The organism is Endozoicomonas sp. ALD040 (assembly GCF_049275945.1).
Classification (GTDB): domain Bacteria; phylum Pseudomonadota; class Gammaproteobacteria; order Pseudomonadales; family Endozoicomonadaceae; genus Endozoicomonas_A.
Genome location: NZ_CP184829.1, coordinates 2,356,872 through 2,414,542 on the forward strand (window position 1 = coordinate 2,356,872; position 57,671 = coordinate 2,414,542).

General features: G+C 48.2%; 53 protein-coding genes and 1 pseudogene (1 of these 54 only partly in view). 35 read left to right on the top strand and 19 right to left on the bottom strand.

Annotated features, from left to right (window positions below):
• Nucleotides 1–174: 174 nt before the first annotated feature.
• Nucleotides 175–1,872, bottom strand: coding sequence for a C2H2-type zinc finger protein (locus tag ACOJUN_RS08035; RefSeq protein ID WP_422136135.1), 1,698 nt, complete (start codon nucleotides 1,870–1,872; stop codon nucleotides 175–177).
• A 172-nt stretch (nucleotides 1,873–2,044) separates the two neighbouring features.
• Entirely contained in the window at nucleotides 2,045–2,455 is a 411-nt protein-coding gene (locus ACOJUN_RS08040; RefSeq protein ID WP_422136136.1) for a DUF2782 domain-containing protein, read from the bottom strand.
• 158 nt (nucleotides 2,456–2,613) lie between these two features.
• Between ACOJUN_RS08040 and polA the strand changes: the two genes are divergently transcribed.
• Nucleotides 2,614–5,352, top strand: a complete 2,739-nt coding sequence (gene polA, locus ACOJUN_RS08045) for a DNA polymerase I (protein WP_422136137.1) — start codon at nucleotides 2,614–2,616, stop codon at nucleotides 5,350–5,352.
• A gap of 654 nt (nucleotides 5,353–6,006) precedes the next feature.
• Here polA and yihA read toward each other — a convergent pair.
• Nucleotides 6,007–6,630, bottom strand: coding sequence for a ribosome biogenesis GTP-binding protein YihA/YsxC (yihA, locus tag ACOJUN_RS08050; protein ID WP_422136138.1), 624 nt, complete (start codon nucleotides 6,628–6,630; stop codon nucleotides 6,007–6,009).
• Between the two features lie 437 nt (nucleotides 6,631–7,067).
• On the opposite strand from yihA, the gene ACOJUN_RS08055 reads away from it, so the two are divergent.
• The 7 genes from ACOJUN_RS08055 (at nucleotide 7,068) to ACOJUN_RS08085 (ending at nucleotide 11,735) form a co-directional block, all read left to right on the top strand.
• Nucleotides 7,068–7,676 carry a c-type cytochrome gene (locus tag ACOJUN_RS08055; RefSeq protein WP_422136139.1) on the top strand — a complete coding sequence of 203 codons (609 nt, stop codon included), beginning with the start codon at nucleotides 7,068–7,070 and terminating at the stop codon, nucleotides 7,674–7,676.
• 319 nt (nucleotides 7,677–7,995) lie between these two features.
• On the top strand, nucleotides 7,996–8,691 hold the full coding sequence (locus ACOJUN_RS08060; RefSeq protein WP_422136140.1) for a thiol:disulfide interchange protein DsbA/DsbL: 696 nt from the start codon (nucleotides 7,996–7,998) through the stop codon (nucleotides 8,689–8,691).
• Between the two features lie 65 nt (nucleotides 8,692–8,756).
• Complete coding sequence (locus ACOJUN_RS08065; RefSeq protein ID WP_422136141.1) at nucleotides 8,757–9,629, top strand: endonuclease/exonuclease/phosphatase family protein; 873 nt, start codon at nucleotides 8,757–8,759, stop codon at nucleotides 9,627–9,629.
• Nucleotides 9,626–10,189 (top strand): adenylyltransferase/cytidyltransferase family protein, encoded by a 564-nt coding sequence (locus ACOJUN_RS08070; RefSeq protein WP_422136142.1) that lies wholly within the window; start codon nucleotides 9,626–9,628, stop codon nucleotides 10,187–10,189. Before ACOJUN_RS08065 ends, ACOJUN_RS08070 begins: the two co-directional genes overlap by 4 nt.
• A gap of 8 nt (nucleotides 10,190–10,197) precedes the next feature.
• Nucleotides 10,198–10,812, top strand: coding sequence for an NUDIX domain-containing protein (locus tag ACOJUN_RS08075; protein ID WP_422136143.1), 615 nt, complete (start codon nucleotides 10,198–10,200; stop codon nucleotides 10,810–10,812).
• Nucleotides 10,802–11,383: a hypothetical protein gene (locus ACOJUN_RS08080; RefSeq protein ID WP_422136144.1), complete on the top strand. Its 582-nt coding sequence runs from the start codon at nucleotides 10,802–10,804 to the stop codon at nucleotides 11,381–11,383. Before ACOJUN_RS08075 ends, ACOJUN_RS08080 begins: the two co-directional genes overlap by 11 nt.
• Nucleotides 11,384–11,393: 10 nt before the next feature.
• Nucleotides 11,394–11,735: a hypothetical protein gene (locus ACOJUN_RS08085; RefSeq protein WP_422136145.1), complete on the top strand. Its 342-nt coding sequence runs from the start codon at nucleotides 11,394–11,396 to the stop codon at nucleotides 11,733–11,735.
• 5 nt (nucleotides 11,736–11,740) lie between these two features.
• Here ACOJUN_RS08085 and def read toward each other — a convergent pair whose 3' ends face one another.
• Nucleotides 11,741–12,349, bottom strand: coding sequence for a peptide deformylase (gene def, locus ACOJUN_RS08090; protein WP_422136146.1), 609 nt, complete (start codon nucleotides 12,347–12,349; stop codon nucleotides 11,741–11,743).
• A gap of 160 nt (nucleotides 12,350–12,509) precedes the next feature.
• Between def and ACOJUN_RS08095 the strand changes: the two genes are divergently transcribed.
• The 5 genes from ACOJUN_RS08095 to ACOJUN_RS08115 all read left to right on the top strand — a co-directional run bounded on the left by ACOJUN_RS08095 (nucleotide 12,510) and on the right by ACOJUN_RS08115 (nucleotide 15,878).
• A complete protein-coding gene (locus ACOJUN_RS08095; protein WP_422136147.1) occupies nucleotides 12,510–12,791 on the top strand; it encodes an FGGY family carbohydrate kinase in 282 nt (93 codons plus the stop codon).
• Nucleotides 12,788–13,231 carry an FGGY family carbohydrate kinase gene (locus ACOJUN_RS08100; protein ID WP_422136148.1) on the top strand — a complete coding sequence of 148 codons (444 nt, stop codon included), beginning with the start codon at nucleotides 12,788–12,790 and terminating at the stop codon, nucleotides 13,229–13,231. Before ACOJUN_RS08095 ends, ACOJUN_RS08100 begins: the two co-directional genes overlap by 4 nt.
• Nucleotides 13,203–13,790, top strand: a complete 588-nt coding sequence (locus ACOJUN_RS08105) for an FGGY-family carbohydrate kinase (protein ID WP_422136149.1) — start codon at nucleotides 13,203–13,205, stop codon at nucleotides 13,788–13,790. The genes ACOJUN_RS08100 and ACOJUN_RS08105 overlap by 29 nt, the downstream gene beginning before the upstream one ends.
• A gap of 32 nt (nucleotides 13,791–13,822) precedes the next feature.
• The gene (locus ACOJUN_RS08110) at nucleotides 13,823–15,472 is read left to right on the top strand and encodes a hypothetical protein (RefSeq protein ID WP_422136150.1); all 1,650 of its coding nucleotides are present in this window, start codon (nucleotides 13,823–13,825) and stop codon (nucleotides 15,470–15,472) included.
• 136 nt (nucleotides 15,473–15,608) lie between these two features.
• Nucleotides 15,609–15,878: a hypothetical protein gene (locus tag ACOJUN_RS08115; protein ID WP_422136151.1), complete on the top strand. Its 270-nt coding sequence runs from the start codon at nucleotides 15,609–15,611 to the stop codon at nucleotides 15,876–15,878.
• A gap of 68 nt (nucleotides 15,879–15,946) precedes the next feature.
• On the opposite strand, the gene znuA is transcribed toward ACOJUN_RS08115, so the two are convergent.
• Both znuA and ACOJUN_RS08125 read right to left on the bottom strand, forming a co-directional pair.
• Nucleotides 15,947–16,918, bottom strand: coding sequence for a zinc ABC transporter substrate-binding protein ZnuA (znuA, locus tag ACOJUN_RS08120; protein WP_422136152.1), 972 nt, complete (start codon nucleotides 16,916–16,918; stop codon nucleotides 15,947–15,949).
• A gap of 698 nt (nucleotides 16,919–17,616) precedes the next feature.
• A complete protein-coding gene (locus tag ACOJUN_RS08125) occupies nucleotides 17,617–17,796 on the bottom strand; it encodes a hypothetical protein (protein ID WP_317144168.1) in 180 nt (59 codons plus the stop codon).
• A 280-nt stretch (nucleotides 17,797–18,076) separates the two neighbouring features.
• On the opposite strand from ACOJUN_RS08125, the gene uvrD reads away from it, so the two are divergent.
• Entirely contained in the window at nucleotides 18,077–20,230 is a 2,154-nt protein-coding gene (gene uvrD / locus ACOJUN_RS08130; protein WP_422136153.1) for a DNA helicase II, read from the top strand.
• A gap of 165 nt (nucleotides 20,231–20,395) precedes the next feature.
• On the opposite strand, the gene ACOJUN_RS08135 is transcribed toward uvrD, so the two are convergent.
• Entirely contained in the window at nucleotides 20,396–20,827 is a 432-nt protein-coding gene (locus tag ACOJUN_RS08135) for a hypothetical protein (RefSeq protein WP_422136154.1), read from the bottom strand.
• A gap of 33 nt (nucleotides 20,828–20,860) precedes the next feature.
• Between ACOJUN_RS08135 and ACOJUN_RS08140 the strand changes: the two are divergent.
• Nucleotides 20,861–20,971: pseudogene (locus ACOJUN_RS08140) on the top strand (IS701 family transposase); the annotation flags it as partial.
• A 73-nt stretch (nucleotides 20,972–21,044) separates the two neighbouring features.
• On the opposite strand, the gene ACOJUN_RS08145 reads toward ACOJUN_RS08140, so the two are convergent.
• The 3 genes from ACOJUN_RS08145 to ACOJUN_RS08155 all read right to left on the bottom strand — a co-directional run bounded on the left by ACOJUN_RS08145 (nucleotide 21,045) and on the right by ACOJUN_RS08155 (nucleotide 23,641).
• Nucleotides 21,045–22,433, bottom strand: coding sequence for a hypothetical protein (locus ACOJUN_RS08145; protein ID WP_422136155.1), 1,389 nt, complete (start codon nucleotides 22,431–22,433; stop codon nucleotides 21,045–21,047).
• Nucleotides 22,434–22,610: 177 nt separating this feature from the next.
• Nucleotides 22,611–23,432 carry a glutamate racemase gene (murI, locus tag ACOJUN_RS08150; protein ID WP_422136156.1) on the bottom strand — a complete coding sequence of 274 codons (822 nt, stop codon included), beginning with the start codon at nucleotides 23,430–23,432 and terminating at the stop codon, nucleotides 22,611–22,613.
• 20 nt (nucleotides 23,433–23,452) lie between these two features.
• On the bottom strand, nucleotides 23,453–23,641 hold the full coding sequence (locus ACOJUN_RS08155; protein ID WP_422136157.1) for a hypothetical protein: 189 nt from the start codon (nucleotides 23,639–23,641) through the stop codon (nucleotides 23,453–23,455).
• Between the two features lie 52 nt (nucleotides 23,642–23,693).
• Between ACOJUN_RS08155 and ACOJUN_RS08160 the strand changes: the two genes are divergently transcribed.
• Complete coding sequence (locus ACOJUN_RS08160; protein ID WP_422136158.1) at nucleotides 23,694–24,191, top strand: DUF29 domain-containing protein; 498 nt, start codon at nucleotides 23,694–23,696, stop codon at nucleotides 24,189–24,191.
• On the top strand, nucleotides 24,184–24,672 hold the full coding sequence (locus ACOJUN_RS08165; RefSeq protein ID WP_422136159.1) for a DUF29 domain-containing protein: 489 nt from the start codon (nucleotides 24,184–24,186) through the stop codon (nucleotides 24,670–24,672). Before ACOJUN_RS08160 ends, ACOJUN_RS08165 begins: the two co-directional genes overlap by 8 nt.
• A gap of 101 nt (nucleotides 24,673–24,773) precedes the next feature.
• Here the strand turns inward: ACOJUN_RS08165 and ACOJUN_RS08170 are convergent, their stop codons facing one another.
• Nucleotides 24,774–24,935 (bottom strand): hypothetical protein, encoded by a 162-nt coding sequence (locus ACOJUN_RS08170; RefSeq protein ID WP_422136160.1) that lies wholly within the window; start codon nucleotides 24,933–24,935, stop codon nucleotides 24,774–24,776.
• A gap of 93 nt (nucleotides 24,936–25,028) precedes the next feature.
• Nucleotides 25,029–25,160, bottom strand: a complete 132-nt coding sequence (locus tag ACOJUN_RS08175; protein WP_422136161.1) for a hypothetical protein — start codon at nucleotides 25,158–25,160, stop codon at nucleotides 25,029–25,031.
• 52 nt (nucleotides 25,161–25,212) lie between these two features.
• Here ACOJUN_RS08175 and ACOJUN_RS08180 point away from each other — a divergent pair, with 52 nt between their 5' ends.
• Nucleotides 25,213–25,701 (top strand): DUF29 domain-containing protein, encoded by a 489-nt coding sequence (locus tag ACOJUN_RS08180; protein WP_422136162.1) that lies wholly within the window; start codon nucleotides 25,213–25,215, stop codon nucleotides 25,699–25,701.
• 148 nt (nucleotides 25,702–25,849) lie between these two features.
• Here the strand turns inward: ACOJUN_RS08180 and ACOJUN_RS08185 are convergent, their stop codons facing one another.
• Nucleotides 25,850–27,637, bottom strand: a complete 1,788-nt coding sequence (locus ACOJUN_RS08185) for a hypothetical protein (protein ID WP_422136163.1) — start codon at nucleotides 27,635–27,637, stop codon at nucleotides 25,850–25,852.
• Between the two features lie 573 nt (nucleotides 27,638–28,210).
• On the opposite strand from ACOJUN_RS08185, the gene ACOJUN_RS08190 reads away from it, so the two are divergent.
• On the top strand, nucleotides 28,211–28,489 hold the full coding sequence (locus tag ACOJUN_RS08190) for a hypothetical protein (protein ID WP_422136164.1): 279 nt from the start codon (nucleotides 28,211–28,213) through the stop codon (nucleotides 28,487–28,489).
• Here the strand turns inward: ACOJUN_RS08190 and ACOJUN_RS08195 are convergent.
• Nucleotides 28,486–29,745, bottom strand: coding sequence for a hypothetical protein (locus tag ACOJUN_RS08195; protein ID WP_422136165.1), 1,260 nt, complete (start codon nucleotides 29,743–29,745; stop codon nucleotides 28,486–28,488). The genes ACOJUN_RS08190 and ACOJUN_RS08195 overlap by 4 nt on opposite strands.
• Nucleotides 29,746–30,178: 433 nt before the next feature.
• Between ACOJUN_RS08195 and ACOJUN_RS08200 the strand changes: the two genes are divergently transcribed.
• A complete protein-coding gene (locus tag ACOJUN_RS08200; RefSeq protein WP_422136166.1) occupies nucleotides 30,179–31,438 on the top strand; it encodes an FAD-dependent monooxygenase in 1,260 nt (419 codons plus the stop codon).
• A gap of 81 nt (nucleotides 31,439–31,519) precedes the next feature.
• Here ACOJUN_RS08200 and ACOJUN_RS08205 read toward each other — a convergent pair whose 3' ends face one another.
• The gene (locus tag ACOJUN_RS08205; RefSeq protein ID WP_422136167.1) at nucleotides 31,520–31,714 is read right to left on the bottom strand and encodes a hypothetical protein; all 195 of its coding nucleotides are present in this window, start codon (nucleotides 31,712–31,714) and stop codon (nucleotides 31,520–31,522) included.
• A gap of 265 nt (nucleotides 31,715–31,979) precedes the next feature.
• Here ACOJUN_RS08205 and ACOJUN_RS08210 point away from each other — a divergent pair, with 265 nt between their 5' ends.
• On the top strand, nucleotides 31,980–33,824 hold the full coding sequence (locus tag ACOJUN_RS08210) for a Na/Pi cotransporter family protein (protein ID WP_422136168.1): 1,845 nt from the start codon (nucleotides 31,980–31,982) through the stop codon (nucleotides 33,822–33,824).
• Here the strand turns inward: ACOJUN_RS08210 and ppx are convergent.
• Nucleotides 33,810–35,306, bottom strand: coding sequence for an exopolyphosphatase (gene ppx / locus ACOJUN_RS08215; RefSeq protein WP_422136169.1), 1,497 nt, complete (start codon nucleotides 35,304–35,306; stop codon nucleotides 33,810–33,812). The genes ACOJUN_RS08210 and ppx overlap by 15 nt on opposite strands.
• Nucleotides 35,307–35,794: 488 nt before the next feature.
• Here ppx and trxA point away from each other — a divergent pair, with 488 nt between their 5' ends.
• From trxA to ACOJUN_RS08245, 6 genes are all read left to right on the top strand, one after another.
• The gene (trxA, locus tag ACOJUN_RS08220) at nucleotides 35,795–36,118 is read left to right on the top strand and encodes a thioredoxin TrxA (RefSeq protein ID WP_422136170.1); all 324 of its coding nucleotides are present in this window, start codon (nucleotides 35,795–35,797) and stop codon (nucleotides 36,116–36,118) included.
• Between the two features lie 591 nt (nucleotides 36,119–36,709).
• Entirely contained in the window at nucleotides 36,710–37,969 is a 1,260-nt protein-coding gene (gene rho / locus ACOJUN_RS08225) for a transcription termination factor Rho (protein WP_257276489.1), read from the top strand.
• 65 nt (nucleotides 37,970–38,034) lie between these two features.
• Entirely contained in the window at nucleotides 38,035–39,501 is a 1,467-nt protein-coding gene (gene ubiD, locus ACOJUN_RS08230) for a 4-hydroxy-3-polyprenylbenzoate decarboxylase (protein ID WP_422136171.1), read from the top strand.
• A gap of 645 nt (nucleotides 39,502–40,146) precedes the next feature.
• Nucleotides 40,147–41,454 carry a group II intron reverse transcriptase/maturase gene (ltrA, locus tag ACOJUN_RS08235; protein WP_422132384.1) on the top strand — a complete coding sequence of 436 codons (1,308 nt, stop codon included), beginning with the start codon at nucleotides 40,147–40,149 and terminating at the stop codon, nucleotides 41,452–41,454.
• A gap of 455 nt (nucleotides 41,455–41,909) precedes the next feature.
• A complete protein-coding gene (locus tag ACOJUN_RS08240) occupies nucleotides 41,910–42,644 on the top strand; it encodes an NAD(P)H-flavin reductase (RefSeq protein ID WP_422136172.1) in 735 nt (244 codons plus the stop codon).
• Between the two features lie 169 nt (nucleotides 42,645–42,813).
• Complete coding sequence (locus tag ACOJUN_RS08245) at nucleotides 42,814–43,464, top strand: TetR/AcrR family transcriptional regulator (protein WP_422136173.1); 651 nt, start codon at nucleotides 42,814–42,816, stop codon at nucleotides 43,462–43,464.
• A 93-nt stretch (nucleotides 43,465–43,557) separates the two neighbouring features.
• Here ACOJUN_RS08245 and parC read toward each other — a convergent pair whose 3' ends face one another.
• Together parC and ACOJUN_RS08255 are read right to left on the bottom strand one after the other, a co-directional pair.
• Nucleotides 43,558–45,828 (bottom strand): DNA topoisomerase IV subunit A, encoded by a 2,271-nt coding sequence (gene parC / locus ACOJUN_RS08250; protein ID WP_422136174.1) that lies wholly within the window; start codon nucleotides 45,826–45,828, stop codon nucleotides 43,558–43,560.
• Between the two features lie 87 nt (nucleotides 45,829–45,915).
• Nucleotides 45,916–46,611: an endonuclease gene (locus ACOJUN_RS08255; RefSeq protein ID WP_422136175.1), complete on the bottom strand. Its 696-nt coding sequence runs from the start codon at nucleotides 46,609–46,611 to the stop codon at nucleotides 45,916–45,918.
• A 306-nt stretch (nucleotides 46,612–46,917) separates the two neighbouring features.
• On the opposite strand from ACOJUN_RS08255, the gene ACOJUN_RS08260 reads away from it, so the two are divergent.
• Entirely contained in the window at nucleotides 46,918–48,051 is a 1,134-nt protein-coding gene (locus tag ACOJUN_RS08260; protein WP_422136176.1) for a glycerate kinase, read from the top strand.
• A 106-nt stretch (nucleotides 48,052–48,157) separates the two neighbouring features.
• Here the strand turns inward: ACOJUN_RS08260 and ACOJUN_RS08265 are convergent, their stop codons facing one another.
• Nucleotides 48,158–48,529: a hypothetical protein gene (locus ACOJUN_RS08265; RefSeq protein WP_422136177.1), complete on the bottom strand. Its 372-nt coding sequence runs from the start codon at nucleotides 48,527–48,529 to the stop codon at nucleotides 48,158–48,160.
• Here ACOJUN_RS08265 and ACOJUN_RS08270 point away from each other — a divergent pair.
• From ACOJUN_RS08270 to ACOJUN_RS08300, 7 genes are all read left to right on the top strand, one after another.
• A complete protein-coding gene (locus ACOJUN_RS08270; RefSeq protein WP_422136178.1) occupies nucleotides 48,516–48,695 on the top strand; it encodes a hypothetical protein in 180 nt (59 codons plus the stop codon). The two genes, ACOJUN_RS08265 and ACOJUN_RS08270, sit on opposite strands and share 14 nt — an antisense overlap.
• Before the next feature lie 337 nt (nucleotides 48,696–49,032).
• Complete coding sequence (locus tag ACOJUN_RS08275) at nucleotides 49,033–50,601, top strand: FAD-dependent oxidoreductase (protein ID WP_422136179.1); 1,569 nt, start codon at nucleotides 49,033–49,035, stop codon at nucleotides 50,599–50,601.
• Between the two features lie 191 nt (nucleotides 50,602–50,792).
• Nucleotides 50,793–52,643: an F-box/WD repeat-containing protein gene (locus ACOJUN_RS08280; RefSeq protein WP_422136180.1), complete on the top strand. Its 1,851-nt coding sequence runs from the start codon at nucleotides 50,793–50,795 to the stop codon at nucleotides 52,641–52,643.
• A gap of 234 nt (nucleotides 52,644–52,877) precedes the next feature.
• Nucleotides 52,878–54,728 (top strand): WD40 repeat domain-containing protein, encoded by a 1,851-nt coding sequence (locus tag ACOJUN_RS08285; protein WP_422136181.1) that lies wholly within the window; start codon nucleotides 52,878–52,880, stop codon nucleotides 54,726–54,728.
• A gap of 215 nt (nucleotides 54,729–54,943) precedes the next feature.
• Entirely contained in the window at nucleotides 54,944–55,864 is a 921-nt protein-coding gene (locus ACOJUN_RS08290) for an F-box/WD repeat-containing protein (protein ID WP_422136182.1), read from the top strand.
• Nucleotides 55,816–56,790: a WD40 repeat domain-containing protein gene (locus tag ACOJUN_RS08295; RefSeq protein ID WP_422136183.1), complete on the top strand. Its 975-nt coding sequence runs from the start codon at nucleotides 55,816–55,818 to the stop codon at nucleotides 56,788–56,790. The genes ACOJUN_RS08290 and ACOJUN_RS08295 overlap by 49 nt, the downstream gene beginning before the upstream one ends.
• Before the next feature lie 229 nt (nucleotides 56,791–57,019).
• Nucleotides 57,020–57,671, top strand: the start of a protein-coding gene (locus ACOJUN_RS08300; RefSeq protein WP_422136184.1) for a hypothetical protein. Its footprint extends 1,190 nt past the window's final position; the window shows 652 of its 1,842 coding nt (coding positions 1–652); its start codon is at nucleotides 57,020–57,022; the stop codon falls past the right edge of the window.

The following is a 57,671-nucleotide window of genomic DNA, read 5'->3' on the forward strand; positions in this document are numbered from 1 at the left end:
AATCGAAAGAGTATTCATTTCGAACCGGGCGGGAGGTCAATTTCGTCAGAGCTGACGGGCTGATCCTGATTCTCGATGTATTCCTTGATGCAGAGAAAGCCCTTCGAAGTGTAGCTTTATCCGATTATTGTGAGGAATCGTTCCTTAACGGCTGTTACATCATAGTCATTTTATTTACTTCCGATCACCCTGATTTTCAATTCTCTGGCGTTTGCGTTTTGGCTCCTCGCTATGCATCCTGCGACCGTGGGCATTAAGGCTGGCAGAAGAAGCAAACCGGCGATTACAGTCTGGTTTGTCACAGGCATAGGGCTTTTCCATAGTATGTTTACTGCGAGTGTGGGTATCACGCTCGGTTGCAGTAACGAACTGGCGATCACAGTCTTGCTCGTTACAGGCATAAGGCTTTTCACTGGCATGCACCCTGAGAATGTGGGCATCACGGTCGCAAATAAAAGCGAATCGACGATCACAGCCTGGATCGATGCAGGCATGGGGCTTTTCCCTATTATGCATTCTGCGAAAGTGCATGTTGCAGTCGGAATTGGAAATGAACCGGCGACCACAGTTTGGATTGCTGCAGGCATAGGGTTTTTCCATAGTATGCATCCTGCGAATATGTCTATCACGCTCCGTTGCAGAAGCGAACCGGTGATTACAGTCTGGATAGGTGCAGAGATGAGGCTTTTCCCTGGCATGTATCCTACGAATGTGGGCATTGCGGTCGCAAATAACAGCGAACCGGCGATTACAGTAAGGATCGGTGCAGGGATAGAGTTTTACCTCAGTATGCTTCCTGAGAACGTGGGCGTTACGGTTGGAAATAGAAGCGAACTGACGATTACAGTCTGAATCGGTGCAGGCATGAGGCTTTTCCCTGCCATGCATCCTGCGAGCGTGGGCATTTCGGTTGGAAACAGAAGTGAACCGGCGATTGCAGTCTGGAGCGATGCAGGTATGGGGCTTTGCTGTTTCTGAGGCGGCTTCGGGGAAATTGGCTTTTGTAGGGGTATCAAAGTAGAATTCGGGGTGCTCACAAAATGATTCACCACAAGTTCGGCAAGGCTCGATATCTTCATGATGGTTTTCTTCTGTCTCCGCGTTTTCTGATGTGTCTTCGCTCGTGCCTTCATCCTCATTTTCCTGATTCTTGGTATTCTCAGGACTTGATTGGCCTTCATTGCCTGTCGCTCCTTCACTGTTTCCATCACCGGGCGAGGCTCTGCTTATTTGGCTTTGATCATCGGAACAGCGCGGCAGGCAGTAGCGGGTATCAGGCTTTAAGGGTGTCTCCTCGTGAGCTGGCTCTTCATATCGAATATTTGCATCATTGGAGTCATCAGGCTCATTCCCACTCTCTTCAAAGACATACCACTCGATAGTTTCATCCTCTCCGTCCTGTTTACCCTCACGTACCGGCCCATCTGTGCATTCCCAGTAGCTGCGAAATAACTTCGGCCATCTGCCCTGTTTGTAAGCTTCAGTCCCCGAGTCAAACTCAGGGAATACACTCTGCCCGGCAAGGGACACTGAAGTTGATGATGGGAGTGATGCGTTGAATTTCAGTTGTGAAATACTCTGGGGAGATAGTCCGAGCTTGATGCTTTTGGTGGGCTGGAGCCGGACACGGGCTGGATCCTTGTTCCCGAAACACAGCTGTTCTCCCTGGATTTTCGTAGTTATGCAATGTGTGTCAGGGAATGGAAGGACATTCGCTTCTTTGAGGTATATTGCTTGCGTGGATGTGACCTCAACAAAAAGTTGTTGGGTGGTCAAAAGTGTTCTGCCGTGCGCCATAAAAAAGGCAAGATATTCGTCCATGCTGTAGCAATTTGAGCTGACTTTGCTGAAGGCCGCGATCCAAATCAGCAAGAATTTTTTTACAGCTTGCAATGTTCGAGTTTTCCTTTGAATGTAAGTTGAAAACTCAGGTTAGACAATCTTGGTGATAGTGAGGCGTTTTAAGCAGAAATCATTGCAAAATCGTGAACAGGTAGCAGTCTGACGGGAATCCCGCACCCACTGAGAGTAAAGGCTCAGCCATCTACTCCCATTTAAAAATAGTCCAGGATGGAATCAGCATTTCGGGTTTGGTGGGATCTATAAAGTTACCCATATGATCCGCTGCGACCAGATAGTAAGGTTCGCCAAACTCGGGGGTGACATGGATCCCGTAAAGAAAGCCATTAATTCGGTATTCCTTTATGATTCCTTGGCTGCCGGGACGAATGACTACGGTAGTGTCATCCCTTTGCTCAAGATCTTCCGGACGCAGGTTTTTAGGAATTTTTTCAAAATCTTCCTTGCTGATCGTTGTCGATTCAGGTTGAACGACTTTGGGAGGCTTTTCCAGAGCAGCTTCTGTCGGGTTGGATGACGGTGGAGAGTTGGCACAGCCGAGAAGAAATAAAGACATGATTGCAGCAAAAGCCATTGAACCTGTTACTGATTTCATAGCGTGCCCCAAGTAATAACCATGTGTCCGTTTGCAAAAAGAGATTAAAATAGCAGTCTACTCCAATATTTGGGAGGCTGTAGCCGATGGTGTTCAGTTATATAAATGTCTGAATGCTACTTTTGCGACAGTCTCTTTAACCAGAGATCAATTCAGCAATGTCAGACCAAGCCAATCCGCCCCTTGTGCTCGTAGATGGATCTTCTTACCTCTATCGGGCTTTCCATGCTTCAGAACGAGCGAACCTGAGAACATCAGACGGTCGTCCAACAGGTGCTATCCGTGTGATGACGAACATGCTGAAGAGTCTGCTTAAGGAGTATCCGGGCAGTCCTGTAGCGGTCGTCTTTGATGCCAAGGGGAAAAACTTCCGGCATGATCTGTACGAGGAGTACAAGGCAACCCGCAAGCCTATGCCGGACGATCTGCGCTCACAGGTCCAACCGATTCACGAAATGGTTCGAGCCCTGGGTATGCCGTTGTTGATGATTGAGGGTGTGGAAGCAGACGATGTCATTGGCACTCTGGCAAGAGAAGCCACTGAGAAAAAAATTGCTACCGTCATCTCAACCGGTGACAAGGATATTGCGCAATTGGTTTCTGAGCATGTCACTTTGATCGACACCATGAACGATACCCGTACTGATCTGGATGGCGTTGTGGACAAGTTTGGTATTCCAGCGCACCTGATTATTGATTATCTCGCCCTGATGGGTGACTCCAGTGACAATATTCCCGGCATGCCCGGGGTTGGTCAGAAAACCGCTTTGGCTCTGTTACAGGGGATTGGCAGTATTGACGAGATTGCCAAACGTCTGGATGAAGTCCCTGCCCTGGGCTTCAGGGGCAGCAAAAATTTTGCTCCCAAGTTTGAAGAGCACCAGGATATTGTGCGGCTTTCCCGGGATCTGGCCACTATCAAAACCGATGTCCAGCTGCCTGTTGCAATTGAGGACCTGAAAGCGGAACCGGTAGATAAAAATGCTTTGCTGACTCTCTATAAAGAGTATGAATTCCGTTCCATGATCGCTGAACTGGAAAAAGACATGGACGGAGGCGCAGAAACTGGGTCGGCCAAGCCAGCTGTACACGCTGAATATGAGACGGTTCTCGATCAAGAGACTTTTGGCCGCTGGCAGAAAATATTGAATGACTCGGAGCTGTTTTCTTTTGATACCGAAACCACCAGTCTGAATTATATGGAAGCAGAACTGGTTGGACTCTCTTTCGCTGTAGAAGCGGGTAAGGCCGCCTACGTTCCGGTGGCCCACGACTATGTTGGCGCACCCGCTCAGCTGGATAGAAACTGGGTGCTGGAGCAGCTAAAACCGCTACTGGAGAATCCTGAAAAGAAAAAAGTAGGCCAGAACCTGAAATACGATAAAAGTGTGCTGGCTAACTATGATATCAGTCTGGAAGGTATCCATTGGGATACCATGCTTGAGTCCTATGTGCTGAACTCAACCGCTACCCGCCATGATATGGATAGCCTGGCTCAGAAGTACCTCGACCATCAATGCATCTCTTTTGAAGAGATTGCAGGCAAAGGTAAAAAGCAGCTCACTTTCAACCAGATTGATCTTGAAATAGCGGCGCCCTACGCGGCGGAAGATGCCGACATTACCCTGAGACTGCATGAAACGATTGCCCCTCAACTGGAGCATGAGCCGTCTCTGTACTCTGTATTTCGTGATATAGAAATGCCCCTGGTAGCTGTTATGTCGCGGATGGAAAGGCAGGGAGCCCGAGTTAATGGCCACCTGCTGGCGCAGCAGAGTATGGAGATTGGCGAGCGTCTACATGAGCTTGAAAAGCAGGCTCATGATGCAGCGGGAGAGCCTTTCAACCTGGCGTCTCCCAAACAATTGCAGGCGATTCTGTTTGAGAAGCTGGGTCTGCCGGTCATCAAGAAAACACCGAAGGGGCAAGCTTCCACCGCTGAAGAAGTACTTCAGGAGCTGGCACTGGATTATCCCCTGCCAAAACTTCTGATTGAACATCGTGGCCTTAGCAAGTTGAAGTCGACTTACACCGATAAGCTGCCCCAGATGATCAATCCGGCCACTGGGCGAATTCATACTTCTTATCATCAGGCGGTGACAGCAACCGGTCGTTTGTCCTCCTCTGATCCTAACCTTCAGAACATTCCTATTCGTACCGAGGAAGGACGCAAGGTTCGCCAGGCCTTTGTCGCTCCTGAAGGCTATCAATTGATTGCTGCTGACTACTCACAGATAGAGCTGAGAATCATGGCTCATCTTTCTGATGACGCCGGTTTGTTGGAAGCCTTTGCGCAGGGTCTGGATATTCACAAAGCCACAGCTGCGGAAGTCTTCGGCGTTGCGCTGGATGAGGTCACTTCAGAGCAGCGCAGAAGTGCCAAGGCGATTAATTTTGGTCTAATCTACGGAATGTCTTCTTTCGGACTGGCCAAACAGTTGGGTATTTCCAGAAAGTCAGCACAAGAGTACATCAACCTTTATTTCGATCGTTACCCTGGTGTGCTTCATTACATGGACCGAACCAGAGAGTCTGCCAAAGAAAAAGGGTATGTTGAGACCTTGTTTGGACGCAGGCTCTACCTTCCCGAAATCAATGCTCGCAATGGTATGCGTCGTCAGGCAGCGGAGCGGACTGCGATCAACGCCCCCATGCAGGGAACGGCGGCAGATATCATAAAAAGAGCGATGGCTCATGTGGATCAGTGGCTTTCAGAGAGTGAACTGGATGCCAGAATGGTTATGCAAGTCCACGATGAGCTGGTGCTGGAAGTAGCAGAGGATCAGCTGGAGATCGTAAAAGCCGGTGTTGTGGAAAAAATGTCCCAGGCTGCAGACCTGAAGGTTCCCCTGGTGGTAGAAGCGGGCTCCGGATACAACTGGGATGAAGCTCACTGATGCATCAATGAGGGTAATGTTTCCACGAAAGATTTGAAGATGTGAAAAAAATATTATTTTTTTCACATCTTCGGGAACTTTTTTGAATTTTGATTGTCTCAGTATATGTAGGGAGGCGAAAAGCCTTTCTGCAAACTCCTTGTGTGTTTAGTGTTGGCAATAAAAGCAACGCTGTGTTTCCCGACACAGTCTGCGAGGAACCGGTTACCTCCCCCCTTGGTAGCCGGTTTTTTTTGCCTGATGACCTGTCAGAAAAAAAATCAAAAATATTTTCATCCATCGGGAACTTTTTAAAAATTCAGTTGTCAAAAGTTGTATAGCGAGGCAAAACCTTGTTACCAAGTCCTTGTGTGTATGTTGTGTGTGTTTAGTGTAGGTATTTAAAGCAGTGCTGTGTTCCCCGACTAAGCCTGCAATGAACCAGTTACCGCCCCCCCTTTGGTAACTGGTTTTTTTTTGCCTCGAAGAGCGTCAGGCATTGGACGAGTCTCGTTTGGAAGCTGGAGTTACAACTGTAAGGTTTCTGTTCGGGTCGATAGTCCGATGTGAGAGAAATTCCCCTCCCTTTTCTCTCACTGCAATCTGTGTGTTTGATCTCTCCTTGTCAAGGAGCTTGGCGCTCCAGCCATCTTCCCCCGTTGGCTGGAGCTTTTTTTATTCCAGCGCTTCGTCATCCAACAGCAACCAGGTATCCAGACGTTGTGCCAGTTGATCAACACCGGTTTTCTTAAGGGCAGAAAAAAGTTGTATCGAAATTTGCGGATATTCCGAGAGTTCTCTTTTCAGGTTGTTCAGGGCCTGTTTTGCGACACCGGACTTCAATTTGTCACTTTTGGTTAAAAGAATATGCAGTGGCATTCTGGATTCAATGCTCCACTGGAGCATCATTCGGTCAAATTCCTTCAGAGAGTGGCGGATATCAACCAACAGTACGAGACCCACCAGAGATTCCCGGTTGGTTAAATAATCATCAAGATGTTTTTGCCATTCGATTTTCACAGCTTCCGGTACTTTGGCGTAGCCGTAACCGGGAAGATCAACCAGATGGATGCTCTCTTCGATATTGAAGTAGTTGATCAGTTGGGTGCGCCCGGGAGTTTTACTGGTACGGGCAATTTTTGAGCCCGTCAGGGTATTCAGCGCACTGGATTTACCTGCATTGGAGCGACCAGCAAAGGCAACTTCCCTGCCATTGTCGGGCGGGCACAGTTTCAGCTTGGGAGCGCTGGTCAGAAATTTGGCCTTGCGATAATTTAAACCGGTTCTGGTTTCACTCATGTGTCAGACCTGTCAGGAAGCTCCCTGGTCCGGGAGTTTCGCTATAGAAATGAAAAGTTGGCGCAATTTTGCTTGACTTGTGGGGCAAATGGAATAGCCGCGAAGTATTTGCCGACAATTGGCAACCGCTGGTCGCAGGCTAAATGCCCCCAAAAAAAACAGTTTGTCTGAACACTGGCGAATTTACTGGGCTCAACGACCTATCGGAAAATAGCATTAAGGTATATAATGGCCATCGTTTTGAGGCATATGCAGCCATTTTAATCCAGCTTTTTCAGAATAGAGGCCGAGCACAGGTCGAAAAAAGTAGCTGAATAAAGAGGATGTTTGTAAAGACAGAGGGGTCTCCGCCTTTACAATCAGACGCTGAGCAGCTGACTGGAAGGGTTGGGATAATAACAGTCACTCATGGCAAGTGCCGTAGCTGGGTCAGGTTAATGAAAAAAGTTATTTTCGGTCTGGTAGTGTCCTTGGGGGTATCAGGTGTGGCATTTGCGAAGGGGGATGCAAATGCTGGAAAAGCCAAAGTGGCAACCTGTACCGCCTGCCATGGAGCAACAGGTGTAAGCCTGGCGCCCAATTTCCCCAATCTGGCAGGACAGGGCGAACGCTATCTGGTTAAACAGATTTCAGACATTAAAGCCGGTAACCGCAATGTTCCGGAAATGGCGCCTTTTGTAGGGCAGCTTACAGAGCAGGATATCGAAGATATTGCTGCTTTCTATGCGAGCCAGCCTGCGCCAAAGGGGATAGCCGATCCTCAACAGGTGGGGCTGGGTGAACAGCTGTACCGCTTTGGTGATCAGAAGAAAGGCATTCCTGCTTGTGCAGCCTGTCATTCTCCAACGGGTCAGGGTAATTCCCTGGCAGGCTTCCCGAAAATCAGTGGTCAACACGCTCAATACACCGCCAAGCAGTTGCGTGATTTCCGAGAAGGTGAGCGTGTTAATGACGGTGATACCAAAGTGATGAGAAGCATCGCTGAAAAACTGAGCAACAAAGAAGTAGACGCTCTGTCGAGTTACATCAGTGGTCTGCGGCAATAGCGGCGGCCGGTTGAGCAGTACTGATGTCTGGCGATTCAGCCGTAAGCACAAAAAACGGTTTGCAATGATAAGTTGTAAACCGTTTTTTTTATGATTGGAAGAAAGGTAGAAAAATTTTTCTTTGTATGGGCTTTTTAACGTAAAAATTTTTTTATCAATAGTCCGACATTCAACAAGAATTTGCCTTGAAAATACCTTATCTTTCCTGATCGATACGATAGGATAACAGAGAGGGTTACCTCTGCTTGGACTCACTGCCCAGACTTCTGTTAACTTGTCACTCTGATAGATCATTATAAAAGCCTTGGAGTGTTTTTAGATGCCAAAACAACTGAAATTTTTATGGTTGGCTCTGGTTTTGCCATTAATGGCGCAGGCTGCTGTGCAAGACAAATATAAGGAAGGTCAGGACTATCGGGTACTGCCTGATCCGGTTCAGACTTCAGTGAAGAAAGGCCAGATCGAAGTGGCTGAAGTCTTCTGGTATGGCTGCCCACACTGCTACACTCTGGAACCCATTGTTGAGCGTTGGAAGCCTTCTCTGGAAAAAGACACCCGCGTTCTTCGTACGCCCGGTTTCTTTGGTCCAAACATCTGGAAAACCCATGCCCAGCTTTACTACACCTTGGAAACCATGATACCTGAAGAGAAAAAACTGAACGAGATACACAAAAGTATTTTTGTTGAAATCCAGAATAGAAATAACCGTCTTGGCGACGTAAAAACTATGAGTAATTTTCTTCAGGAGCGCTACGGCATTAATTCCAAGCAGTTTGCAAGCTTCTATAATTCCTTCGGAGTTCTGAACCTGATGAATCAGGGGGGGGCAAAAATCAGAGGTTATCATCTCAATGGTGTTCCAGCTTTGGTAGTCGATGGCCGATATGTAATTGAGCCCAGAGTTGGGTTGGAAAACATGCCCGTTATTGCTGACTTCCTGATCAAGAAAGTGCGTGATGAGCGTGCAGCCCAGCTAAAGCCTAAGGTTAAGGAAGAGTCAAAGGCAAAAAGCTGAACATTTTGACCTCTTCGACAAAATGGATGCCGGGCTGACCAGCATCCAGAATTCAGGTTTAACTGATGCCGATTAGAGCTTTGAAGGGGGCCTTGTCTTCTCGCTTGAAGAGGGACAGAGCTCCGGGATCTGTTCACTGCAGTGAGCTGGTCTATAACCCCCGATCACAAAAGCCCGGACACATTCGTCTACTGAGTTTTAATATCCAGGTAGGCATCAACACCCAGCAATTTCGTCACTATCTGACTCGCAGCTGGCAACATCTGTTGCCTCATTCCAGGCGCGCAAGAACACTGGATCAGATTGCTGCCGCCCTCCCTGATTTTGATCTGGTAGCTCTTCAGGAAGCCGATGGTGGCAGCCTCAGAAGTGGCTTTATCAATCAAACCGAATACCTTGCCCTGAAATGCCAGTTTCCCTATTGGTATCACCAGTTGAACCGGAATCTCGGAAAACTGGCGCAGCACAGTAACGGATTGCTGAGCCGATACAAACCCATCATTCTTGAGGATCATAAACTGCCCGGATTGATTCCCGGACGGGGAGCTATCGTTGCCCAGTTTGGTGACCAGGGGGATCCTTTAGTTGTGGCGATGATGCATCTGGCTCTCAGCCAGAGGGCCAGAAATAATCAGCTTTCTTATATCAGGGATCTGGTCAGAACTTACAATCATGTGATCCTGATGGGCGATATGAATACCCACGCTGAACAACTGCTAAACAACTCACCCCTGAAAGATACTGACTTGCAGGCTGTTCACTCAGAACTGAACACTTTTCCCAGCTGGCGTCCCAGTCGTTCACTGGATCATATTCTGGTCAGTCCTTCCCTGACAGTGCATCAGGTCGGTGTACTGAATCTGCCAATTTCAGATCATCTGCCCATCGCAGTCGAAGTGGAAGTACCGAAGAGTGTCATTTTGGAAACAACATCATGACCGCCAGGAAAATAGGAGTTTTGGGTTCTGCTTTTAATCCGCCGACGTTGGGGCATCTGGATGTATTGGAACAGGCCCGACAGCAGTTTGACCTGATATTGCTGGTGCCCAATGCTGCCCATGCTTTTTCCAAGTCGATGTTACCGTTTCATCATCGGGTGGCCATGTGCCAGCAGCTGGTGAATGCGGTACAACTGCCTCAATGTCAGATAGAAGTCTCAGACATTGAGCAGAAAATGCTGGCAGATAATCCCGAAAAACCGGTATATACCTTTGATTTGTTGGAACTCCTGGAGCAGAAATACCCCAGGGATCAGCTGGGTTTTATCAGAGGGCCCGATAATGCCGATCCCCGGATCTGGAAACGCTTCTATCGGTCTGAAGAGATTGAACAACGCTGGCAGGTCTTTACTGCACTGGAACGACAGAATATTCGAAGCACTCAGGTAAGAGAGCTGTTAGTTTCAGGAAGTTCTGACGATAACAACAAGGAAGCCGTGGCTGCTTTGCTCTTGCCTTCGGTTCATGATTACATTCTTCAGCATCATTTATATCAATAAGGTGTGCCATGAAATTATCTGGTCTGGGAGTCGAAGACGCTCATGTTGAAAGTGAAGAGCGAGTCTGGTCTGGATTTCTGAAGCTATGCCGATATAAAGTCAGGCATGCCCTTTTTCAAGGGGGGTGGAGTAAGACACTGGTTCGGGAAGCGGTTTTGCGAGTGCCATCTGTGGGTGTACTTCTCTATGACCCTTTTCTGGAAAAAGTCGTACTGGTCGAACAGTTTCGCATAGGCCCTCTGATGAGCCATGATGACCCCTGGTTGCTGGAAATTGTTGCAGGCATATCCGAGCCGGGTGAATCTCTGGAATCGGTTGCCATTCGTGAAGTGAAAGAAGAAGCCGGTTGTGAAGTGAAGCATCTTTTACCGGTATCCAATTTTTACGTCAGCCCCGGCGCAACCAATGAACGTTTCATGCTCTATTGCGGCATTGTTGATGCCTCATCGGCAGGTGGGGTTTACGGGCTGGCGGAAGAAGGTGAAGATATCAGAGTGCATGTGTTGGCAGTAGAAGATGCCTGGCAGATGGTTGAAGATGGTCGTATTTCCAACGCTCCGGCTATCGTTGCCCTGCAATGGTTAAGGTTGAACCATGGAGAACTTAAAGATTATGTTCAATGAAGCCAGGCCCGGATTTTTAATACTGATTTTAACTGCAGTGCTGGCTCTGACAGGCTGTCAGTACACAGGTTTTAATAACTCGGGTGGTCTGGGCGGTACGGCCGCTTCCTCAGGTTTGTATCGTGAAGGTCTGCCAGGTACCGCTAACTGGGCTGTCCTGCCTTTTATCAATCACAGCGAAGACTCCAGTATCACTACTCAGGTAGAAAGAATACTGATGGTTAATTTGCCTTCACGGGGTATTGAAGAAGCCCGCTTGTATCCTGAGTCAGAAGTGACGACTGCCTCAAAATCGCTGGAAGCGGCTCATCGCTATCAGAATGGCAAACAGTGGGCTATGCAAAATGATATCAGCTTTGCAATTGCCGGTGAGATTTTCGAGTGGTACTACGATGACAGTGGCAGGCCCAATGTTTCTATGGGACTGACGGTTATTGATATCCGCAGTGGTGAAGTGATCTGGGATATAAACGGTGCCAGTGAAGGCTTGCAGGGTGACGATCTGTTTGATATCAGCCGGGGTTTGATATCCGATTTGCTAGAGTCTTTACCTATCAACCGGCGTATTTAGGAGCAGCAGGATGCTATACGCACTCAAAGATGAGAAAGGTGAAATTCAGGCGGTTGCTGACCAGCCGCTGACTGACGATTGGGAAATCGTCAATCTGGAAGATGAAGCCGTCCATAACTTCCTGCAACGAAACCCGACCATCGGTGGCAAGGTCATGCAGGCGGCGGATGCCGATTTTATCCGGGTACTTGAAGATTTGATCGACCTGCTCATTGATAAGCAGATCATTCAGTTTACCGAGCTGCCAGATCCGGTACAGAATAAACTACTGAACCGACGCCGGTATCGTGAAGAGTTACGTGATCAGGATGATACGACCCATCTGATTGATGGCGACGATGAGATCTTCTAGTTTTATCAGCGCCTATTAGAAATCTGGCCGCGCGTCGTCTTGCGGGCATTTTCTGTTGGCCAGCCTTCTGCCCATTCTTCCTGATACTCAATCGACTGATTGGGAATTATCAGACTTTTATCTTCCACCCTCACAGGGAAAAGCTTCCCGTTAAGGTGATCCAGTTCATGCTGCATTATCCTGGCAGTAAAACCTGAAAGGTTGCTTTCATGCCGCTCTCCGTGTTCGTTATATCCAACCACTGTGATGCTTTCAGGGCGCTCAATCCAGGCTCTCATGCCCGGAACTGAAAGGCAGCCTTCCCAGGTCCAGCAGGTATTTTTACTGAAATCGGTGATTTGTGGATTGATCCAGAATGCAAAAGGGATGTCCGGAGCCTGTGGATATCTGAACCGGTTAAGTTCTGAAATACCAACACTGAGAACACGGGCGGGCCAACCTATCTGGGGAGCGGCAAGTCCCACTCCAAGGGTATTTAATTGCTTCTGCTTGAGAATCTCAAGGTTGTGCTGAAAGTCATCTGAAGTTATTTCTCTGACGTCGACCTGGGGTTGTTCCTGAAACAGCAGAGGGTGGCCCATGAGTAATACATTTGGATCTTGATTCAGTCTCATCACAATAGATTCCGTAATAAAAATACGCTGTCTGTTTTATAGCCTAATATTGATGCAGCAAAATAGCCCGAGGAGCTGTGTGTCTATGTCAGGAACCTATATACGCGCCAAACATTCATCATCCCCAAAGTCATCTGTAAGGGTTCTCTGACAACAATTTATGCAACATTTCTACATAGGCGTCGATGTCGGCTCCGGCAGTGCCCGGGCGGGATTGTTCAATGCAAAGGGAGAGAAAATTGCCCTGGCCGTCAGTCCAATCAGGCAGTTTCGCCCTGCCGCAGACTTTGTTGAACAATCGTCGTCTGATATCTGGGAACAGGTCTGCAAGGTTGTAAGCACCGTTTTGAAGGATTCAGCTATCAATCCGGAACAGGTAAAGGCATCGGGTTTGACGCAACCTGTTCCCTGGTCTCTGTTGATGCAAATAATAACCCTGTGACCGTTTCGCCCACAGAACGGGATGATCAGAATATCATCATGTGGATGGATCACCGGGCATTAACCGAGGCAGCCGAAATCAATGCCACCAACAGTGAGGTTCTGAAGTTTGTCGGTGGCGAAGTCAGCCCCGAAATGGGACTGCCTAAACTGAAATGGTTAAAACGTCACCTGCCGAAGCATTATGAACGCACTGCACGTTTTTTCGACCTGTCGGATTACCTGGTTTACCGCTCCAGTGGCAAGGACCTTCGGAGCACTTGTACCAGGGTGTGCAAATGGACTTATCTTGCCCACGACCAACGTTGGGATACCTCTCTGTTTCAGCAGCTGGATCTGGAAGACCTGATTGTCGATGAAAAAATCGGTCAGACAATCATTGATCCCGGTTCGCCTGCTGGACAGCTGACTGATGAAGCAGCAAAAGCGCAGTACATATGAGATTCTGAACCAAGAGGTGGCCCGCCTTGAGTCTGAAAATCCCCATTTTACCGCCCATTTCCATCTGCTGGGCTACCATCATGGCAACCGTTCACCTCGGGCTAACCCTTATTTAAAAGGCATGGTTTCAGGCTTGTCATTAAATGAGGACCTGACCGAACTGGCTAAAATTTACATGGCTGCTATTCAATCAGTGTCCTACGGCACACGTCATATCATTGCGACAATGAACAATGCCGGGCATCAAATAAATCGCATACATATGTGTGGCGGAGTCACAAAAAATCCCTTGTGGCTTCGTGAGCACGCTAATGCAACGGGTTGCGAAATCATCCTGAGTAAAGAGGACGAAGCGGTGATCCTTGGTTCTGCCGTGCTGGCGGCAACGGCCTGCGGTGATTTTGCCGGGTTAAAGGATGCCATGTCCGCTATGTCATCCACAGGCAAGGTCATCAAACCCCAAACATCAACCCGGGCTTTTCATGATGCCAAGTACAAGGTTTTTCAAGAAATGTTCGAAGACCAGATGAAGTACAAAAACATTATGGGTGAATTTTAATCAGACAAACACGGCCTAAGGAGGTTTAAATTGTGACTGCTTTAACCCTGACCCTGCCTGAGAAAAGACAACCTGTTGCCCTGCAAAATAAAGAAGTCTTTGTTATTGCAAATGGCGATCTCAGGGATACTGCGAATCAGACATGCTGGGATGTTCAGCAGTCTTTTGAGAGAAAACTGGAGGCGGCCTTGAAAGAGAAGTTTGATTTCATTGCCCGCCGCGCCCATCCCGTAAAAGAGGTACAGGGACACGGATTCATCAGCAACCAGCGTGAAGGCTCTGATGTTCTGGCCTCGATTAACCCTGAGGCTCCGGTTATTGTGCTGATGACCGCGTGGCAATACTCGCATCATATAGCACCCTCCCTGGTTCATCACAGGGGCCCTATCCTGTTGCTGGCTAACTTCGATGGCACATGGCCCGGTCTGGTGGGGGCATTGTGTATGGCTGGCACCCTGACCAGTCTTGGCAAAGATTACAGCCGCCTGTGGTCCGAAAACTTTGATGATGATTTCTTTTACATGGGTCTGCAAGCCTGGCTGGAAAGCGGACAGATTGAACACGATACCTCCTACCTGAAAGAGATCACCAGAGAGCACCCTGTGACTGGCACTGAAGCCGGTAAAATAGGTCAGCAGGTGGGAGAATACATTCTCGAAAACAAGGAGATTATGGGACTTTACGACATGTTCTGCATGGGCATGATGAACGGCGTATTCCCACAGGAATGCCTCGTCAGGATTGGAATGCCCATTGAGGCATTATCCCAGTCCGCGCTTTTGCACGACATGAGTCTTGTTTCAGAAGAGCTGCGTGAGGAGTGTTTGCAATGGTATATCGATCGCGGTATGGCCTTCAAATTTGGTAGCGATGCTGCCACCGAGCTGACCCGCGAGCAGGTAAAAGAGCAGTGCGCCATGATGATTGCCATGGCTCGTGCGACCAAACGCTTTGGCCTGACAAGCGTTGGGGTTCAGTATCAACAGGGTTTGAAAGACAGTTGTGCTGCCTCGGACTTTGCAGAAGGTGCCATCGGCTCAACCGCCCGCTTTCCGATTAAAGACGACAATGGAGACGTGATTTCCGAAGGCAAGCCCATTCCCTGCATTAACGAGGTAGACATGGGGACCGCTATTCCACAAACCATGCTGTTTCGCCTGCTCGACAGTCTGGGTCTGCCATCGGAGACAACGCTGCACGATATTCGCTGGGGCAGTGAGTTTGAAGGTACATTTTATTGGGATTTCGAAATTTCCGGCTCTGTACCTTTCGAACACATCAAGGGGGGAATCGGCGGTGCTATCGGTCACCGACAGCCTGCCATGTACTTCCCCTTAGGCGGCTCTACGCTGAGCGGCCAGAGTAAAGCAGGCAGGTTTGTGTGGGCTCGAGCGCACTATGAGGGTACAGACGTTCACATGCATATCGGTACCGGTACGGCCTTCGAACTGCCTCAGGAAGAGTTTCAGCGTCGTCTTAATGCAACCTGCAAAGAGTGGCCTTTGATGAACTGTGTACTGGACGGAGTGGGTCGTGACGACCTGATGGCGGGTCACCAGAGCAACCATATTTCTATTGCCTATGTGCCGCAAGAAAATCTGAAACAAGTGATTCAGGCATTTGCCACACAAGCCCTGACTCAAAACATACGTGTTCATTTAGCTGGCGATATTGCCATTTGAAACTCTGGCAGAGGTGTGACATTAGGGCCAGCTAATGAATAAGATAATCCTTGAATAAAGGTTTTATCTGTGGATAACCTGTTAAAAGGTGTGGAAAAAACTGTCATTGATGTGTGCATAAATGCAAGGAGGCGTTATGAAACTGGAAAAGTGTCCCTGTTGTCTGGGCGAAGCAGAGTTGGCCAGCATGATGGTTGGGGACACTGAAATGTGGCAGGTGACCTGTTCAAGCTGCGGGTTATCCACAGAGCTGGATGATGACCAGACCTTTTCGGAAGAACGATGGAATCTGCGTCTGGAGCGTTCAAAGTTGAAAATGTGGGTAACCCTGCTGGCTTCCCTGCTGCCTTTTCTGGCAGTAGCCGCGTTTCTTGGTGGCAGTTTTATGGGGCTCAGGCTTCAGTAAATACCCCGATCACCTGTCAATTGCAGGTTCACGGGGCTCTTTTTAACGGGGCTCTTGTTAAATTGTAATTACTGCTTCAGGCAGCTGACGATGGTGTTGGTCAAACTGTCCATAAACTCGATATAACCATCAGGGCCGACAGCGACATCTGTGGCCAGAGGGTCGAGCACAGCAACATGGGCGTTGGTGTCTTCAATGATCCTGTCAATATAAGCAGGCTGGAACTGCGGTTCACGGAAAACGCAGCTATTACCGGCTTTTTTAAGCTTCTCTTGCAGATGAGTCAGATGTTTCGCACCCGGCTGCTGTTCCGGGTTTGCAGTGAAATGATCGACAATATTCAGCTCGTAATGCTTCTGAAGGTAACCATAAGCATCATGGAAAACGAACATGGGCTGATTATGGTAGTCAGTCAGTTTGCTGATGTTGCGCTTATCTGCTGCCTGTACCGCTTTTTTGAATGCGTTGTAATTATCTGTGTATTGCTTTTTATGCCCAGGGTCCAGCTCACTCAGCTTCTCTGACAGGGTTTTGGCTATCGCTATGGCGTTATCGGGGCTTAGCCAGATGTGGACGTCATACTCGCCGTGGTGATGATGGCTTTCCCCGGCATGGTCATCATGGTTCTCATGATCATCATGATCTTCTCCGGCATGATCATCGTGGTTTTCTCCACCATGATTATCATGGTTCTCTTCTTCGCCTTCATTAATTTTCAGAAGCTTTAACTCACTTTCCTGCATTAAAGGCACGGAGGTCGCTTTTATTGAACCTGACAGGGTTTTATCCAGAAAGACTTCCATATCGGGTCCGACCCAGAAAACAAAATCGGCTTCATAAAGCTTTCTGGCGTCTGAAGGCTTCAGGCTGTAACTGTGGGGAGAAGCACCAGCAGGAAGTAACACGTCAGCAGAAGTAACACCTTCGGTGATGGAAGCCGCAATCAGCTGCAAAGGCTTAATAGAAGTCAGTACTTTGGGTGGTTCTTTGCTCCAGGCCGACAAGGTCAGAGGGAGTAAAAGGCCAGACAGCCAGAGCATTATCTTTGGTTTTCTTGAGAAAATCATAGTTAGACAACTGTATCGGTATCAAAAATAAACGTTATATTATAACGATTCTGAGAGTGAATGCTCGAGTTTTTCTAACAAATTGGTTTGTTGTCTGACTGTCGCCGGCAATAGGATTGCGAACAGCTACTGAATACTCGGCGGTTAGCAAAATCGTCATAAACCCTCGCCCAATCGAGGGTGTCGCAAAAGGGTATGGTCAGCAGGATATATCAAGATCGTCGTTCCCGCGCAGGCGGGAACCCACCACGAACAGTGGATCTCCGCCTTCGCGGAGATGACGGTTTGAAGCTTGAAGCGTTTTAATTGACCTTTTGCGACACCCTCAATCGGGCGGGGATATAAGACGGGAAGGCAGAGACAACTGCCCAACCGCCCTTGAAGAACCAGACGAGCCCATACCTGAGTGACCCGTTAAGGCTGCGGCAAATCAAACAAAAGACCAATAATAACCGAGGGGCACCCGGTTACTGCTGATGGAGGCTTCTGTGTAAGTCCAGTCGCTATAGGCTGGCTGTAGCCTGTGAAGTCAGAAGCCTCGCCTGACAAGGCGGGGAGTGTCACAGAGTCGGATGATATAAGGATCGTATGAGGGAAAGCGGTGGGAAAGTAAAATCTGGAATGGTCAGCAAAATCTCAGCCCCTTGATAAGGGGCTGAAAAAATGAATGGTCAAACATCACCCCAGTAGCTGTCGCCGAAGAACGAGCTGAGTTTTTTGGTTTCTTTTCTGTCTTCCAGGGCCCTTCGAATCTGCAGTGCGCGCTTTGAACCTTTATTAGGTAAATCGTCTCGAACAATTTCTTCTTCCTGAAGATAATCTTTCTTAAGCTGTATATCTTTGTTAGCCATGGCGGCACCTCTTTGTTCTTTTTGATTTTTATTGTTTTTATGATGCTTTCTGACAGTTACGAAATTATGAAAAATGTTTGAGAAGAACAAGAGAAAAATACGACAAAGTGTGTGAGATATGTCTCACGGTAGTGATTTTTAGCAGAATTGTCTTAAACCTTCGTCCAAACGAGAGTTTACGACGATGTTGCTAAAACCTTGTACAATTCCTTAACGGCTCTGGTTGCGCATTGAGCAGCCGGACTGCATGGTTTTTATCTAGCTGGAAAGAATGCTGTCTATGGACGTAACCCCTATCATTGACTCCCTGAACGATGCCCAGCGACAGGCGGTCACAAGTCCTCCGGGTTCACTGCTGGTTCTGGCAGGAGCTGGCAGTGGTAAAACCCGGGTACTGGTGCATCGTATTGCCTGGCTGATTCAGGCTGAAGGCATGTCGCCCTACTCCATCATGGCAGTGACTTTTACCAACAAGGCAGCGGCAGAGATGCGAAGCCGTATCGAAGAACTGCTCGGGATTCCACCTCGTGGCATGTGGGTTGGAACTTTCCACGGGCTGGCTCACCGGTTGTTGAGGGCTCACTTTAAGGATGCAGGCTTGCCTGAGAACTTTCAGATACTCGACAGCGATGATCAGCTGAGGGTGATCAAACGTCTGATGAAGGCCATGAACCTTGATGAACAGAAGTGGCCTCCCCGTCAGGCCCAATGGTACATCAACAGCAAGAAAGATGAAGGGCTCAGACCTGACTATATCGATCCGGGTTATGATCCTTTTGAAAGAACCATGCTGGATGTTTACCGGGCTTATCATGACTATTGCAACCAAACAGGTGTTGTTGATTTTGGTGAGCTGCTGCTACGTTCACATGAGCTCTGGCTGAAAAGACCGGATATTCTTCAGCACTATCAAGAGCGATTCCGTTACCTGCTGGTGGACGAATTTCAAGATACTAACGCCATTCAGTATGCCTGGTTGAGGATCTTGACCGGTGATCAGGACAAAATGATGATCGTCGGTGATGACGATCAGTCGATCTATGGCTGGCGTGGTGCCCGTATTGAAAACATACGACAATTCTCAAAAGACTTTCCGAAAGCCCAAACCATTCGTCTTGAGCAAAATTATCGCTCTACCAGTAACATCCTGCGTGCAGCCAATGCAGTGATTGCCAATAACCCGGACAGGCTGGGTAAAGAGCTCTGGACCGGCGGTTATGAAGGAGAGCCCATCCAGCTTTATGCCGGTTTTAACGAAATGGATGAAGCCCGATTTATCACCGATCGTATTCGTGAGGCTTCTGAACAGGGCATGGCTCGCAGTGGTATAGCGATACTTTATCGCTCTAATGCCCAGTCCCGTATTCTCGAAGAAGCCATGCTCAGGGCTTCCATTCCCTACCGAATTTATGGTGGTCAGCGGTTTTTTGAACGGGCGGAAATCAAGAATGCTCTGGCCTATCTGAGACTGGTCAGCTCACCTGATGACGACACTTCCCTCGAAAGGGTTATCAATATTCCTACTCGTGGTATTGGTGAAAAAACCGTTGAAAAACTCCGTGAAACAGCCCGTTCACAGGGCCTGAGTTTATGGGGTGCCGTCAAAACTGTTGTTGCCGCCAGTGCCATTGGTGGCAAAGCCGGTCGTTCTCTGGGTGAATTTGTTGACTTGATAGAAAGCCTGAGTGCTTCAGGTGATGAGCTGAATCTGGGGGAGTTGGCCGACCATGTAATATCCGTCTCTGGTTTGATTGATCATCATGAGAAAGAGAAAGGGGAAAAAGGTCGTGCCAGGGTAGAAAACCTGGAGGAACTGGTCACCGCCTGCAGCGAATTTGATATTGAAGACTTCGATCAGGATGAAGAGACAGAGCCCATGTCTCCGCTGGCAGCATTTCTGGCCCACGCGGCTCTGGAAGCCGGAGACAATCAAGCTGACCCATTTACAGACAGCGTTCAGATGATGACCCTTCATTCAGCTAAGGGTTTGGAGTTTCCGCTGGTTTTTCTTGCCGGTCTGGAAGAAGGTCTGTTCCCCCATAAGATGTCTCTGGAAGAAGGTAACCTGGAAGAAGAAAGACGACTCTGTTACGTCGGGATTACCCGGGCTATGGAAAAGCTCTATCTTACCTATGCAGAGAATCGCAGACTCTACGGGAGTGACACCATGAATCGCCCTTCCCGCTTTATTCGGGAAATTCCCGGCGAGCTGCTGCAGGAAGTGCGTCTGGGTGGATCAATTACTCGTCCGGTTTCTGTTCAAACATCTGACCATGGATTGGCTTTAGGCCAGCGTGTTCATCATGATGTCTTTGGTGAAGGGGTGGTCCTGAATTATGAGGGTGAAGGCGGCCAGGCCCGGGTTCAGGTCAACTTTGATTCGGAAGGTTCAAAATGGTTGATGATGGCTTACGCTAACCTGAGTCCGTTGTAGGTATAAGCATCTGGTCAGCGACCTGGATCTTCCCCCGTCTAAAGAGGGTGTCGCAAAACCCTGGTTCCCAAGTTTTCAGACCCTGTGGGTCCCTGCATGGAAACGAGAGCTTTGCGACAGCCTTAATTCAGGTGAGGAGTGCCGCAATTGATTTTGTAGCGTGATTCACAGTGCGTCGTAGTAATCCCCCCACTTTTGTCTGAAAAACACGTTACAGTACTGTAACTCCAATTCTAATGGCGATTCGTTGGTGACATTGACATAAGGGTTAAGTTCCAATGTGACTACTACTGACTCTCCCGCCAGCAGCTTATCGTACAGTGCTCGTTTTCGCCCTTCATTCTCTGAAGCTGGCATTCGTATAATGATATTTTTTTTGCAGTTTGATGCAGGTATAGGAAAGTATTTTTTGGGCACCAATATTTCAAATTGACCACCCTGGTTAAAACCATAGTGCTCGTTAACCCTGTACTCGCCAGACTTCAGTTCATATTGCATATGATAATAGTCAGAGTATTTGCCCGGGTTTACTTTTATCCATTCTGCATAAGTTATTGCAGTGAATAGCAGCATGAATAGGGTTAAAATTTTGTTCATAAGTACCTGGCCAGTTGGTTAGTGATTCTAACCCGTTCACAACGTATAGATACTGTTGATTTTTCAGAAAATAGATCTGCACAAGCGTGTATAGCAGGTGTGGATTTCCCCATTCTGCTATACCGCAAGGTCTTTACAAACAGAGGCAGTCAAGAGAACTGTCAACTGTGTAGTTTGATTCATCAGTAACTGAGGAGACTTTTACAAGTCTTAATGATCATTTAGTGTCAAGGATAATTACATCATAATTAGGAATAAACTCGCCCTCAATAAGATGATGGTTATGGTTTTTTCGCAAATTGCGAACATAATAGATAATACCAGCAGCTATAGTAGTTAAAACGAACCCCACGGGGATTCCAACGGCGATTCCTGTCTCTATTCCCTTGCTGTAATCTCGTGATAATTTTTTCCAGTCGGGGTTGGGATAAAGACACTCCTGTTGAGGCAGTTCTTGATGTATAGCGATGGGCGAGTTGAGTCTATTGGCAAGATCTGCTTTTTGGGTTCTGGTATCTCCGGGATAGAAAGTATGTGTTTGCGAAAATGGGCTTTGGGTGGATGCTTCTATCACCTCAGGGTCGGAGAGATTTGCTTTGACAACCAGGTCTGTGGTTAGCGTGTGGAAAGTTTTTAGAGAGCGTGTCACTTCTATATCACAAAGATAACGACCAGCATCAGTTACATTGACTCCGTGCATAGTCACAGTGAAGGTATAGTTCCCAAGATTGGAAAGATCCAGTGAAATATTTCTCAGATTGGAAAAACTCAGCGATGTGTTTCCCGGACTGGAAAAATTCATCGGTACTTGTCTTTCGGCATTTTGATAGGAAATACTTTCTACCTTGTCTTTCTGCCAATAAAGGTAGGTTTCGATACTGCCATTTTTTTGCTGGGGGCCAAAGCGAACCGAATCCAGTGATGGTATCTCATTATCAACAGTGGGATTGAATCTATATTGGAATCTGGCTTCATTGCCCTGAAGAACAGCAATGTTTGGATTCACTGGCCCATGATGAATGTGTCTTAGTTCAAGATCGCATCTGAATATAACTGGTGGGAAGGAGTCATAACGGATGCGTGCGCCATAAAATCCGGCCTCTTCTGGCTGTACATCCTTAAAAAAGATTTTCAGATTAGCGCCTGCCGCATCTCCTTTGTAAGAATAAGAAAACCGTCCTTCGTAACCTTTTTCTGTATCCAATGTATGATTTTCTAACTTCATCATAGAAAAATCGACCCACTTATATTGACGATTCCAGAGCCCAAACCAAATCTCCTCTTTTTCATCAAAATTCCCTGTCGGGCAAGGGCCATGATCAATCCTGACAAAAAGAACAACTGTGCCTTTAAAATATTCATGCAACTGTGGCTCAAACTGACAGCTACCTTCGCAAGTTTTAAGATTTTTGGCATCTGCAAAGCCGCTATTTTGATTATCAGGACGGTTAATAGCGGAGTGGAGAACAAACATGGTTGCCAGAGATTGTAGCCAGGAATTAGAGTTTAAATATGGAGAAGAACGGGCATAAGGTGAAACAAGTGGCAGCATGATGAGCATCAACACCAGACTGTAATTTGAATATCTTAATTTTTGAATAAACATAACATCGCCTTTCAGGTATCAAATGGATTGAAAACTGCTGATTGGTTTTTGACAGATAATGAAATCATGGCATTGAGCGTAGACGAGAATCCGGATCACAGCAGGCAGGCAAAACAGACCCATGTATCCTTTGATGCATGCCGCTGAGTATTACAACATTCCTGAGAACTTTGATTGTCAGCCTGACGGGGTAATCCCGATCAGGCAGTCCAGACAGGTTATTTCCGAAAAATTCATGGCTTCCAGAGCGGGTAGCAATGACGTGACCGATTTGTCTGAGCCCGTATAAAGGAAGCAATGTTCAACAGGCCCTTCATGATGGGAATAATGCACCTCCAGCAAAGAGGCCACTCTGCGGGCGATAGCTTCACCGGAATCAATCCAGGTAACGGGGGCGGGTACGACAGAATCCAGAAGTTCCTGAACCAATGGAAAATGGGTGCAACCCAAAACGATACAGTCTGGCCAGTTAGTGCCATTGAACAGCGGTTCAATAATCTTTTTCAGATCATCAGGGTTTATTTTTTCACCGCGCAGATGTTGTTCAGCAAGGTGCACCAGTTCACTACTGCCTACCCGAATCACCTCACAGTCTCCTGCGAACTCATGGATCAGCTGACTGGTATATTCTCTTTCAACGGTTCCCGGCGTGGCCAGAAGGCCAATGCAGCGTTTTTTTGAAGACTGGCTGGCAGGTTTGATGGCTGGCACAACGCCAACAACAGGAATTTCGAGCAGCTGGCGGGCCCTGGGCAAAGCAATAGTGCTGGCTGTATTGCAGGCGATGATGGCCAGGGAGGGTTGAAAGTTATTAACCAGCCGTAACAGACAATGAAGAGTTCGGTCAACCACATCATTTTCAGACTTTGGGCCATAGGGAAAACCTTCACTGTCAGAGCAGTAAATCACGGACAGAGACGGCAGTTTCTCCCTGACTTTCTGGTAGATGCTGAGACCTCCGACTCCGGAGTCAAAAATGACGATAGGCTTCTGTTGCATAAGATGACAGAGGTACCGGTTCAATGAAAATAAACAGCATAGACTAGAGCCTTTGTTTCTCTTTGAAAATAGTTGCTTAAACTTAGTTTCTGCATCCCCATCATTTGTTTTCGATACTGAGGGTTCTCCTTGGCATCAATGGCCGAATTGACCAGCCCAAAACCACGGGCAGAGCCCCCGGCAAAGGCATCTGTGCTTTGGTAATTCATTTTGATTCCCTTCTGTTATTTGCCTACAGTGGTAGGGCAATGGAGGTATTTTATGGAAAACCTATACAAAACCGATTACACCCAATGGCTCAGCAAGCAACGGGAGTTACTGGCTCAGCGGCAATTTGACCAGCTCGACATAGACAATCTTCTGGAGGCGATGGAGTACGAGATGGGCAACAGTATCAGGGCTTTTGACTCTCATTTAACTATCTTGTTGCTGCATCTACTCAAGTACGATTATCAGAAACGAGTGTTAAAAGACCCTTGGGTGGAAAGTATGGTAGCCCATTTATGGGTCACTAGTATTGGGCAATCAAGAGTTCAGATCAATCGCCATTTAAAGGGTGACCACTGTCTTGAATCCAAGGCTGACGAGCTGATAACCGACGTTTATCAAGATGCTAAAAAGCTTGCAGTTAAGGAGATGAATCAACACGCTCGTAGTGAAAGCCAGAAACTTGATAGAAGCAGCTTCCCAGACCAATGCCCGTGGACCTTTGAGCAGATCATGACAGAAGACTGGCTGCCGGAGGCTGACCATGAGTAACCTATACAAAACCGACTACACCGCATGGCTAGGTCAGCAACGCGAACTACTGGCCAAACGACAATTTGACCAGCTCGACATCGACAATTTGTTGGAGGCGATGGAACGACGTATGGGAGATGAGGTTAAAGAATTACGCGCCCACTTGGTGGTATTGCTGGTTCACTTGCTGAAATACGACTACCAGAAGCGGATTCTTAAAGACCCTTGGGTTGAAGACAAAGTTCTCTACACTTGGATACCCAGTATCAACAATCCGAGAAGGGAAATTGAGCTCCACGTTGAGGAAAACCGGTGTCTTCAGCCAAATGCTGAAGAGATAATGGCCAATGTTTACCCGAAGGCTAAACGGGATGCTATTGACGAATTGAATAGATACATCAAGATCAAGAGCAAACGCCTGAACAAAAACAGTTTCCCCAAGGAATGCCCATGGTCTTTTGAGCAAGCCACCAAAAAAAACTGGCTCCCCGGCGACTAAAACAGCGCAGCAGCCCCAATCCCCGCCACCGACCCAATAGCGCCAGAGAACCCACCCTGGTTCCGGGCACTCTGCTGAACCGCCGCCTGGTTGCGCTGGCTTTACAATGCGGCTGCCGAGTTAATCCCCTGCAAACCCTGACCCTGTGCGCTTCTGACAAGATTCATCAAGCCTGTCCTCAGACTGTCCTGACGTTGTGCTGCCCCTTCCCGCACGGTATTGGCGGCGACAATCCGGGCACCGTTCCGGCTCAGTGACCTCATGCGCTAGCGGGCCTGTTTCTGTGCTCCTGTCAGCCCGGCACCATACCCGGCCAGTTGACAACACATAATCAGTTCTCCTTGCCAGAGTAGCCGTTATAAATCTTTCTGCATCCCCATCATTTGTTTTCGATACTGACGATTCTCCCTGGCATCAATGGCCGAATTGACCAGCCCAAAACCACGGGCAAAGCCACCGGCAAAGGCGTCTGTGCTTTGGTAATTCATTTTGATTCCCTTCTGTTAATTGCCTACATTGGAGGGGCAATGGAGGTATTTTATGGAAAACCTATACAAAACCGATTACACCCAATGGCTCAGCAAGCAACGGGAGTTACTGGCTCAGCGGCAATTTGACCAGCTCGACATTGACAATCTTCTGGAGGCGATGGAACGACGTATGGGCGATGAGGTTAAAGAATTACGCTCTCACTTGGTGATATTGCTGGTTCACTTGCTGAAATACGACTACCAGAAGCGGATTTTGAAAGACCCTTGGGTGGAAGACAAGGTTATTCAGTCATGGATGCCCAGTATCAGCAACCCTAGAAAACAGATTGAGCTGCACGTCGAAGAATATCCCCACCTGAGCAACCGTTTTGACGAATCACTCGAAAAAGCCTATCCGAAGGCTAAACGATACGCCATTGAAGAACTAAACCGCTATATCAGGATCAATAGCAAACGGCTGAACAAAAAAAGCTTTCCCGACCAATGCCCATGGAGCTATGAGCAGGTTACACAAATGGGATGGCTGCCCGACGACTAAAACAGCTCAGCAGCTCCAATCCCCGCCACCGTCCAAATGGTGCCAAAGAACCCACCCTGGTTCCGGGCACTCTGCTGAACCGCCACTGCCTCCAAAACACATAATCAGCTCTCCTTGCCAAAGTATCCGTTACAAGTCATGCAAATCACTAATGCTGATCAACTAAGTCCAATCCTGTGTCTGGACTAGCTTCCGGGTGTGTTCTTCTGTCTGCAGAGTCCGGATCGACGACGGACTGTTCTTGATCGTTCGTCAGCAAGGAGGCCGTGTCAAAATCTGTGACAGTTGTTTCTGTTTCAGAAGATCTCTGAGCAGAAGGGACAGGTGCTTCTGGCGAAGCTTTAGCTGAGCCATCTGACATGCTGGTGTGGGAATCATCTGGCTGCATCTTTGCGTCTTTTAAAATATAACCGACGCCGTAAAGCTCGCCATAAGATTTCAGGAACATCCAATGACGGTAGCCACCACTTGCATCACTTGTAGCCCCGGCGTCTGTGTTAGGAGAGGTGACGGTTGTTTCTGTTTCAGAAGATCCCTGAGCAGAAGGGACAGGCGCTTCTGGCGAAGCTTTCCCTGAGCCATCTGACATGCTGGTGTGGGAATCATCTGGCTGCATCTTTACGTCTTCAAAAATATAACCGCGACCGTACAGCGTGCCATAATTTTTCAGGAACATCCAGTGACGGTAGCCACCACTTGCATCATTTGTAGCCCCGGCGTCCGTGTCAGGAGTGGTGACGGTTGTTTCTGTTTCAGAAGATCCCTGAGCAGAAGTGGCAGGTGCTTCTGGCGAAGCTTCCCCTGAATCATCGGATTTGCCAATGAGGTTTTCCAGCTTCTGTATAAGATGTCTTATGCCTATAACTTTAAATTTATCACCAATAGCATCCTGGGCGAGCACTAAAGCGTATCGCAGCTTCTCGAGTTCTTCCTTTGGCATATCTTTCGGAATCTCTTCTCCAGAATGTGCACTAAAAGAAAATGCACTAAATGTTACGCCTTCAGATGCATAAATTGCTGTAGCCTTTTCCCTGTCAGAGAAGGTCCAGCCTTGTCGCTCGTAGACTTCACTAACCTTGGCTAAAAGCAAAGAGATGTCATTCATTAAAGAGATATAAACATAATCAGACTCGTTTCTGTCTTCTGGAGGAGTTCGGGAATAATCGGTTGCTCTTTCCGGTGGGTCATTGTCTTCACCGCCTGAGCCAGCCCCAATACCTCCACCACTGCCGATATTACCTGCCCGAGAGTCAGTGGACCCGGAAGCAAGAGGTGCATCGGCAGGCTTTTTCACTTCACCTCCCTCACCTTCTTTTCCATTATCTGCATCCATAGGCTCTTCGGAGGAATAAGGATCGCTGATAATGGCCGCTTTACCATGTCCTGAATAGACCAGCCAGGCATATTGGCTCAGGGGAACACAGTGACTGCTGCCTTTGCAGAAGCTTGTGTTGGGATAAGTGGGAAAAAGAGTCATGTCGGGAAAAATAAAATACTCATTTACTTCAGCCTGTTTCAGCACTCCCCCAGGGAAAGCTTCTTTTCCTTCCAAGCCGTCAGGATGTTCATTCAGGTGCTGGATCAGGTTGATAATCAGTTGAAGAACTTCCGGCATTAATAAGATAGCCGGGACCAGGAATGAGTGATAGGGTTCGGATATCTCAGAATCGCTGAATTCAGAAATAATGAACGTTTTTCCATGAAAAGAAAATCTCATGGTGTTGAACTGAGAATCAAACACCAGCCTTATCTTGTTCAGTCTGAGAATATCCAGATGATTCAGATAGACCTGCTCTAATGCAGATGTTGTTTTGGAAGTTCTTTCTGCGGTTTTAAATGCAGTGACGAAAACACCTTCATCAGGTTCAGAAATCTCAATAGAGGAGGAACCGGCAGTGGCAACATTTAATTGAAGAAATGTTTTTGTTTTACTCAAAGGGGACGCTTCGGGTTGATAAAACAAATTATCAGTCCATTGTGATTCAGGAAGTCCCAATACTTCTATAGGTGATAGATATAAGTCCGTTGTTTTGGGTTGGTAGTTATAAGAAATCGAATGATGGACCAGGTCAGACCATTGTCCTGCTTCACTGTAAAATGACACAAGGAGAGGGACTATCGGAAGCAACCGATACTGCATTTGTATACTCCACTTTAGTACCTAACCAGTTGGTTTCGCATATTCTGGACGGCGGCTTTTTCCATCCTTCTGCGTTCCAACTCTGGTTGCGTAGCTATGGCTACGCGCCCGTCGTTGCGCCTTGAAGGATGAAAAAATCCACTCGCCAGAATATGCGAAACCAACTGGCCAGGTAATTAATCAACATTATTTATGCAAAGGTTATTTTTAGCAGTAGTTGATCGATATGCAAAAAAATTGTTTTTTATTTGTCTTCCAGCCATTTGGCAGAACTGCTTTCAAGGTTTGTGACGATTTAGCTGATTACGCTTGGAGGTAAATATTTTTCAGGATACACTCATTCAATAGGTCAGCAAGGAAGCGCAACTGATGAAAATCAATCCGTCTTCTACTTCGACTGCACTGGACTATGGTGAAAACCCAAACAAAAGCTCAGGCGATCAGGGTGAAGGTTCTCAACAGGGTGGCGATGAGTATCAGCCTAAAGTCCCTCAAAAGGAGCGGGGGCTCAACTCTGCCCGAAATCTGCGATCCCGAAAAGCTTCAAAAAAACGCAATAAGAAGCGTGGGGCCCGAAAACTTTCTGAGCGTCGGGCCCGTCAAAAAGACAAAGACGAGTATCAAAATGGCAGCGAGTCTGATGTCTAAATCTCATCAATGTTGATGAGTAACCTCCTTTCTTTGGATGACATACCTTTGCGCAGCTCTCTGTTTTTTGAAGGGCCAGAACTGACTACGGGCTCTTCTTCATCCTTCGCTACCAGCAATGGAGCTGTGTCAGGAGGCACGACTGTTGTCTCTGTTTCAGCTGATTCCTGATCAGAAGTTGCAGGTGCTTCAGGTGGTGGTGTGGATGGTTTCTGGGACGCTTCCTTTGAGTCATCGAATTGAACGCTTTGGTCATTCGTCAGCTTCTTCCAGCTTCTTTTACCATGATTTATACGATAAAAACGGCCTCTGAAATTTGCGAATTTTTCTATCTGGACAGTCTCGATGCGTCTGTCTTTTGATGCATTACGATTCAGTCTGGCAATTGTAGACCTTTCCTGGTCAGACCTTGATTGAGCATCTCGCTCGTCAGCTTCATCATCTTCAGGTAGTAGGAAAGAGGTTTCGTCATCTTCAAATTCGTTTCTGTCTTCTGGAGGTGTTCTGGAATAATCTGTTGCTCTTTCAGGTGGATCATTTTCTTCACCGCCTGAGCCAAGCCCGACGTATCCATTTCGGACATTACCGACCCGGAAGTTAGTCAATCCGGCAGGTGCTGGTCTATAGACCGTTTTTTTCCCTCTATCGCCATTACCTCTTTTTCCTTTTTTTCCATCCATAGGCTCATCGGAGGAATAAGGATCACTGATAATGGCTGCTTTCCCATGCCCTGAATAGACCAGCCAGGCATATTGACTCAGGGGAACACAGTGACTGCTGCCCCTGCAGAAGCCTGTGTTGGGCTGAGTGGGAAACAGAGTCATGTCGGGAAAAATGAAATACTCATTCTCGTCAGCCTGTTCGAGCATTCCCCCGGGGAAAGCTTCTTCTCCCTCTATACCATAAGGGTGTTCATTCAGGTGCTGGACCAGATTGACAACCAGTTGCAGGACTTCGGGCATTAACAAGATAGCCGGGACCAGGTATGAGTGATAGGGTTCGAAAATTTCAGAATCGCTGAATTCGGAAATAATGAAGGTTTTTCCATGAAAAGAAAATTTCATGGTGTTGACCTGAGAGTCAAAAATAAGACTGATTCTGTTCAGTCTGAGAATATCCAGTTGATTCAGATAGACCTGCTCTAATGCAGGTGTTGTTTTGGAAGTTCCTTCTGCGTCTTTAAATGCACTGACGAAAACACCGCCATCGGCTTCAGAAATCTCAACACAGGAAGCACCAGCTGTAGCAATGTTCAATTGAAAAAGTGTTTTTGTTCCACTCAGGGGGGGTGTTTCGGGATGATAAAATAATTCATCGGTCCATGGTACTTTGGGAGCTTCCGATAATTGAAGTAAATGTGGAAGATTCCGGTCCATTATTATTTTGGGTTGGTTGTAATAATAAGAAGTTGAATACTGGGCTAAGTTAGGCCATTGTCCTGCTTCACTGTAAAATGACACAAGGAGTGGGACTATCGGAAGAAACCGATACTGCATTTGAATACTCACTTAATAAATTTTATTTATGATGACAATGTATTTAGCAGTAGTTGATTGATATGCAAGAAAATTGGTTTTTATTTGTTAGATGCTGCGACATCCTTCCTGATTCGGGTAGTTGAGCATTCAGCGGCCCTGTGGTCATATGGGCCGGTTATCTGCACAGATTGGGTTAATGGGAAGTGAGGCTATGGTGAAATCAGAAAACTACGATGTACTGGTGGTTGGCGCAGGTATGGTGGGTGCCGCAATTGCTTGTGCTCTGGGTCTCAAAGGTATTCGTATTGCAGTTTTTGACCGGGCCTTACCGTCAGCATTCAAACCTGATCAGTTGCCGGACCTGAGAGTGTCGGCACTGAGCTATGCATCAGAGCAGATTCTGAAAAACCTGGGAGTCTGGCCATACCTGCAAACCATGAGAATGTGCCCATACCGACGCATGGCTGTATGGGAGAAATTGCACTTTCCGCTCGGCAGTGAAACGGATAAGCGTCCTAATCAAACCGTATTCAACGCAGCAGATATCAGGCACGACCAGCTGGGTTTTATTGTCGAGAATCGCATCACTCAGCTGGGTCTTTTAAAAAGGCTCAAAGATGTAGAGTCGGTATCCTTGTTCGCCCCGGCAACTATTGAAAGTATGAATCTAAAGGGTGAAAAGCCTGAAATCATGCTGCAGGATGGAAGTGTATTTAAAGCGGATCTGCTTATCGGGGCTGACGGTGCCCAGTCCAGAGTCAGGGAGCAAGCCAATATTCGTCTTGACACTCGTGAATATGAGCAACAGTGTCTGGTGGCTACTGTAGAGATTGAAGGCGGCTTGCAGGACATTACCTGGCAGGCTTTCACGCCTACCGGACCGGAAGCCTTTCTGCCACTGCCCGATATCGACAGCAAAAGTTATGCGTCTATTGTCTGGTATAACTTGCCTGAGAATGTCCAGAAACTCATGAAACTTTCGGACACTGACTTTCTGGAAGAGCTGTCATCGACTTTTCCCAAAGAGTTACCACCGTTGCTTAAGCTGCACGGGAGAGGCTCGTTCCCGCTGGCCCGTCGTCATGCCATGAACTATTTCACTAATGGAGTAGTACTGGCAGGCGATGCCGCACACACCATCAACCCTCTTGCGGGTCAGGGGGTCAATCTGGGCTTTCAGGATGTTGCCTGGCTGGCAGAGTTACTGACTGATGCCTTTCAAGCGGGTGAGTCACTGGGTAGCCAGAAAGTGCTATCGCGTTACGAAAAAGCTCGTCGCAGAGACAATCAATTGATGATGAGTACTATGGATGCTTTCTACCTTGCTTTCAGCAACAACAGTTTGCCCCTGAAGGTTTTGAGAAACGTTGCATTGAGTCTTGCCGCTAAATCAAAGCCTGCCGTGAAGGAAGTCATGAAATATGCCATGGGCATTTCCGGGCGACAGGCTGAATTAGCAAAATCGTCGTAAATTTTTGACAGGGTAGGAAGTGTCAGAAAAAAGGCCTGAAAAAACAGGCCTTCATTTATTAGTGCACTTTAGTCCATTATGTCACTGCTTCAGACAACGTCTTTTGGAGAGCTCTGCCGCCGGACTGGAGGCCAGTGTAGCCACCAGATCTTTAGCAAAGTACTCTCTGACCTCACCAGTGTCCATCAGTACCTTGATCCGACCATTTCGCAGGCATTGATATAATCGCCCCTGCTCGCAGGTGATTCGATCTTTAACTATCAGATTTCCGGCCATCTTCCTAACCTTGTTACTCAACCATCTGAACGAAGTTCCCTGTTATGAAACTTGCCGTCACAGCTCTTTGAATGTTTCTCATCTCTGTCATCTTTACCCGCGAGGCTATTCCATACTGCTGATCAGGCATTAGAATCTCGGGAACCCATATTATCGGGCCTTAGTCCTGACTCTTTAGTGACAGTTTTGCTACAGATAAATTAATTGAAAAGTCCGAACCAAAGCGCCGATAAGGACGGTAATGAAGTCAGCGTTCGGAATGTTTATGAGCTTTCAATCAGGCATGTTAAGCCGACTTTTTTTACCTTCTATCATTGTAATGCTGATCTATGGTTTCTGGGTCAGCCCCGAATTTCGTGAGATAGCGGCTGGTGTTGCTATTTTTTTGTTTGGCATGGTTTATCTGGAGCAGGGCTTTAAGGTCTATACCGGAGGGCTTCTTGAAGCTCTGCTCAAGAAGACTACCGATAAGGTCTGGAAAAGCCTGTCCTTTGGTGTGATTTCCACCGCTTTTTTGCAATCCAGCTCTTTGGTTTCGGTTATCGTCATTTCCTTTCTCAGTGCCGGACTGATAGGCCTGACGGCAGGAATCGGGATTATTTTTGGTGCAAATCTTGGCAGTACAGCCGGTGCCTGGCTGGTAGCTGTTTTTGGCTTGAAGGTTAAATTGTCAACCTATGCCATGCCCCTTTTAGTGATAGGAGTGCTCCTGAAATCCAACAAGTACAAGAATATTAATGGATTAGGTTACATCCTTCTTGGTATAGGCTTTCTGTTCCTCGGTATCCACTTCATGAAGGTGGGCTTTGATGCCTTCAAAAGCTCCATTGACCTGGCTGAATTTGCCATGCAGGGCTTTTCGGGGGTGCTGGTGTATACCGGGTTAGGTATGCTGGCCACCATCATTATGCAGTCAACCAACGCAACAATGGTTTTGACATTCTCGGCTCTTGCTGCAGGTCAGCTCAGCTATGAGAATGCCCTGGCCCTGGCCATCGGCTCAAATATTGGCACCACGATTACGGCCATCCTTGGAGCCATCAGTGCCAACGCAGAAGGTAAAAGGCTGGCTGTTGCCCACCTTGCTTTTAATGTCGTCACGGCCACCATTGCTATTGCTGCTCTCAAACCTCTGATGGGCGCAGTGGACTATCTGGCTTCTGTTTATGGTATTGCCGCGAATAATTACACCTTGAAGCTGGCCATCTTTCATAGCCTGTTCAACATCATTGGTATCGTGACCCTTTTGCCCTTCCTCAATAAAATGGTGCATTGGCTACAGATGCTCTTTACCGAGAGCACTCCGCAGGTTCCATTAAATCTTGCGGGGGATGAATCTTTGAAGGTTGAAAGAGCTATTTACCTGAACCCGGTCACTCTCAGTTATCCCGATACCGCATTGAGAGCCATTACCAAGGAGTGTGGACATCTCTATCGCAATACTCTTGAGTTGATCTGTTATGGCATTTATCTCAGCGGTGAAAAGCTTCGTGAGTCTGACAACCTCGAAGAGTTGGTTCAGAGCTGGCGCAGGGATGACCAGCCCTGGACGATCAAGGAACTTTATATTCGCCACATAAAGGGTATCTATGCGGATATTGTCCAGTATTCTGGTGCCCTGGAAGGTAAACTCCCCAGGCAGCAAGCTCAGGAGCTGTTTGCCCTGAAAGTGGCCTGTCGTGATTTTGTTCAGGCCATCAAGCACGTCAAGCATATTTACAAGAACATGGGCAAATACACCCAGTCGGAAAATGAGCAGATTCGGGAACAGTACAATCAATTGAGGCTCTGTCTGGCTTCCGTTCTCAAGCTGGTTGACATTTTGGGCGTTCGTCGCAGTTACAGCCATATCCGTGAACATGCGGAACAACTGAAGAAAGAACTCAGGGAAAGAGACGGGCAAACCAACGAGACTCTGAACGAACTGATTCGCTCCGGACAGGTCGACCCATTTATTGCAAGCTCACTATTGAACGACAGCGCTCATGTTCACGATGCCTGCACAAACCTGATTGACGGTGCCGTCATCATGCTCACAAGGGACAGGGAAGAGTATCAGGAATTTGATATGTCTTCCGAACAGCCCCCCGATCCATCAGTTCACAGTTAATTTGAAGCCGACCTTATTCAGATACATTTTTTCTCGTTCAAAGTCGGCTGCTGTCAGGGGGTGATCTCCTAACCAACCTGATTCAAAGCTAACATTCAGAGTACGGTGACCCGCTTTTAAATCATAATGGGAGAAAGCCCCGTCCCGTATATGATTGAGCACAATCCCCAGACGCAGGAGCACAGTCAGCTTTAACAGCAGGTTGCTGTCTGAATGTTCAAGCAAGCCTTTCGGAATGGCTCTGCGATGCCCATGCACCAGCAGAGCCAGCTTTCTCTGCTGCTCTTTATTGAACCCCATCAGATCCGAGTGCTGGATCAGATAAGCGCCATGACGGTTGTATTGTGCATGTGAAATATCCAGGCCTACCTCGCACACCAGTGAAGCCCAGTTCAATAACTCCCGATCAGAAGCCACCAGTCCCCAGCTCTTTCTGACCTGATCAAAACAGGCCTGTGAGTAACGGTTAATCCCTTCTGCATTGGTCAGGTCAACATGATAGCGTTTCATCAATGCCGACAGGGTCCGGCCCCTGACATCCTCATGATGGTCCCGACCCAGCATGTCGTAAAGAACGCCCTCCCGAAGAGCACCCTCTGAGTATTGCATCCTTTCTATCTCGAAAGCGTCAAAACAGGCCATCAAAATGGCCAGCCCGGCAGGGAAGATAGCCTGCCGATCCGGTTTCAGGCCAGGGAAACGGACTCTGCCAGTGTGACTGAATTCCAGAACCTGACTTTTGAGCATGTCCATTTTTTCATGGGTAATAATTTCACCATGGCCCATGGCTGAGAGAATCGAACTCACTGCCCGAATAGAGCCAGAGGAGCCCACCGCATCCACCCAACCAAGATTTTTGTAGGCTTGTTCAATATTCAGGAGTTCCAGGCGCGCCGCATAATAAGCCGACTGAAAGCGCTCGGGGGACAGCTCTGCGCCGGGAAAAAACCGGTCGGTATAGGCAACACAACCCATATGAAGACTCTCGAGCAGTCTGGGTTCGAAGCGCTCACCTACAATCAGCTCGGTGCTGCCACCACCAATATCGACCACAACTCTACGATCATTGTCGTCTGATTGAGTCTGGGCTACGCCCAAATAGATCAGACGGGCCTCTTCCCGACCGGCAATAATTTCAACAGGATGATTGAGGATTTTTTCAGCTTTTTCGACAAAATCGCTGCTGTTCTTCGCTTTTCTAAGGGCATTGGTGCCAACGACCCTAAGTGCCTGAAAGTGCCTTCCGGACATATACTGGGCAAACTGTGCCAGGCAATTCAGTCCTCTTTTCATGGCCTGCTCAGAAAGACAATCATCCTCACTCAGACCGGCAGCCAACTGTACTTTTTCTCCAAGTCGTTCAATTGGCCTGATTTCCCCCTGTTCCACTCTGGCGACAATCATGTGAAAACTGTTGGAACCCAGATCAATAGCTGCCACGAGAGGCTGGCTGTTGGACTCAATACGACCCTGGTCTGTCATAATGTTCTTCTTCGACACTCCCGCAGCAATCAGTCCGGTTTTTTTCACCCGGGGCCCGTTGAGCTGACGGTTGGTTGAATAATCAGGCCATGACCAGACAATCAGTTTTTGTCATGCAAATCATGGTGCTGGCTAACATAAACCAGCAATATAACAGAAGGCTCTGGTTACAGCACATTTACTGTCAGCCGCACATTGTTGTATACCGGGCTGCTTGCGCTTAAAGCTTCTGTTTACAGGTTTTGGCAGAGATTTCGTGAAAGGAAAAAAGCCATACTTTCAAGTTTCTGATGATGAAAAATAAACATCCCATGAGTCATAAATTCGGCTGCAAAATCTGATTCATGCTGACAGCCGTATACAAATAATCATAACTCTGTAAACTACCACCCACAATAAAATCAGAGTGATCGAATTTGTTTCCGGGTTCATCCCTTTGCTATGATTCGTGCTCTGACATTAAGCAAAATGGCTAGGAGATCCATTCCATGAGCGAAATTGTCAATGTGACAGACGCTTCCTTCGAAGAGGACGTGCTGAAGGCAGAATGTCCTGTACTGGTCGACTATTGGGCTGAATGGTGTGGTCCCTGCAAAATGATCGCGCCCGTACTGGACGAAATCGCACTGGACTACGACGGCAAGCTGAAAATCTGTAAACTGAACATTGATGACAACGAAGCCACACCTCCAAAGTATGGCGTTCGAGGCATTCCAACACTGATGCTGTTCAAGGGTGGCAATGTTGAAGCGACCAAGGTTGGAGCCCTGTCCAAGTCTCAGCTGACAGCATTTCTTGATAGCAACCTGTAACAGAATCAATCTTACGGCTTTAGAGATTTCAGAAGCTTTCTGATACTCCCGGCCAGGAGATTTCTGGAAAAAATCAGCCGGATGAAGTCGAATCATCCAGCTGGTTTCACAGCATTGTGTGATATCACAAAGCAATGAGTCAGGATAGTCCGGCGCCCATCCATCATCGTCAGAATGAGGCTGATGAAAATCAAAAACACAGATACGAAATAGCTGTTTTCATGCTTGCTCCGAAGGGAAATATTTCTCAACAAAAAGTTTCTGAAAAGTTGACGTAGCAGGAGTTCTTGATTATTTTCCAGAAAAGGATATAGACTGTTAATTCGGGAGTTATTAGATCTGCTTGTTTCAGGTAAGCCTGTTGGATGCTTTTCTGGAGCTTTGAAGGTCCTTCTGAACAGCAGTAGTGGATACTCCGGCCACGTTTGTTTCGAGCTTGCCTTTACGATGTGGTTACAGCTTGAAAGCCGTTTTTATGAGCTTAGGCAGGCATCGATATTAAACGATGCTGAAAATAATAATCTCAATAATATCTGATCTTCCTGCAACTACGACGGCCATTACCTTTCAATTTAACGTTCGCGAACTCTTATGCATCTTACCGAACTGAAAAAAAAATCTGTTCCTGAACTTCTGGCGATCGCTAATGAAATGGGCCTTGAAAATCTGGCCCGTTCCCGGAAGCAGGACGTAATCTTCTCAATCCTGAAGCGCCACGCCCGCAGCGGGGAAGACATCTATGGCGATGGTGTTCTTGAGATCCTGCAGGATGGCTTCGGCTTCCTGCGTTCTTCCGACAGCTCTTATCTGGCAGGTCCTGATGATATTTATGTTTCACCCAGTCAGATTCGTCGATTCAATCTGAGAACCGGTGATAGCATTGCGGGTAAAATTCGACCACCTAAAGAGGGTGAACGCTATTTCGCACTGCTAAAAGTCAATGAAATTAATTTTGACCAGCCAGAAAACGCCCGTAATAAAATTCTATTTGAAAACCTGACCCCGCTGTTTCCACAGGATCGTCTGGTCATGGAAATGGGTAACGGCTCCACCGAGGATTTAACAGGCCGAATTATCGACCTGGTGGCTCCAATCGGTAAAGGTCAGCGTGGTCTGATCGTCTCCCCCCCTAAGGCTGGTAAGACCCTGATGCTGCAGAATATTGCAGCTAATATCACCCGTAACAACCCCGAATGCCACCTGATCGTTCTGTTGATTGATGAGCGTCCGGAGGAAGTGACCGAAATGGCCCGTTCCGTGCGTGGTGAAGTGGTGGCCTCGACCTTTGACGAGCCTCCGTCACGACACGTGCAAGTGGCTGAAATGGTTTTGGAAAAAGCCAAGCGACTGGTTGAGCATAAGAAAGACGTGGTGATCCTGCTGGACTCCATTACCCGCCTGGCTCGTGCCTACAACACAGTTATTCCTTCTTCCGGTAAAGTTCTGACCGGTGGTGTTGATGCCCACGCTCTGGAGCGTCCCAAACGTTTCTTTGGTGCTGCCCGTAACATCGAGGAAGGTGGCAGTCTGACCATTATGGCTACCGCCCTGGTGGACACTGGCTCGAAAATGGACGAAGTGATCTTCGAGGAATTCAAAGGTACTGGTAACATGGAACTGAACCTCGACCGTCGCATCGCTGAAAAGCGCGTTTTCCCTGCCATTAACTTCAACAAGTCCGGTACTCGTCGTGAAGACTACCTGACCACAGAAGAAGAATTGCAGCGCATGTGGATTCTGCGCAAGATCCTGCACCCAATGGACGAAATCGGCGCCATTGAATTCCTGCTGGACCGCATGAAGCACACCAAGACCAATGAAGAATTCTTCCAGTCTATGAAGCGGAAGTAATCCATCATTATCCGGGGACAGGTCAGCCTGTCCCCATCTTCTCTCAGCCTCAGCTTTAACTTCCAATGAAATACAGGGACCTACGGGACTTCATCAAGCTGCTGGAAAAGCAGGGTGAACTCGTCAGAATCAAGACCGAAGTCGATCCGTATCTGGAAATGACCGAAATCAGCGACCGAACGCTTCGCAAGAAAGGGCCGGCACTGCTGTTCGAAAATCCAAAAGGTTATGACATGCCGGTACTGGCCAATCTGTTTGGCACAGAGCGCCGGGTGGCTCTGGGTATGGGGCAGGATAATGTCAGCGCGCTGAAGGAGGTAGGTCAGCTCCTGGCATATCTTAAGGAACCCGATCCACCCAAGGGCTTCCGTGATGCTTTGACAAAGCTGCCTGTCTTCAGACAAGTGTTGAACATGGGACCCAAAGTGGTCAGTAAAGCCGTCTGTCAGGAAGTCGTGCTCAAAGGTGATGAGATAGATCTGAACCGGATTCCTGTTCAAACCTGCTGGCCCGGCGATGCGGGCCCTCTGGTCACCTGGCCTCTGGTCATCACCAAAGGCCCTGGAAAGGATCGACAGAACCTCGGAATTTATCGCCAACAGCTGATTGGTAAAAACAAACTGATCATGCGCTGGCTCTCTCATCGTGGCGGTGCTCTGGACTTCAGGGATTGGCAACAGCAATACCCTGATAAACCTTTCCCCGTAACCGTAGCTCTGGGTGCTGATCCGGCTACCATCCTGGGGGCAGTGACCCCTGTGCCTGACAGTCTTTCAGAGTATGCCTTCGCGGGCCTGTTAAGAGGCAGTAAAACCGAACTGGTTAAAAGCATCACCAACGATCTTCAGGTACCTGCCAGTGCCGAGATTGTTCTGGAAGGGCATATCTATCCGGGAGAGATGGCGGACGAAGGCCCGTTCGGTGATCACACCGGTTACTACAACGAAGTGGAGCGTTTCCCGGTCTTTACCGTAGAGTGTATTACTCACAGAAGAGATCCCATTTATCACAGCACTTACACAGGCAGGCCTCCCGATGAGCCCGCTATCCTGGGAGTGGCCCTGAATGAGGTATTTGTTCCCATTCTGAAAAAGCAGTTTCCGGAAATCGTGGACTTTTATCTGCCTCCGGAAGGCTGTTCTTACCGAATGGCGGTGGTGACCCTGCGTAAGGAATACCCGGGTCATGCCAAGCGAGTCATGCTCGGTGTATGGTCATTCCTCAGACAATTTATGTATACCAAGTTCGTTGTTGTCACCGACGATGATGTCAATGCCAGAGACTGGAACGATGTCATCTGGGCCATGACGACTCGAATGGATCCCAAGCGGGACTGCGTCTTTGTTGAAAACACTCCCATTGATTATCTGGATTTCGCTTCACCCGTTGCAGGTCTTGGTTCCAAGGTGGGTTTTGATGCTACGAATAAATGGCCCGGAGAAACCGATCGGGAATGGGGGCAAACCATAACCATGACGCAGGAAGTCAAGGAACGGGTTGATGCACTCTGGGGTGATTTGGGTATAGACTGAAACAATTACAGCTCTTGATTATCACTCGGTTACCCGAGCTAGGAGCCTGACCGAGAATAGCGCCCGTAGCGAGGACGGCAGAAAATTGAGGATGAAAATTCGGTTTTGTGAGGATTGCGCCTTGCAAGCGCGTAAAATCTTGTGACCTGAAATGGTCATCGCGGTAAAGCTGTGGTCGGCAGCCGTGTACCGAGTCTTGCGTGGTAGAAGGTAACGACTACTGCGAAGCGTAGACAGGGTGATAACAGGCCGTAACGTCTGCTAAGGGATAATTAGCCCCGAAATTGAACGTGGTTGAAGTAGCTGACCTTCTTTCTCAATGGGGAAAGCGGAAGTCGGGAGCTCCGCTAATGACAAGGCATCCCGACTGCTTCCGGGGTTCGTACCCACGGCATGTTATCGAATGATTTTACGTGAACAAGGGAGATCCTGAACGTTCAGGCGGAGCCTGTAGGGTCCGACGAGCCTGTAAAGCAAGAACGACTTGATGACGTTCAGGAAGTCAGACCAGCTGATAGTACTCCGAGGCGGGGAGAGCCCGTCACATGGGGAAGCGGCTGGCGGTATTTGAGCCTTTCCAGGGAAACATGGGCTCCACATCTGAGGGAGTTACGGTCTTTTACGCAGTGAGAAGGTAAACCAGCCATGGCAACGGGACTGGAGAGGGTAGCAGCGAAAGCCCGGAGTTATCCGAAACTTCGCTTTACAAGTCTGGCACATCATATTACCCCGGCGAGCCTGTGTATGAATCTGAACAAGATTCCACACAACACATCGCCCGGAGTCGATGGGCTGACTGTCGAAGAGACAAAGAAAGACTTTAAGCGGTGGTTGGAACAGACACTGACGTCTATCCATCGGCAAGGCTACAAGGCACCGCCGGTCAAAAGGGCATGGATACCCAAGCCGGGAAAAAAGGAAAAGCGCCCTCTGGGTGTTCCCTGCATCAATGACCGGGCTTTGCAGCGAAGTGTTGCTGATGTGCTGAATGCTATTTATGAGCAGGACTTTTTGCCCTGTTCCATGGGTGGCAGGCCACGACTGGGAGCGCACCATGCCCTGTCCACTTTTAACGAGGTGGTTTCAGGCCGAAAGGTCAGCTGGGTGCTGGAAGCGGACTTGAAGAACTTCTTTGGGAGTCTTGACCATGGATGGCTGCTTCGTTTTGTGGAACACCGGGTCGGTGATCCCAGAATCCTGAACCTTATACGGCGCTGGTTGAAAGCCGGGGTGATGGAGGCCGGGGAGTTGCAAGAGTGTGAAGAAGGTACGCCTCAGGGTGGGCCGATCAGCGTAGTTCTGAGCAACCTGTACCTGCATTATGTACTTGACCTCTGGTTCGAGTGCATGGTCAAGCCTCGGCTAAAAGGCGAGGCATGGCTGATCAGGTACATTGATGACTTTGTGGTGTGTTTTCAGTATCGCAGTGATGCGGAGCGGTTCATGAATGTGCTGCCACAGCGACTGGAGAAGTTTGCGTTGAAACTGGAGCGGGATAAAACCCGGTTAGTCAGGTTCGGACGTTTTGCCAGTCGTGGGGGAAGACGACCGGAAACGGTTTACTTCCTTGGCTTTACGCACTACTGCACAAGGAATCTGAAAGGAAACTTCATGGTGGGAAGGAGAACGGAAAAATCCCGCCTAAGACGCAGCATAGCCAAACTGAAGGAACTGCTGAGACGAATACGCCATGAACCGCTGCACGAACAAGTGACAGCGATCAATCGACGGTTGAGAGGGCATTATGCGTATTACGGTCTGGGAGGAAACTTCCGAAGTATGGAGAAGCTTTACCGGTTTGTTGACCGCTACTGGTACAAGATGCTGTGTAGCCGATGCCGGAAAGGCAAGATTCCATGGGAAAAGTACCATAACCTCAAGCAGCTTCTGCCGCTACAGAAACCGAGGATAATGCTGCCTTTTATGGCAATGAAATCCATGGCTGTGCTGTGAGTCAAATATCGAAGAGCCCGGTGCGGGAAATCCGCACGCCGGGATCTGAGGGGGTTGGAGCTACAATTGGTAGCTCCTTCTACCCGGTGAATAGCGAGCTATTTGACGAACAAAAGCGGATTTTCAGACCAATTTGCTGCCGCCGCAGTAGGGCAGTCTATTCTCGGTCAGGCTCCTAGCAGCCTGTCGGACTCAAGCGCCCGTAGCGAGGATTGCGAGAAATTGAGGATAAAAATTTCTGCTTCTGAGGAGAATAGCGGGGCTATTTGACGAAGAGGCAGGAATTTTTAGACCAATTTATCGCAACCGCACGACTGCACGGATGCAGGAGCTAGAGCAACGCAGGAGCAGTTGCCGAGTAGGGCAGACAGGCTGCTAGAGAGTTACTTCTTAATACGGTCATCAGGGAAACCCCGGGCATTCCTGCTGGCTGTGATATTCGGGAGGGAGGTATTGTGCAGATAAGCGAGTCTTCCAGGCTGCGGTGCTCAGTTGCCGATACTCAGCTTCTCAGTTCCGACATTTACCGTATCAAACTGACTGCTGAGTCAGACTGCTTTCCTGGCTATTATCCGGGTCAGTATCTTGTTGTTCACCTTCAGAATAATGAAAACAATTGTTTTTCTATTGCTTCAGCGCCGCAAAAAAACCAGCAGCATCTGGAGCTGCATATTCAACAGCTGAAAGGCAGTCCAAACTCTCAACAGCTCTTTCGGGAAATAAAAGAAGGTGTGCTGAACGTCAGTTTGCCTCTAGGGAATTGCCATCTCCCTGACTCAATCGACAAACAGCAGCCCCTGCTTTTCGTTGCCGCCGGAACCGGCTTCTCCCAAATGAAAAGCATGATTGAGTATTGCCTGCGTCACCATCATCACGGTGAGATGCATCTTTACTGGGGAGCCAGAACACCTGCAGACTTCTATCTGCCCAACCTCCCTGTGCAATGGTCTGGCCAGGGCGTTCATTATCATCCGGTAGTCAGTGAAACCCATCATGAAGATGACTGGTGTGGGCGCCATGGGCTGCTGTATGAAGCGATTCTGGTCGATCGCGAAAAGCTGCTCGATTGTCAGACCTATATCAGTGGCTCACCACAAATGGTTTATGCGACATATGACGTAATGATTGGAGACGGATTCCCGGAAAAAAACCTGCACTCTGACGTTTTTGACTACGCACCAAGAAAATAATATCGTCACAAATCTTGCTACCCTTCTGAATTGCAAATATAAACCCTGACCCATTAGCACAGTAATAAAAAACACTGCCGTAATTTATGTGCAACGAATGGTAATTGCGCAACTCTTGTCTATATTCATAGTCGATCGTCATAACACCCAATCAATATACGGAGATTTTATGCAATCTTCCGCTGCCAAAGTTCAGCAGACGGCTGTGAGAAGCAGTCGTGTGCGCCAGAAAAATATTAAGGTCATATTGCAAGCTGCAGAGGACGAATTCGTTCTTAGTGGCTTCAAAGGAGCTTCAATCAGGGATATTGCAACCAGAGCCGGGTTGCCAAAAGCCAATATTCATTATTACTTCAACAGCAAGGTCGATCTGTATGGTGCTGTTCTTGGCCATATTATGGAACTCTGGGAAGCGGTTTTTTCCGGCTTGAACATAGAGGATGATCCGGCTTCAGCCTTTCGTCAGTACATACAGGCAAAAATGCAATACTGTCTGGCTCACGCCAACGCTTCCCGTATATTCAGCAGTGAGATCATTCATGGTGGGCAACATCTTAAAGAACATTTTGAGTACTTCAAGTCATGGATCAAAGAGAAATCACGAGTTATTGAATTTTGGATAGAGCGAGGCAAAATGGACCCTGTCGACCCTTTGCACCTGTTATTTACCATCTGGGCTACCACCCAATATTATGTGGATTACAGCCCACAGGTAGCCTGTGTTATTGGTAAGGAGGCTCTGTCCGATGAGGATTTAGAGGCTGCGACAGAGCATCTTTGCAACCTCATCATCAAGGGGTGTGGGATCAGAAGTCGCTGATCGCAGTCACTGGGTGCAAAGACCGTCATGGGTTTTTAACGGTCGTCAGCGACGGCTATAAAAACCTGTGACCGGATGACTCAGGCATCGAGCTTAACAATCCTCCTCCTCCTTGTTCGCCCGAATAACCTCAACACTGTCCACTTTCTGGAAGCCTCGGGGCAGCTTATTGCCTCTGCGACCTCTCTCTCCGTGGTAATGCTCAATATCTGCCGGTTTCAGAGTCACATGCCGTTTGCCGGCGTAGAGAACCAGAGCATCGCTCGAGTTCATCACCGCCAGATGAACCATCAATTCGATTCGATCCGATGCCCGTGCCGCAGGAATATTAATGATCTTGTTACCTTTGCCTCTTGCCAGCTTGGGTAATTCAGATAGCGGGAAGATCAGCATACGCCCTTCGTTGGTAATGGCAGCCAGCACCTGGTCTTCGCCCGTTACCGGTATAGGTGACATGACCCGGGAATACTTGGGCAAAGTCAGCAGAGCCTTACCGGCTTTGTTCTTGCTGACCATATCAAAATGCTGAACGACAAAGCCATAACCAGCATCGCTCGCCAGCAAATAACAGTCATCATTGTCACCGACACACAGCCCTTCAAAGGTCGCCCCGGAAGGTGGATTGACACGCCCGGACAGCGGCTCACCCTGGCCTCGCGCAGAGGGAAGAGTATGAGTTAGAATAGAATATGCACGACCAGTAGAGTCTATAAATACCGAAGACTGGTTACTCTTGCCCTTGGCAGACAGTCGATATCTATCCCCTGCCTTGTAGTTGAGACTGGCGGGGTCAACCTCATGTCCTTTGGCACATCGCACCCAGCCTTTTTCAGACAGCACGACAGTCACTGGATCAGATGTCATCAGGTCAGTTTCCGAGAGAGCCTGGGCTTCCTGTCGAACCTTCAAGGGTGAACGACGATCATCACCAAACTCTTCTGCATCGGCCTTGATCTCTTTTTTGACCAGGGTTTTCAGTCGACGCTCGGAACTGAGGGTCAGCTCAAGATTTTTGCGTTCGTTTTCCAGCTCTTCCTGTTCAGCACGGATCTTGATCTCTTCCAGTTTGGCTAACTGGCGCAGCTTGATTTCCAGAATGGCATCGGCCTGAAGCTCGGAGAGGCCAAATCGAGTCATTATGACTTCCCTGGGCTTGTCCTCATTGCGAATAATTTCGATGACTTCATCAATATTCAGGAAGGCTGCCAGTAAACCTTCAAGAATATGAAGTCTGGCCAGTACTTTATCCAGACGGTGCTGCAGGCGACGTCTGACGGTGTCGGTTCTCCAGACCAGCCACTCCTTCAGCAGGGTATCCAGAGCCTTGACCTGGGGCTTGCCATCGACACCGATCATATTCATATTGACCCGGTAGGTCTTCTCGAGATCGGTTGTGGCAAACAGATGGTTCATCAAACCATCGACATCAATACGGTTGGAGCGGGGAACAACCACCAGTCGGGTAGGATTCTCATGGTCTGATTCGTCCCTCAGGTCTGCGACCATGGGCAACTTCTTGGCCTGCATCTGGGCGGCTACCTGCTCCAGAATTTTGGCTCCGGAAGCTTGATAGGGCAGCGCTGTAACAATGATTTCTCCGCCTTCCTGCTGATAGACGGCTCTCATTCTCAGAGAGCCTCGTCCCTGCTCGTAAATCTTCAGAATTTCTTCGCGGGGTGTGATGATTTCAGCTTCGGTGGGGAAGTCAGGCCCCTGAACATGCCCAACAAGCTCGGCAGTGGTTGCCCCCGGATGATCCAGCAGATGAATACAGGCGTTTGCGACTTCTCTCAGGTTGTGAGGAGGGATGTCGGTCGCCATACCCACCGCGATACCGGTGGTACCGTTCAACAGCAGATTGGGCAATCTGGCAGGCAAGATGGATGGCTCTTCCAGTGTTCCGTCAAAGTTAGGTACCCAGTCTACCGTGCCCTGTGCCAGTTCACTGAGCAGAACGTCAGAATAACGAGTCAGTCTGGACTCGGTATAGCGCATGGCGGCAAAAGACTTGGGGTCATCCGGCGACCCCCAGTTACCCTGACCATCTACCAGCGGATAGCGGTATGAGAAGGGCTGCGCCATCAATACCATGGCTTCGTAACAGGCAGAGTCGCCATGGGGATGAAATTTACCCAGAACATCACCCACCGTACGGGCTGACTTTTTAAACTTGGCGGTATTTTTCAGTCCCAGCTCACTCATCGCATAAACAATACGACGTTGTACTGGCTTCAGGCCGTCGCCAATGTGGGGCAGAGCGCGATCCAGAATGACATACATGGAGTAATTCAGGTATGCGCTTTCTGTATAGGCCCTCAGTGACTGACGTTCTATTCCATCATCACCTATGAAGGTCTGTTCCATTCTCTATAAACCTTGGGAGCTTTAAAAATGAGCTAATCGGGATATGATAATACCCTGATCGCAGATAGGACAGTGGAATGGGCTCATTCATCCCTCTGAATATATTGAAACGTATGGATTCTCCCAGCCCTGAACCTCGGCAATACGAGCATTACGCTCAATTTCCCAGGCGGTTGCCGGATAGAGCCGATCCCAGGACTCATAGAGCTTTTTCTGACTTTTACTGATTCTGAAGGCGTAACGGCTTGCCATATACAGATAGATACGGGCAATCTTGCCTCGTTTTGTTATCGGTGGTTGTGCTTTTCGCTCCTTGAAATTGACTTTAAAGTCACACTGGCCATACATTTTGGGCGTATCTTGCAGAAAGCCAAAGCGGTAGTTGGATCGATCGCCATTCACCTCTCCTATGGCGGGCACCAGATTGTGGAGATCCGATTCCATTTTGCGAAAATCGGGATTCTTTCTACAGAGCTTACGGCCCCCTTCCTGCCAGCACTGGAGCTGATGACCAAATTCCCAGGCCGGTACAACATGTTCCCACTCAATCCTTGAAGCACGGTTTGGTTGTTTTCGTACCTTGTAGCCGCAGGATTCCAGGTCAGGCACCAGTTTCTTGCCGCGGACGGTTATATCGCAACCGCAATAAAAACTGGTGAGGTGATCGGAATAGATTTTCACCGCTTCTCGCTTGGCCTGAGAAAAACTGGCGGGTGCAGACCAGGCAGAAAAAGGAAGCAGAGCAACGGAAAATACAACCAATAAACGAGAAGCAATGGACACGAATCAGACTCGGACATAAAAGACACAGGTCTTATTTTATTAAAAATTAGCCCTGTAATTCCATATATGTTGCAGAATAGCCCTGACGTCTACTAAGTACCTGGCCAGTTGGTTTCGCATATTCTGGCGAGTGGATTTTTTCATCCTTCAAGGCGCAACGACGGGCGCGTAGCCATAGCTACGCAACCAGAGTTGGAACGCAGAAGGATGGAAAAAGCCGCCGTCCAGAATATGCGAAACCAACTGGTTAGGTACTTACGTATTGCGGCATCATAAAGACTGGCTGACACGGAAGAGTAGAAACCGATGAAAATTGTCATTGCCCCCGATTCCTTTAAAGAGTGTCTAACGGCTGCCCAGGTAGCCTCTGCGATCGAAACCGGCTTTAAGGAAATTCTTCCTGATGCACAGTACGTCAAAGTACCTGTTGCTGACGGTGGCGAAGGAACACTTCAGTCACTGGTTGATGCCACGGGTGGACATTTTATAGAAGTGCCCGTCACAGGCCCTCTGGGTCATCAGATTCAGGCTGAGTTTGGCATACTGGGTGACGGCACAACCGCTGTCATTGAAATGGCCAGGGCGTCCGGACTGGAGTTGGTAAGTCCTGATCACCGTGACCCGATGATTGCGACCACACAGGGTACCGGTGAGCTGATCCTGAGTGCGCTGGACAGGGGCGTCGAGAAAATAATTGTCGGGATCGGTGGCAGTGCAACCAATGATGGTGGTGCCGGTATGGTGCAAGCTCTGGGGGTTCGTTTATTGAACGACCAGGGCAAGGAGTTGCAACGCGGTGGTGGTCAGTTATCAAGCCTGACCAGGATCGATACTTCTAACCTGGATCAGCGCCTGCAATCAGTAGAGATTATTGCTGCCTGCGATGTTGATAATCCACTGACCGGTGACAATGGAGCTTCCGCTATTTTTGGTCCGCAAAAGGGAGCAACACCCGATATGGTCAAAGTTCTGGATCAGTCCCTTGGTCATTATGGCCTGATTATGGAACGCGACCTGGGTGTCTCTGTCTGTGACAGGCCGGGTGCCGGAGCAGCGGGTGGCATGGGGACGGCATTACTGGGTTTTCTCAATGCCCGGCTGGAGCCGGGTATTGAAATCGTCATGGCTGCTGTTGACCTGGCTGAAAAAGTCAAAGGGGCCAATCTGGTCATTACAGGTGAAGGCCGCATTGATGGTCAGACTGCTCAGGGAAAAACCCCAGTGGGTGTGGCCCGTATTGCCAAATCATTGGATCTTCCGGTAGTGGCATTGGCCGGTTCAGTTGGGCAAGGGGCAGAGGCCGTTTATGCTCAGGGGATCGATGCCTTGTTTCCTGTAGTTCACGGAGCGGTGACTCTTGAGCAGGCACTGATGAAAGGAGAAGAAAACCTGATCAGGGCTGCCAGAAATCTGGCTGTAGCTTTGACAATGAAGCTCTAGAAAACTCAAGAGTGTGGGAGCGAATTGTTAGAGTTTTTTGACAGTCTCATAGTTTAAAACTGTGATTTACAAGACTAGCGCGAGAGTTGCAATCAGGCATCAGGGTTTAACGCGGTCTTTTATTTTTTAATCTTTTAGTCCCTGGCAATAGAGGGTGTCGCAAAACTCCAACAGCTTGTTCCCATGCTCTGAGGTCGTCATTCCCGCGAAGGAGGCTGTCGCAAAACTCTGGTTCCCATGCTCCAGCGTGGGAACGAGTTGTTAAGGAAGTCGTCATTCCCGCGAAAGCGGGAATCCAGCCCCAACAGTGGGACTCCGCCTTCTCAGGGATGACAAGGCCAGGGGGCACCGGGCAGGATGGTTCTGGTGGTGAGTCAGTGTGGATTCCCGCCTTCGCGGGAATGACGAGAATGAAGTCGGGAATGACGAGAATGAAGTCGGGAATAGCGAGAATGAAGTCTGGAATGACGGGAGTCAACTCGTTCCCACGCTGGAGAGGCTTTTGCGACAGCCTCGAAGGCGGGAATCCAGCGCCAACGGTGGATCTCTGCCTTCTCGGGAATGACGAGAATGAAGCCGGGAATGACGGGAGTCAACTCGTTCCCACGCTGGAGAGAGTTTTGCGACACCCTCCAATAGCGTGAGAAAGACCTGAAATTTTGGAAATCGCATTCACAAACAAATAATTTGATCTATTTTTACCCATTGGCCTGAGTAAGTCGTAACCTGATCTATTTCCCATGCGTTCCGGAAATCCGGCAGCTTGATCGGAATCAGGCCGGTAAAGAACAATAAGAGTTATACCAGTCGTATTTTCTAACTCCCGTGATGAGCGTGGAGATTTGAGCCTTAGCTATGACGGCGATCGCCAACGCAGGATTAAGGCTCAAATCTTCAGCGCAATAGGGAGTTAGAAAGTTCGATTGGTATTAAAAGAAAAATACTCTGTAACGAGCTGCTTATTACTGAACACTTTCAAGAATGAAGTCTAAAAATATCAATAAGGCAGCAGCCTGTCTGCTCTTCACCTTACTCCTGAGTCCGACACTCCGGGCATTGACGCCTTCAGTTGTGATCGTAGGTGGTGGGCCTGCAGCCATGACGGCCGCCCAGACGATTGCCAGATACAACCCAATGGTCAGGATACGGGTGATAAAAAGTCATAAGAGTCAGGGGCAGCTTGAAGGGGCGGGTACTATTGAGAACTGGCCAGGTAGCCTGACAATCACAGGGAGAGGCCTGCAACAGTTGATGGAAAACAAGGCAAGGAGCAGTCCTAATGTCCAAATCATTGAAGATCATATCGTTGCCACTCAACTGAAGGGAAAAATGAAGATTTTACAGGGGGAGCGCTCCGTCTATTATGCGCCCCTTGTTATATTGGCATCGGGGGCAAAACCGAACCTGCCGACGATTCTGGAGCCCTACAAAGGCAACGGAGTATTTACCTGTACCGATTGTGATGGTCCCAGGTTTGCGGAAAAAGATGTTCTGGTGGTGGGTGGAGGAGCCTCAGCCATTGAACAGGCCATCAGCCTGCTCAGCCTCAATGCCAACAAGGTGCATCTGGCCGTTCAAGGCAGTAGCTTCAAGGCAGAAAGCATCTTGATTGATCTTCTCTACAATGCACTGGAGAGAAGAAAGAAGGCTCTTTTTCTCTATTTCGAACATAATCTGGAGTCTGTTTACATCAATCAGGATGGCTTGTTAAATGCCACTACATTGAGTTTTGAGGGTGGCAGGCGCAAGCTGAGTCTTCCCATTTCTGGCGTGTTCTCAGCCATCGGACAGAAACCTCAATCCAGTATGTATCCTGATATTTGTCTGAATAACAAGGACTATATCCAACGTTATGATCTCAACCAAACCCCATGGTCCCAGCCCTTGATGAAGAGCAGCATACTGACACTGGGTTCTGTTGATAGCCCCTTTGTTACTCTCCTTATGGCTGCTGCCAGGGGAACCACCACTGCCCAGTGGCTGAATAAAACGGTGACAAAAAGTATCTGGCCGAAAAGGAGGGTCGCTATTCTTGGCGCAGGGATTGGCGGAAAAACCGCTGCTTTATATGCCAGTCGATCGGGATTTGATGTTGTTCTCATTGATACCCGAAACAGAAAGTCATTGAAAGGCTTCTGGCCAGTCCCCGACAATGAATCCAGCCTGCTCACAAGTCTGGATAAGCAGCTTCTCAAGTTATCCGTTTCTGCAACAACCGTAGATACCATTACCTTGACGCCTTTAGAAAATCTCTACCATATTCAGGCTGACAGCCGTTCCATCGTGGTGGATGGCGTCATTGCAAACACACTGGAATACGCGCCGGAGAGCCTGGGAATTGGCTCAACAGCGCCCGAGAGTCCGGATAACGAATACCGTTGGAGCCATACCTGTCAGAGCGGCGTGCTGACTGCCGGGGATGTTGCTGTCCAGCACGACCTGCCCAGACAAGCAATAACGGCCTCTTATTCTGGCTACCTTGTCGGCTTGCGGGCACTGGAAGAAATCCTGATGATGGAAGCGCAAGAAGCACTTCTCGATAGACCCTGAGCAACAACCGTCCAGCCTGTTCATTATTTGTTGTGGGGAAAGACAAAGAAAATGCATGGGCCGGTGGCATTTTTGTTAGTTGTTCTTAACAAGAAGTTCTTAACTTTTACTCTAAAGCCGACTTTACTTCACAGCGTTAATTTTGAATATTTTCTAATCGAGGACAAATACTCACTTCGAAGACTCCGAGTATGAATAGAACAGATAATAACAACACTGTTGGCGGTTCAGTTCCCCAGAGACCTTTTCAATCTACATTGGCGCAAGCACCAACTGGGGTCAGTGAGGGCAGAAATGTCACTCTATCTGACGAGAGTAAACCTTCACTGCTCCATTTGTCCGTCGACACACATTTGCAAATTATTGGCTGTTTGAGGCTTAGGGATATTGCCCGTTTAAAACAGGTATCTACCTACTTTCGAGAAGTGATTCAAGAAGATAATTCGCTGGCAAAGGCGTGGTATCGGCGTTTTTCTTCAAGGCACCAGTTTCTACTTAGTACAATCGTCACTTCTAAAGACGATGATCAGCTCCGTTGTTGGATGGAGCGGTTTATAAACGATAAAGATTTAATCGAATCACTCATACAACGCCGAAGCAGTCCTCATTTACCTGCTCTGCTTCATTTCACTAATGCTGAACGAAAGTCTCAATTTAGAGCCTTTAAGTTAGCGACAAAAACCACTATTTCAGATGATGGCCTTGTCAACTCGGCCTGTTTCAGCGCTGATGTTCGCCATATGGTGACTGCCAGTTATAACGGCACGGCGAGAATCTTTGGCCTGGAGTCCGATGGATCATGGAAACCAAAAGTCCTCATTCTTAACTGCCATTCATCATGTTCAGCCAGCTTCAGCGCCCATGGCCGCCATTTAGTAGTCTCCACTTACAACGGTACAGCGCGTATCTATAGTCAAGAGGTCGATGGTTCATGGGAACGAAAAGCCGTTATTGTTCATGAGGACTCTGTCTATTCAGCCACCTTCAGTCCCGATGGTCGCTATTTGGTAACCATCAGTGCAGATGGCGAGGCGAGAATCTACGGTCTGGAAGCTGATGGTGCATGGGTAAAAAAAACCGTCATTTTTCATCAGGATCACTATGTATCAGCAACCTTTAGCGCCGATGGTCGCTATGTGACGACCGTCGGTAGAGATCACACAGCGCAAATCTTCGGCCTGGAGGACGATGAATCATGGCAACCAAAAGCCATCATTCGGCATAATACTTCAGTCAGGTCAGCCAGCTTCAGCGCCGATAGCCGTCTTGTGGTGACTGTCAGTCGCGATCGCAATGCCAAAGTCCATGGTCGGGAGATAGACGGATTATGGCAAGAACAAGCCACTTTACCCAATGATCTCGCGGTCGCATCAGCTCGCTTCAGCCCCGATAGCCGCCACGTGGTGACTGTCGGTGACGATAACCTTGCAAAAATCTATAGTCAGAAGGATTGTGGATTGTGGGAAGAAAAAGGCATCATTTCCCATAATGGTTCGATTCAATCACTTAACTTCAGTGCTGATAGCTGCCATGTGGTGACTGCCAGTGCTGATGAAACGGCGAAAATCTATAGCCTGAAAGCCGATGGGTCATGGGAGGAAAAACAGACCGTTTTCCATGAAGATTGGGTTAGATTGGCGACCTTTAGCCCTGATAGCTGCCATCTGGTGACTGCCAGTGACGATGGTATGGCGAAGATCTACGGCCTGAAGGTCGATGGGTCATGGGAGGAGAAAGCGACCATTACTCATAGTGGGTGGGTCTATTCAGCGGCCTTCAGTACTGATGGCCGACATGTGGTAACTGCCGGTGACGACGGCGCGGCAAAAATCTGTGGTCAGATGCTCGATGGAACCTGGTTAGTGAAAGCGACCATTTCCCATGATGGTTATGTCCGATCAGCGACCTTCAGCGCCGATGGCGACTATGTAGTGACCGTCGCTGACAATAATTGGGACCATGATGGTCGTCGAACCGTGAAAATCACCGAACTTTGGGTGGAAGATGAACCCCTGTGTGAGGATATATGTCGCCTCTTATGATTCATGACACTCCTCAATAGATCCTGAGCAACATCCATCCGTTCTGTTTAAGTAACTGGTAGGTACTTATCATTGGTTGCGGAGAAAAACACTGAAAATGCATGGCAGCATTTTTGTTAGTTGTTCTTACCAACATGTTATGAACTTTTATCCTTAGACCGACTCTACATTGCCTCATTAATTTTGAATTTTCTTTCTAATCGAGAACAAATACTCACTTTGAAGATTCCGAGCATGAATAGAGTAAATAATAACGGCACCCTTGGCAGTCCAGTTCCCCTGAGACCTCATGAATCTATATCGGCGCGAGCACCGAAGGGAGTCAGTAAGGGCAGAAACATCAATGTATCTGACGAGAGTAAACCCGCACTACTCAATTTGTCGGTCGACACGCATTTGAAAATTATTGGCTGTCTGAGGCTTAGAGATATTGCCCGTTTAAAACAGGTATCTACCTACTTTCGGGAAGTGATTCAAGAAGATAATGCGTTGGCAAAGGCGTGGTATCGCCGTTTTCCTTCATCACACCAGCTTCTATTTAACACAATCGTCACTTCAAAAGATGATAATCAGCTCCGTTGTTGGATGGAGCGGTTTATAAACGATAAAGATTTAATCGAATCACTCATACAACGCCGAAGCAGTCCTCATTTACCTGCTCTGCTTCATTTCACTAATGCCGAACGGAAGTCTCAATTTAGAACCTTTAAATTAGCGACAAAAACCACTATTTCAGATGATAGCCTTGTCAAATCGGCCAGTTTCAGCGCTGATGTTCGCCATATGGTGACTGCCAGTAGTAACGGCACGGCGAGAATCTTTGGCCTGGAGTCCGATGGATCATGGAAACCAAAAGTCCTCATTCTTAACTGCCATTCATCATGTTCAGCCAGCTTCAGCGCCCATGGCCGCCATGTAGTAGTCTCCAGTTACAACGGTACAGCGCTTATCTATAGTCAAGAGGTCGATGGTTCATGGGAACGAAAAGCCGTTATTGTCCATGACGACGCTGTCTTTTCAGCCACCTTCAGTTCCGATGGTCGCTATTTGGTAACCATCAGTGCAGATGGCGAGGCGAGAATCTATGGTCTGGAAGCCGATGGTGCATGGATAAAAAAAACCATCATTTTCCATCAGGATTGCTCTGTTTCAGCGACCTTTAGCGCCGACAGTCGTTATGTGGCGACGATCGGTAGAGATCAGACAGCGCGAATCTTCGGCCTGGAGGACGATGGATCATGGCAACCAAAAGCCATCATTTGCCACCATAGTTCAGTCAGGTCGGCCAGCTTCAGCGCCAATGGCCGCCTTGTTGTGACTCTCAGTCGCGATTGCAATGCGAAAGTCCATGGCCTGGAGATAGACGGATCATGGCAACCAAAAGCCATCATTCGCCACAATCGTTCAGTCAAGTTAGCCAGCTTCAGCCTCGATAGCCGCCACGTGGTGACTGCCGGTAAGGATAATTTTGCGAAAATCTATAGCCAGAAGGACGATGGGTCATGGCAAGAAAAAGGCATCATTTCCCATGATGATTCGATTCTATCAGTTAACTTCAGCCACGATGACTGCCATTTGGTGACTGCCAGTGCAGATCAAACGGCGAAAATCTATGGCCTGAAAGCCGATGGATCATGGGAAGAAAAAGAGATTATTTTCCATAAAGATTGGGTCAGATCAGCGACCTTCAGCCCCGATGGCTGTCATCTGGTGACTGCCAGTGACGATGGTATGGCGAAGATCTACGGACTGAAGGACGATGGATTATGGGAGGAGAAAGTGACCATTTATCATAGTGGATGGGTCTATTCAGCGGCCTTCACTACTGATGGCCGACATGTGTTGACTGCCAGTTATGACTACACAGCGAAAATCTGTGGTCAGATGCTTGATGGAACCTGGTTAGTAAAAGCGACCATTTCCCACGATGGTCGCGTCAGATCAGCCACCTTCAGCGCCGATGGCGTCTATGTAGTGACCGTCGCTGACAGTGATCGGAACAATTTCCTTAGTCATACCATGAAAATCACCGAACTTTGGGTGGAAGATGAACCCCTTTGTGAGGATATATGTCGCCTCTTTTGATTCATGACACTCCTCAATAGGCCCTGAGCAACATCCATCCGTTCTGTTTAACATTGGTTGCGGAGAAAAACACTGAAAATGCATGGCAGCATTTTTGTTAGTTTTTCTTACCAACATGTTATGAACTTTTATCCTTAGACCGACTCTACATTGCCTCATTAATTTTGAATTTTCTTTCTAATCGAGAACAAATACTCACTTCGAAGATTCCAAGCATGAATAGAGTAAATAATAACGGCACCCTTGGCAGTCCAGTTCCCCTGAGACCTCATGAATCTATATCGGCGCGAGCACCGAAGGGAGTCAGTAAGGGCAGAAACATCAATGTATCTGACGAGAGTAAACCCGCACTACTCAATTTGTCGGTCGACACGCATTTGAAAATTATTGGCTGTCTGAGGCTTAGAGATATTGCCCGTTTAAAACAGGTATCTACCTACTTTCGGGAAGTGATTCAAGAAGATAATGCGTTGGCAAAGGCGTGGTATCGCCGTTTTCCTTCATCACATCAGTTGCTACTCAGGACAATCGTCACTTCAAAAGATGATGAACAGCTCCGTTGTTGGATGGAGCGGTTTATAAATGATAAGGATTTAATCGATTCACTTATAGAACGCCGAGGCAGTCCTCATTTACCTGCTGTGCTTCATTTCACTAATACCGAACGAAAGTCTAAATTTTGGACATTTGAATTAGCTACAAAAGCCACTATTTCACATAATAGGCCTGTCAACTCAGCCAGTTTCAGTGCTGATGCCAGCCACGTGGTGACTGCCGGTCAAGGCGGCGTGGCGAGAGTCTTTGGCCTGGAGGCCGATGGATCGTGGATACCAAAAGTCCTCACTCATCAAAGCGATTTTGGCTGTTCAGCCAGTTTCAGTGCCAATGGCCGCCGTGTGGTAATCTTCGGCTACGACGTCACAGCGCGTATCTATGGTCAAGAGGCCGATGGCTCATGGGAACGAAAACTCATTATCGTTCATGGGAGCACTGTCTCTTCAGCCACCTTCAGTCCCGATGGTTGTTATTTGGTAACCAGCAGTTGGGATAGAAAGGCGATAATCTCCGGTCTGGAGAGTAATGGTTCATGGGTAAAAAACTCATTATTCTCGGTCACAATTCCAATGCTTTGGTGAATTTCAGTGCCGATGGTCGCTATTTGGTGATGATCGCTGAAGATCACACAGCCCACATCTTAGGTCTGGAGGACGATGGATTATGGCAATGGGTAGCCATTATTCGCCACAATAATACAGTCAGGTCAGCCTGCTTTAGCGCCGATTGCCGTCATGTCGTGACTGTCAGTAGAGAGCACAATGCGACAGTCCATGGCAAGGAGATAGGCGGGCTGTGGCAAGAAGAGGCTACTCTACCCCATGTTCCCCCGGTCAAATCAGCCCACTTCAGCCCCGATAGCCGCCACGTGGTGACTGTCGGTGACGATAATTTTGTGAAAATATTTAGTCTGAAGGAGGGCGGATTATGGGAAGAAAAAGGCATCATTTCCCACAATGGTTCGATTCGATCACTTAACTTCAGCGCTGATAGTTGCCATGTGGTGACTGCCAGTGCTGATAAAACGGCGAAAATCTGTGGCCTGAATGACGATGGGTCATGGGAGGAGGAAGTAACCATTTCTCATAGGAATTGGGTCATTTCAGCGATTTTCAGCCCCGATGGCTGCCATGTGGTGACTGCCAGTGTTGATGGTATGGCGAAGATCTATGGCCTGAATGCCGAAGGGGCATGGGAGGAGAAAGTGACCATTTCTCATAGGATGTGGCTCAGTTCAGCGACCTTCAGCACTGATGGCCGACATGTGGTGACTGCTAGTCGTGACGGTACGGCGAAAATTTGTGGTCAGGTGCTTGATGGAACCTGGTTAGTAAAAGCGATCATTTACCATGCTGGTTGCGTCAGATCAGCCACTTTCAGCGCCGATGGCGACTATGTGATGACCGTCGCTGACAATGATTGGGACGATACTCGTGGTCAAACCGTGAAAATCACCGAACTTTGGGTGGAAGATGATCCCTTTGAGGATATATGTCGCCTCTTATGATTCATGACACTCCTCAATAGACCCTGAGTAACATCCATTCGTTCTGTTTATCATTGGTTGCGGAGAAAAACACTGAAAATGCATGGCAGCATTTTTGTTAGTTGTTCTTACCAACATGTTATGAACTTTTATCCTTAGACCGACTCTATATTGCCTCATTAATTTTGCCTCATTAATTTTGAATTTTCTTTCTAATCGAGAACAAATACTCACTTTGAAGATTCCGAGCATGAATAGAGTAAATAATAACGGCACCCTTGGCAGTCCAGTTCCCCTGAGACCTCATGAATCTATATCGGCGCGAGCACCGAAGGGAGTCAGTAAGGGCAGAAACATCAATGTATCTGACGAGAGTAAACCTTCACTACTCAATTTGTCGGTCGACACGCATTTGAAAATTATTGGCTGTTTGAGGCTTAGAGATATTGCCCGTTTAAAACAGGTATCTAGCTACTTTCGGGAAGTGATTCAAGAAGATAATGCACTGGCAAAGGCGTGGTATCGCCGTTTTCCTGCATCACACCAGTTTCTGCTTAACACAATCGTCACTTCAAAAGATGATGATCAGCTCCGTTGTTGGATGGAGCGGTTTATAAACGATAAAGATTTAATCGAATCACTCATACAACGCCGAAGCAGTCCTCATTTACCTGCTCTGCTTCATTTCACTAACACTGAACGAAAGACAAAATTTAGAATATTTAACTTATCTACAAAAGCCACTATTTCACACGATAGGCCTGTCAACTCAGCAAGTTTCAGCGCGGATGCCAGCCACATGGTGACAGCCGGTCAAGACGGCGCGGCGAGAGTCTTTGGCCTGGAGGCCGATGGATCGTGGATAGCAAAGGTCTTAAATCATAGCGATGAAACATGTTCAG

Coding starts and splice junctions, on each gene's coding strand:
- ACOJUN_RS08040 (WP_422136136.1), bottom strand. CDS start 2,455: ATGAAATCAGTAACAGGTTCAATGGCTTTTGCTGCAATCATGTCTTTA.
- polA (WP_422136137.1), top strand. CDS start 2,614: ATGTCAGACCAAGCCAATCCGCCCCTTGTGCTCGTAGATGGATCTTCT.
- yihA (WP_422136138.1), bottom strand. CDS start 6,630: ATGAGTGAAACCAGAACCGGTTTAAATTATCGCAAGGCCAAATTTCTG.
- ACOJUN_RS08055 (WP_422136139.1), top strand. CDS start 7,068: ATGAAAAAAGTTATTTTCGGTCTGGTAGTGTCCTTGGGGGTATCAGGT.
- ACOJUN_RS08060 (WP_422136140.1), top strand. CDS start 7,996: ATGCCAAAACAACTGAAATTTTTATGGTTGGCTCTGGTTTTGCCATTA.
- ACOJUN_RS08065 (WP_422136141.1), top strand. CDS start 8,757: ATGCCGATTAGAGCTTTGAAGGGGGCCTTGTCTTCTCGCTTGAAGAGG.
- ACOJUN_RS08070 (WP_422136142.1), top strand. CDS start 9,626: ATGACCGCCAGGAAAATAGGAGTTTTGGGTTCTGCTTTTAATCCGCCG.
- ACOJUN_RS08075 (WP_422136143.1), top strand. CDS start 10,198: ATGAAATTATCTGGTCTGGGAGTCGAAGACGCTCATGTTGAAAGTGAA.
- ACOJUN_RS08080 (WP_422136144.1), top strand. CDS start 10,802: ATGTTCAATGAAGCCAGGCCCGGATTTTTAATACTGATTTTAACTGCA.
- ACOJUN_RS08085 (WP_422136145.1), top strand. CDS start 11,394: ATGCTATACGCACTCAAAGATGAGAAAGGTGAAATTCAGGCGGTTGCT.
- def (WP_422136146.1), bottom strand. CDS start 12,349: ATGAGACTGAATCAAGATCCAAATGTATTACTCATGGGCCACCCTCTG.
- ACOJUN_RS08095 (WP_422136147.1), top strand. CDS start 12,510: ATGCAACATTTCTACATAGGCGTCGATGTCGGCTCCGGCAGTGCCCGG.
- ACOJUN_RS08105 (WP_422136149.1), top strand. CDS start 13,203: ATGAAGCAGCAAAAGCGCAGTACATATGAGATTCTGAACCAAGAGGTG.
- ACOJUN_RS08115 (WP_422136151.1), top strand. CDS start 15,609: ATGAAACTGGAAAAGTGTCCCTGTTGTCTGGGCGAAGCAGAGTTGGCC.
- znuA (WP_422136152.1), bottom strand. CDS start 16,918: ATGCTCTGGCTGTCTGGCCTTTTACTCCCTCTGACCTTGTCGGCCTGG.
- ACOJUN_RS08125 (WP_317144168.1), bottom strand. CDS start 17,796: ATGGCTAACAAAGATATACAGCTTAAGAAAGATTATCTTCAGGAAGAA.
- uvrD (WP_422136153.1), top strand. CDS start 18,077: ATGGACGTAACCCCTATCATTGACTCCCTGAACGATGCCCAGCGACAG.
- ACOJUN_RS08135 (WP_422136154.1), bottom strand. CDS start 20,827: ATGAACAAAATTTTAACCCTATTCATGCTGCTATTCACTGCAATAACT.
- ACOJUN_RS08145 (WP_422136155.1), bottom strand. CDS start 22,433: ATGTTTATTCAAAAATTAAGATATTCAAATTACAGTCTGGTGTTGATG.
- murI (WP_422136156.1), bottom strand. CDS start 23,432: ATGCAACAGAAGCCTATCGTCATTTTTGACTCCGGAGTCGGAGGTCTC.
- ACOJUN_RS08155 (WP_422136157.1), bottom strand. CDS start 23,641: ATGAATTACCAAAGCACAGATGCCTTTGCCGGGGGCTCTGCCCGTGGT.
- ACOJUN_RS08160 (WP_422136158.1), top strand. CDS start 23,694: ATGGAAAACCTATACAAAACCGATTACACCCAATGGCTCAGCAAGCAA.
- ACOJUN_RS08165 (WP_422136159.1), top strand. CDS start 24,184: ATGAGTAACCTATACAAAACCGACTACACCGCATGGCTAGGTCAGCAA.
- ACOJUN_RS08170 (WP_422136160.1), bottom strand. CDS start 24,935: ATGAGGTCACTGAGCCGGAACGGTGCCCGGATTGTCGCCGCCAATACC.
- ACOJUN_RS08175 (WP_422136161.1), bottom strand. CDS start 25,160: ATGAATTACCAAAGCACAGACGCCTTTGCCGGTGGCTTTGCCCGTGGT.
- ACOJUN_RS08180 (WP_422136162.1), top strand. CDS start 25,213: ATGGAAAACCTATACAAAACCGATTACACCCAATGGCTCAGCAAGCAA.
- ACOJUN_RS08190 (WP_422136164.1), top strand. CDS start 28,211: ATGAAAATCAATCCGTCTTCTACTTCGACTGCACTGGACTATGGTGAA.
- ACOJUN_RS08200 (WP_422136166.1), top strand. CDS start 30,179: ATGGTGAAATCAGAAAACTACGATGTACTGGTGGTTGGCGCAGGTATG.
- ACOJUN_RS08205 (WP_422136167.1), bottom strand. CDS start 31,714: ATGGCCGGAAATCTGATAGTTAAAGATCGAATCACCTGCGAGCAGGGG.
- ACOJUN_RS08210 (WP_422136168.1), top strand. CDS start 31,980: ATGAGCTTTCAATCAGGCATGTTAAGCCGACTTTTTTTACCTTCTATC.
- ppx (WP_422136169.1), bottom strand. CDS start 35,306: ATGACAGACCAGGGTCGTATTGAGTCCAACAGCCAGCCTCTCGTGGCA.
- trxA (WP_422136170.1), top strand. CDS start 35,795: ATGAGCGAAATTGTCAATGTGACAGACGCTTCCTTCGAAGAGGACGTG.
- rho (WP_257276489.1), top strand. CDS start 36,710: ATGCATCTTACCGAACTGAAAAAAAAATCTGTTCCTGAACTTCTGGCG.
- ubiD (WP_422136171.1), top strand. CDS start 38,035: ATGAAATACAGGGACCTACGGGACTTCATCAAGCTGCTGGAAAAGCAG.
- ltrA (WP_422132384.1), top strand. CDS start 40,147: ATGGCAACGGGACTGGAGAGGGTAGCAGCGAAAGCCCGGAGTTATCCG.
- ACOJUN_RS08245 (WP_422136173.1), top strand. CDS start 42,814: ATGCAATCTTCCGCTGCCAAAGTTCAGCAGACGGCTGTGAGAAGCAGT.
- parC (WP_422136174.1), bottom strand. CDS start 45,828: ATGGAACAGACCTTCATAGGTGATGATGGAATAGAACGTCAGTCACTG.
- ACOJUN_RS08260 (WP_422136176.1), top strand. CDS start 46,918: ATGAAAATTGTCATTGCCCCCGATTCCTTTAAAGAGTGTCTAACGGCT.
- ACOJUN_RS08270 (WP_422136178.1), top strand. CDS start 48,516: ATGACGGGAGTCAACTCGTTCCCACGCTGGAGAGGCTTTTGCGACAGC.
- ACOJUN_RS08275 (WP_422136179.1), top strand. CDS start 49,033: ATGAAGTCTAAAAATATCAATAAGGCAGCAGCCTGTCTGCTCTTCACC.
- ACOJUN_RS08280 (WP_422136180.1), top strand. CDS start 50,793: ATGAATAGAACAGATAATAACAACACTGTTGGCGGTTCAGTTCCCCAG.
- ACOJUN_RS08285 (WP_422136181.1), top strand. CDS start 52,878: ATGAATAGAGTAAATAATAACGGCACCCTTGGCAGTCCAGTTCCCCTG.
- ACOJUN_RS08290 (WP_422136182.1), top strand. CDS start 54,944: ATGAATAGAGTAAATAATAACGGCACCCTTGGCAGTCCAGTTCCCCTG.
- ACOJUN_RS08295 (WP_422136183.1), top strand. CDS start 55,816: ATGGGTAAAAAACTCATTATTCTCGGTCACAATTCCAATGCTTTGGTG.